Genomic DNA, 56078 nt, shown 5'->3' with positions numbered 1-56078 from the left:
AGCATCAGCTCATCGACGCCCTGCTGCTTGGCCCACTGCTCGGCGCGTTGCAGTGCCTGCTCCAGCGACGCGAACACTTCGGCACCTTCAAGCTGCAACCCCGGCTGACGGCTGACGACGATGTTCAGCCGCCCTGGCAGCGGCCGGCCGAGCGAATCCCAGGTCTTGCGACCCATGATGATCGGCTTGCCCAAGGTGGTGGCCTTAAAGTACTTGAAATCCCCCGGCAGGTGCCAGGGCATGGAATTGTCGATGCCAATCACGCGGTTCTCGGCGCACGCCGCGATCAGGCTGAGGGGGAGTGATGTATTCATGTCGGCGAGGATAGCAAACCAAGCCTGGGTTAAGCTTGTGCCCTGACCTGTGCAATGGAAGACCTTGTGACTGCACCGACTCCACTCGACAAGCGCTGGCTCACCGAAGCGGTGCGCCTGCGCGAGGAACACGCCGGCCCCCTGGAAGACCAGGAAGCCAACCGCCGTGCCCGCCAGCTTGGCGGCGACCTGGCGGCACGCATCGAGACCCGCGCCCTGTGGCTGGCCGAGCGCGATGGCATGGCCGAGGCCCTGCGCCACTGGAAACAGGGCGCGCGCCTGGCCTTGCTGGCGCTGCTGCTGTTTGCCCTGTTCAGCGGCGCAGGCCTTGGCCTGGCGGCTTTGGGCGATGGCCAACGACCGGTGAATGTGTTCTGGGCGCTGGGCAGCCTGCTTGGGCTAAACCTGCTGATGCTGATCGGCTGGGCCGTCAGTTTCCTCACCGCAGGTGAACAAGGCGCCGTGCTGGGCCGCCTGTGGCTATGGCTCAGCGAGCGCTTTGCCCGCGATGCCAAAGCCGCACAACTGGCGCCGGCGTTACTGATTCTGCTGCAGCGCCAGCGCCTCAACCGCTGGCTACTGGGCGCGCTGGTCCATGGCTTGTGGCTGTTGGCGATGATCGCCGCATTGCTGATGCTATTGGCGTTGCTGGCGACTCGGCGCTATGGCTTCGTCTGGGAAACCACCCTGCTCGCCGCCGAGCCCTTCATCAGCCTCACGCATGCCCTCGGCGCCCTGCCCTCGTTGCTGGGCTTTGCCGTGCCCGATGAAGCCATGATCCGCGCCAGCGGCGATACGCTGCCGGCCCTCGACCTGGCGCGTCAGGCCTGGGCCAGTTGGCTGCTCGGGGTAGTGCTGGTGTACGGCCTGCTGCCGCGCTTGCTACTGGCGCTGCTGTGCCTGTGGCGCTGGCGCCAAGGGCGCCAACGCCTGGCGCTGGACTTGAGCCTGCCCGGCTATGCCCAACTGCGCGATGCATTGATGCCGCGCAGCGAACGCCTTGGCGTACAAGATGCGGCGCCAGATGCCCTGCCGCATTTCCAGCCCGGACAACTGGAATCAGGTGCCAGCGGCGCGTTGCTGGTAGGGCTCGAACTGGACGACCAGCGCCCGTGGCCGCCCAAGCTTGCCCCAGGCGTAACCGACGCTGGCATCCTCGACAGCCGTGAGTCACGCAACAAGCTGCTTGAGCAACTGAGTCGCTTTCCACCGGCGCGCCTGGCCATCGCCTGCGACCCACGCCGCTCGCCGGACCGCGGCAGCCTGGCGTTGCTCGCCGAGCTTGCCCGCAATGCCGGCGCCACGCGTGTCTGGCTGCTCCAGGCGCTTCCCGGCCAAGCACTGGATGCGGCGCGCCTGGGTGACTGGCACGAAGCCCTCGACCGCCTCGGCCTGCCTCACGCTGATACCTCGCCCCTGACCTGGTTGGAGCATGGCCATGACTGAGCCACTGAAACTGGCCGTGGTCGGCCACACCAACGTCGGTAAGACCTCGCTGCTGCGCACCCTGACCCGTGACGTCGGTTTCGGCGAGGTGTCGCACCGCCCCAGCACCACCCGCCATGTCGAAGGCGCACGACTGTCGGTCGACGGCGAGCCGCTGCTGGAGTTGTACGATACGCCAGGGCTGGAAGACGCCATCGCCCTGCTCGATTACCTGGAACGGCTGGAACGCCCTGGTGAGCGGTTGGACGGGCCGGCGCGCCTACAGCGCTTCCTCCAGGGCAGTGAGGCGCGCCAGCGCTTCGAGCAGGAAGCCAAGGTGCTGCGCCAGCTGCTGGCGAGCAATGCCGGGCTGTATGTGATCGATGCCCGTGAACCGGTGCTGGCCAAGTACCGTGATGAGCTGGAAGTGCTGGCCAGCTGCGGCAAACCGCTGCTGCCGGTGCTCAACTTCGTCGCCAGCAGCCAACACCGCGAGCCCGAATGGCGCGAAGCCCTCGCTCGCCTTGGCCTGCACGCGTTAGTGCGATTCGACAGCGTTGCCCCTCCTGAAGACGGTGAGCGGCGGCTGTATGAAAGCCTGGCCCTGCTGCTGGAGGACGCGCGCCCCTCGCTCCAGCGCCTGATCGACGATCAGCAGGCTCAGCGCCTGGCCCGCCAGCATAGCGGCAAACGCCTGATCGCCGAATTGTTGCTCGACTGCGCCGCCTGCCGACGCAGTGTCGAGGCCGAGCCTGCGGCTGAAGCCAAGGCCATCGAAGCGCTGCGCCAGGATGTGCGTCAACGTGAGCAGCGCTGTGTCGAAGCATTGCTCAAGCTGTATGCGTTCCGCCGCGAAGACGCCAATGCCGGCGACCTGCCGCTGCTGGACGGGCGCTGGGGAGATGATCTGTTCAACCCGGAAACCCTCAAGCTGTTGGGCGTGCGCCTGGGCAGCGGAGTTGCCGCCGGTGCTGCGGCCGGCGCCGGTGTGGATCTATTGGTCGGCGGCCTGACCCTTGGCGCTGCCGCGCTGGCCGGGGCCATCGCTGGCGGCGCATTGCAGACCGCGCGCAATTACGGCTCAAGGTTGATGGGCAAGTTGAAGGGCCAGCGCGAGCTGACCGTGGATGACAGTGTCTTGCGCCTATTGGCGTTGCGCCAGCAGCAGTTGGTGCAGGCCTTGGAAAGCCGTGGGCATGCGGCGCAGGACAGCATTCGCCTGGGCGCTGCGGATGAAAAAGCCTGGCGCGAAGGCAAGTTGCCTGAGGCCCTGAACAAGGCCCGGGCGCATCCGCAGTGGTCGACGCTCAACCCTGGGGCGCGGGTCAACCAGGCGGAGCGCCAGGAGCAGTTGGAGGTGTTGGTTAGCCAGTTGTGATGGCGACTGCTCGGGCCTCTTCGCGGGCAAGCCCGCTCCCACAGGTGCCGCGCTGAGTTCGGAGTCACCGGGGTACCTGTGGGAGCGGGCTTGCCCGCGAAGAGGCCAGCAGCAGCACCCACCCTTTAACAGCGACGCCAACGCCTTGCCCTTCAACACCTGCAAATCGATCACCGGCACGCCCACCTCCTTGGCCTGCTCATCCCACAGCACGGCGCCGACAACTACATCGGCGAGGCCATCACTCAGCTCGAACATCTTCCTGGGCAATTGGTTATTGGGGCCGCTTTGCGGCCCCAGGCACCTTTACTGCTGGGCCACTTTCTCCGACTTGCCGTCATAGCGCTTGCGCCATTCAGCCAGGATCTGGTCGCGGTTCTTCGAAGCCCAGGCAAAGTCATTCTTGATCAAGCGCTGCTCGTAGTCCGCTGGCAGCTCGGTCTGTGGCTTGGCGATTCCTGGCGCAGCCAGCACTGCGAAGTTTTCTTTGTACAGCTCCATTGCCGCAGGGCTTGCGGAGAAGTCAGCCAGACGCTTGGCCGCCTCTGCCTTCGGCGTGCCCTTGATCACTGCAGTCGCTTCGATTTCCCAGCCTAGACCTTCTTTGGGCAGGATGATGTCCAGCGGTGCCCCTTGGCGCTTGAGCTGCACCGCCGGGTACTCGAAGGAAATACCAATCGGGAATTCACCCGAGGCTGCCAGCTTGCAGGGCTTGGAGCCGGAATGCACATACTGGCCGATGTTCTGGTGCAGCCCATCCATGTAGGCCCAGCCCTGCGGCTCGCCAAAGGTTTGCAGCCAGGCGCTGACGTCCAGGAAGCCGGTGCCGGAGGAGGCCGGGTTGGGCATGACGATCTTGCCTTTGTACTCAGGCTTGGTCAGGTCCTGCCAGCTGACGGGCTTGCTCAGGCCCTGCTTTTCGGCCTCGACGGTGTTGAAGCAGATAGTCGCGGCCCACACGTCCATGCCCACCCAGGCTGGCGGGTTGGCGGCGTCGCGGTAGTTTTTGGAGATCTTCTCCAGGTCTTTTGGCGCATAGGCGTCAAGCATCTGGTGCTGGTCGAGAATGGCCAGGCTGGAGGCCGCCAGCCCCCACACGGCGTCGGCCTGCGGGCGGTCTTTTTCCGCCAGCAGCTTGGCGGTGATGATGCCGGTGGAATCGCGCACCCACTTGATCTCGATGTCCGGGTTGGCCTTTTCGAAGGCTTGCTTGTAGCTCTTGAGCTGCTCGGCCTCCAGGGCGGTGTAGACCGTCAGCTGGGTTCCGGCGGCCGTAGCCTGCAGGCTGAATACAGCGGATACGGCAGCGGCAAGTGCAAAGGGCTTGAACATGTTGCGGTTCCTTTCAGGGTTGGCAGTCGGTCAATGGCCGGGCGCGCGTTGGCGCCAGGCCTGGGAGCGGCGCAGCAGGCCGCGGGAAGCTGCGGCTAGCAGCAATGAGGCGGTCGCACTGGTTAGCAGGATCAGGGTCGACATGGCAGCAGCGCCGCCGACGTTGCCGGCGTCGTCCATGTTCAGCACGGCGACGGCCGCGAGGATGGTGTCGGGGCTGTAGAGGAAGATCGCCGCCGACACCGTGGTCATCGCGGAGACGAACAGGTAGCGGATGATGTCCAGCAGCGCTGGCAGGCAGATCGGCACGGTCACCCGCAAGAAATGCCGATACAGCGGCGCCTTGAGCGACAGCGCTGCCGCCTCGAACTCGCCGTCGAGCTGGCGTAGGGCGGTGGTCGCGGTCATCTGCGCGGTAGTCAGGTAGTGGGCGATGGTGCACACCACCAGCAGCGCCATGCTGCCGTAGAACACATGCAGCGGGTTGCCGTTGAGATTGAAGAAGAACACGTAGCCCAGGCCCAGGACCAAGCCCGGCACCGCCATCGGAATGAAGCTCAGCAGCCGCAGCGATTGGTTGAGCAGGCGCTGGCCTTGGGTCTTCTCCATCAAGTAGGCACCAGCGAAGATCACCACGCTGCCGATCAACGCCGTGCACAAGGCCATGGTCACGCTGTTGCGGTAGGCCAGCCAACCGCCGCCAGCGGTGTCCTCGAACCTGTAGTGCTTGAGCGACAGCGACAGGTTGTACGGCCAGAATTTGACCAGCGACGAGTACACCGCCATGCCGACGACCGCCAGCAGCACCACACAGATCAGCAGCACGATAGCCAGGAACACGCCGTCACGCAGCCGCGATGGCTTGGGCTCGAACACCTGCGCACGGCCACTCAGCGCCTCGCCCTGACGCCGGCGCAGCCAGGCATCGACAGTAAAGCTCAGCAGCGCTGGCACCAGCAGGACCATGCCAATCAACGCGCCACGGCCGAACTGTTGCTGGCCGACCACCGCCTTGTAGGCCTCCAGCGCCAGCACCTGATAATCGCCGCCAACGACGACTGGCACGCCAAAGTCGGTGATGGTCAGGGTGAACACCAGGCAGAACGCGGCGAACACCGCCTGACGCGTGGCCGGCCAGGTGATGCTGAAAAACGCCCGCACCGGGCCTGCGCCCATGCTCGATGCTGCATCGAACAAACGCGCATCAGCCAGTGACAGCGCCGACAGCAGAATCATCAGGGCATGCGGAAAGGTGTAGATGGCCTCACCCAGGACGATGCCCCAGAAGCCATAGATATTGTCGCTAAGCAGCCCGCGCAGCAGGCCTTGGTTACCGAACAGATAGACCAGGGCGATGGCCGGCAGCATCGACGGCGCCAGCAGCGGCAGCAGGGAAACCCCTCGCCACAGGCCTTTGCCGGGGATCAGCGTGCGCTGCAAGGCGTAGGCGAACAGATAGGCCAGCGGGATGACGATGACCGCCACCGTGCATGCCACCGACAAACTGTTGCCGAGCAGCCAGTGGAAGTTGTCGCTGGCAAACAGCTCGCGCGCCGCCAGCAGGCCGCCTCCTTGGCCTGCGTCAGCGCTCAAACCTCGCCAGAAGATCGCCAGCAGCGGCATCAGTACCGCCAGTACGAGCAGAACCAGCAGCAGGCTCTTGCCGCCGACCACGAACAACCGGTCACCCAAGGCGACGCCCTTGCCCGGCGCCGCCTTGGCTTGCTTGAGCGGCAAGGAGATTGGCGCGGCCATCTCAGGCAAACACCTGCAGGCTCTGTGGTGGCAGGGCCACCCAGATGTCTTGCGAACCCAGGCGCGGCATGGCTTCTGGGGCAATTTCCGCGAGCAGGGTATGCCCTGGCAGGGTTTTCAGCTCGAAGCTCATTCGGCAGCGGTTGCCGAGGAAGGTGATCTCCTGGACCTTGGCCGCGAACAGGTTTTCCTCATGCACCAGCGGGTTGACCGTGATCGCCTCCGGGCGGCAGAACAGCCGACCGCTGCTGGCGCGGGCCGCGTTTGGCCCCAGGCGCATGCTCATCCCGCCAACCTGGGCATGGCTGTCGCCGCTGCGCTGGAACGGCAGCCAGTTGCCCTGACCGACGAACTCTGCGACGAACGGCGTCGCGGGTTTGTCGTAGATTTCTTGCGGTGTGGCGTACTGCTCGACCTGGCCGTTGTTCATCACGGCGATGCGGTCGGCCATCAGCATGGCCTCGTCCTGGTTGTGGGTAACCATCAAGGTGGTAATGCCGAGCTGGCGCTGCAATTGGCGTAGCTCAGTGCACAGATGCTCGCGAACGCGCGCATCCAGCGCCGACATTGGCTCGTCGAGCAGCAGCAACGAAGGTGCCGGAGCCAGGGCGCGGGCCAGGGCCACGCGCTGCTGTTGGCCACCGGAAAGCTGCCCGGGGTATTTCTTCTCGCTGCCCAGCAGGCCAACCAGTTCGAGCATCTCGGCCACGCGCTGGCGGGCCTGCTCGCGGCCGGAGCCGGTCAGGCCGTAGGCAATGTTGGCTTCGACCGTGAGGTTGGGGAACAACGCGTAGGACTGGAACAGGATGCCGTAGTCACGCGCCTGCGGTGGCAGCTCGGAGATGTCCCGAGCACCGATGTACAGCGCCCCACGGTCCTGCCGTTCGAGCCCGGCGATGCAGCGCAGCAGGGTGGTCTTGCCGCAGCCCGACGGGCCGAGCAGGCAGACCAGCTCGCCAGCGGCGATATCGAGGGAGACATCGTTGAGCGCGGTAAACGCGCCGAAGCGCTTGTGGATACCGCGCACTTTCATCTGTGCGCCTGGGGTGGCGATGGCGTGGGTCATGACAGGGCCTCGTCGAAGAGATGCAGGCCATGCTAGGAACCCAATGCGAAGGTTATGTGGCTTTAGGGCAAAAGCGGGTGATAGTGGTATTGGTGGATTTTGTAGTGGCCACGTTCAGTGTCGACCGCCGGCGCGATTGCGTGGGAGCGGGCTTGCCCCGCGATGGCGATGGTGAGCACAAGGACGTCATCGCGGGGCAAGCCCGCTCCCACGAGGCCCGTGTAGCTCGCAGACGCCCCGTTGGCGCGGCATCGCCTACAGCCCCGCCACCTCTTGCGCCACCCCGAGGAACGCCGCCGGCAACCTGGCCTGGCGCCGCTCCTTCAGGCAGTACAGGTACTCATGCATCACCGGCGCATTCTCCAGCATCAGCACCCGCAGTTCAGGGTTATGCGGCACCTCATGGCGGGCAATGATGCTGATGCCAATGTTGCGCAACACCGCCTCGCGAATCGACTCGCGGCTGCCAATTTCCAGCAACGCACCGATCTTGACCCCAGCATCGGCGAGCATCTGCTCGGTCAGCTTGCGAGTGGTCGAGCCCTGCTCGCGCATCAGCAGGCAATGCCCGGCCAAGGCGTCGATGGCCACCACCTGGCGGTTAGCCAACGAATGATTGCGGTGCACCGCCACCACCAGCGGATCAGTGCCAAGCACGCGGCGAATCAGGCGCGCATCTTCGAGCAGCTGCGATGACGCAGCAATGTCCACCCGATAGTCTTCGAGCATCTCCAGCACCTGCTGGGAGTTGCCGATCTCCACCGCCACGTCCACTTGCGGCAGGCGCTCGCGGAAGATCTTCACCAGATCGAGGATGTAGTACGGCGCCGTCGCGGCAATGCGCAAACTGCCCTGGGCCTGGCCACTGTTGCGCAGCTCGAATTCGATGTCGGCTTCCTGCTGCAGCAAGGCCTTGACCATCGGCAACAGCCGCGCGCCCTCCTCGCTCAACACCAGGCGCCGACCGCCGCGGTAGAACAGCTCCACCGCATACTGGCTTTCCAGGTTGCGAATCTGCGTGGTCACCGTCGGCTGGCTGAGCCCGAGCTTCTTCGCCGCCAAGGTAATGCTGCCCAGGCGGGCCACCATGTAGAAGGCTTTGAGCTCGGCACTCAGCATGCAGGTTCCTTATTTGCGCAAAAGGCGCAGGCCGTTGAACACCACCAACAGGCTGACGCCCATGTCGGCGAACACCGCCATCCACATAGTGGCCATGCCGGCAAAGGTGATCGCCAGGAAAATCGCTTTGATCCCCAACGCCAACACGATGTTCTGGGTGAGGATCGCCGCACTTTGCCGCGACAGCCTGACGAAGGCCGGGATTTTGCGCAAGTCATCGTCCATCAGCGCCACATCGGCGGTCTCGATCGCAGTGTCGGTGCCCGCTGCGGCCATGGCAAAGCCAATTTCGGCCCGCGCCAGGGCCGGCGCATCGTTGATCCCGTCGCCGACCATGCCGACCCGGTGTCCTTCGGCGTACAGCGACTCGATGGTGTTGAGCTTGTCGCTGGGCAGCAAATTGCCTTCAGCTCGGTCGATACCGACCTGGGCAGCAATCGCCTGGGCGGTGTGCGGATTGTCGCCGGTGAGCATGACCGTCTTGATGCCCAGCTCATGCAACTCGGCGATGGCCTGACGGCTGCTGTCCTTGACCGTGTCGGCGACGGCGAACAACGCCAACGGGCCGCTGCGGTCAAGCAGCAGCACCACGGTTTTCCCCTGGCGCTCCAATGCATCGAGCTCGGCTTCCAGTTCAGGCGAGCACAACCCCAGCTCCTCGACCAGGCGATGGTTGCCCAGGTGATACAGCTCCCCGTCGATCTCGCCACGCACGCCACGCCCAGCCAATGCGGCGAACGCGCTGACCTCGCTCAGCGCCGTACCCTGTTCCTTGCCGAACCGGGCAATGGCACGCGAAACCGGGTGATCTGAACGTTCGCCCAGGGTTGCCGCCAACGCTTGCGCACGCCCTTCGAACAGCGGCTCAAGCAGCTTGAAGTCGGTCTGCACCGGCTTGCCATGGGTGATCGTGCCGGTCTTGTCCAGGGCAAGGAAGTCCAGCTTGCGCCCCCCTTCGAGGTAGACGCCGCCCTTGATCAGAATGCCCTTGCGCGCAGCAGCGGCCAGGCCACTGACGATGGTCACCGGCGTGGAGATCACCAATGCACAGGGGCAGGCCACCACCAGCAGCACCAGGGCGCGGTAGATCCAGTCGAACCAGGCACCCGCCATGAACAGTGGCGGGATAATCGCCACAGCCAGCGCAACGGCGAACACCACCGGGGTGTAGATGCGCGAGAAGCGATCGACGAAGCGCTGGGTCGGAGCGCGCGCGCCCTGGGCCTCTTCCACGGCCTTGATGATGCGCGCCAGGGTCGACTGCCCGGCTGCAGCGCTCACCTGATACTCCAGCGCCCCCTCCTGGTTGATGGTGCCAGCGAACAACTTATCGCCTTTGTTTTTCTCCACAGGCAGGCTTTCGCCGGTGATCGGCGCCTGATCGACGCTAGATTGGCCATTGACCACCTCGCCATCCAGACCGATCCGCTCGCCGGGACGTACCCGCACCAACGCACCGAGGGTCACCTCACGGACATCGACCTCACGCCACTGGCCGTCCGCCTGCTGCACGGTGGCCATGTCCGGGCTGAGCTGCATCAGGCCACTGATCGCGTTGCGGGCGCGGTCGAGCGAGCGCGCTTCGATCAGCTCGGCAACGGTGAACAGCACCATGACCATGGCCGCTTCCGGCCATTGGCCGATCAGCACGGCGCCGGTCACGGCGATGCTCATCAGCGCATTGATGTTGAGATTGCGATTTTTCAGGGCGATCCAGCCCTTTTTGTAAGTGCCCAGGCCACAGCCAAGGATCGCCGCCAGCGCCAGCACAGCGACCAGCCAACCAGGCGCAAGCGCAGTGAAATGCACCACCTCGGCAGCGATCGCCGCCACCCCGGACAGCGCCAGCGGCCACCAACGGGTCTTGGCTGCGGGGGCCGGGGCGCCTTCGTCGGCATCGGTCAGCGGTTCGGCCTGCATACCAAGGCTAGCGATGGCGTGCTCGATTGCGGTGGTGCCGCTCAAGGTGTGACGCACACCGAGCACCCGGTTGATCAGGTTGAACTCCAGCTGCTCGACGCCGGCCATCTTGCCCAGCTTGTCCTGGATCAGGGTCTGCTCGGTAGGGCAGTCCATGGCCTGGATGCGGAAGCGGCTGAGCTGCGCATAGCTGCTAGCCTTCTCGGTCAGTTGCACCAAGGCTGGCGCAGCAGCAGAGCCACAGCAGCTGTGCGCGTGGGTGTCGTGGCAAGAAGCTTTGCCGCCATGCTCATGGTCGTGGGCATGGGCATGGTCGTGCGAGTGATCGGGGCTGACAGGCTGGTTCATGGATTCGTCCTTAAAGGGAGCCTGTTGCCAAGTGAACACCCTGTAGCCACTATAGGGTCAAGCCATCTGTGGGAGATTCGTCATGAAGATCGGAGAACTGGCCAACGCCACCGATTGCGCCGTTGAGACCATTCGCTACTACGAACGCGAGCAACTGCTGCCAGAGCCCGCCCGTAGCGAGGGCAACTACCGGCTGTATACCCAGGCGCATGTCGAGCGGCTGACCTTCATCCGCAATTGCCGAACACTGGACATGACCCTCGATGAGATCCGCAGCCTGCTGCGCCTGCGCGATAGTCCGCAAGGCCAATGCGGCAACGTCAATGCCTTGATCGATGAACATATCGAGCACGTGCAGGCGCGCATCGACGGCTTGATGGCATTGCAGGCGCAGTTGGTGGAGTTGCGCCAACGCTGCACGGCACCAGGGGCTGAGTGCGCGATCTTGCAGCAGTTGGAAGTGAATGGGGCGGTATCGGTGCCGGAAACCGAGCATTCACATGTGGGGCGCAGCCACGGGCATTAGCTTCGGGGTCGCCTGCGATGGGCCGCAAAGCGGCCCAAAAATTGTTGGATCAGACCGCCATCGGCGCAGTCATCGGCGCATGGTGCTCATACCCTTCCAGGCTGAAATCACTCGGCTCGATCTTCTCCAACCACTCAGGCTCATACTTGCCGGTCTTGGCAAACTCCGGCACGCGATCACTGATCACCAGCTTCGGCGCCGCCAGCGGCTCGCGCTTGAGCTGCTCGTTGAGCATGTCCAGGTGGTTCTCGTACACATGGGCATCGCCGATGAAGTAGGTGAACCAGCGCGGGGTGTAGCCGGTCAGGCGACCGAACAGCGACAGCAACGCGGCGCCTTCGGTGAGGTTGAACGGCGTGCCCAGGCCCAGGTCGTTGGAGCGGATGTAGAGGGTCAGGGAGATTTCCTTGGTCTCGACATTGGGGTGGAACTGGTACAGCAGATGGCACGGCGGCAGGGCCATTTCATCGAGCTGGGCGCAGTTCCAGCCGTGGAACAGGATGCGCCGGCTGCCTGGATCGTTGGCGATGGTGTCCAGGCACTGGCGCACCTGGTCGATGGCCTTGTAGAGGATGACGAACGCCTGGCCGTCTTCCTCGTCCTGGGCAATCTTGCGAAAGCCCTGCTGCTCAGCCATCTCGATGGCGGCCGGGTTGCTCAGCGGCACGCGCTTGTAACCTGGCCACTGGCGCCACTGCACACCGTAGATCTCGCCGAGGTCGTCATGCCCCTGGCGGAACGGGTTGGCCAGCCACTGGGCGTTCTCGTTGGCGTTCTGGTCCCAGACCTTGCAGCCCAGTTCGCGGAACTCACCGGCGTTCTTCACCCCACGCAGGAAGCCGACCATCTCGCCAATCGCCGACTTGAACGCCAGCTTGCGGGTGGTGATGGCCGGGAAGCCCTTCTGCAGGTCGAAGCGCAGCATGGCGCCGGGCAGGCTGATGGTGCGGATGCCGGTACGGTTACCCTGCAGGGTACCGTTTTCGATAACGTCGCGGACCAGATCTAGATACTGTTTCATGGCTTACCTGTAACAAGAACGGCAGGGGGATCGCCCCTGCCGTGAAAATCAGACGGTGGCCTTGGCCGTTGGTTTACGGTTGTAGGCCCACCAGATCAAGAAGATGCCCGCAGCGATCATCGGCACGCAGAGCAACTGACCCATGGTCAACCAGCCGAAGGCAATGTAGCCAAGCTGGGCATCGGGTACCCGCACGAATTCGACGATGAAGCGGAAGATGCCGTAGAACAGCGCGAACATGCCGGAAACGGCCATGGTCGGGCGCGGCTTGCGCGAGTACAGCCAAAGGATGACGAATAATGCCACACCTTCCAGGGCGAACTGGTACAGCTGCGACGGGTGACGCGGCAACTGCGCCGGGTCGCTGAACGGCGGGAAGACCATCGCCCAAGGCACGTCGGTGGCCTTGCCCCACAGCTCGGCATTGATGAAGTTGCCAATGCGCCCGGCCCCCAGACCAATCGGCACCAACGGGGCGACGAAGTCCATCAGCTCGAAGAACGACTTGTTGTTGCGCTTGCCGAACCACAGCGCCGCCAGCATCACGCCGATGAAGCCGCCGTGGAACGACATGCCGCCTTTCCACACCTCGAAGATCAGCGTCGGGTTGGCCAGGTAGGCCTGCAGGTCATAGAACAGCACGTAGCCCAGGCGTCCACCGACGATCACCCCCATCGACAACCAGAACACCAGGTCGGAGAGTTTCTCCCGGCTCCAGGTGGCATCGAAGCGGTTCAGCCGGCGCGAGGCCAACAGCCAGGCGCCACCGATGCCGATCAGGTACATCAGGCCGTACCAGTGAATTTTCAGCGGCCCGAGCGCTACGGCGACGGGGTCGATCTGCGGGTAAGGCAGCATTGCGGTTCCTCTCGATCAAATCAGGAAGCTAAGCCCGACGCAAAACAGCAGCGCGGCGAACAGACGTTTAAGCAGGCGCGGCGACAGCTTGTGTGCCAACCGCGCGCCGTAGCGGGCGAAGAACATGCTGGTCACGGCGATGCCGAGCAGCGCCGGCAGGTACACATAGCCCAGGCTGTGCGCCGGCAGGTGGCTTTCGTGCCAGCCCAGTAGCATGAAGCTCAAGGCGCTGGCCAGGGCGATCGGCAGGCCACAGGCCGAGGACGTTGCCACCGCCTGCTGCATGGGCAGGCTGCGCCAGGTCAGGAACGGCACGGTCAGCGAGCCACCACCGATACCGAAGATCGCCGAGGCCCAGCCGATCACCACCCCGGCGCCGGTCAACCCAGGTTTGCCAGGGATGCCGCGACTGGCTTTGGGCTTTAGGTCCAGGGCCATCTGCACGGCGATCACCAGGGCGAACACACCGATGATCTTCTGCAGCATCGGCCCCTGGATCAGCGAGGCGGTCTTGGCACCGATGCCGGCACCGATGAGGATGCCCAGGGTCATCCAGGCGAAGATCGGCCAGCGCACCGCGCCCTTGCGCTGATGCTCACGCACGGCATTGATCGAGGTGAAGACGATGGTCGCCAGTGAGGTGCCCACGGCCAGGTGGGTCAGCACCGAGGGATCGAAGCCTTGCAAGGTGAAACTGAACACCAGCACCGGCACGATGATGATCCCGCCGCCCACGCCGAACAGCCCGGCCAGGACGCCGGCGCAAGCGCCCAGCAGCAGATAGAGTACGAACTCCATTCGTCGACCCCTTGAAATTCAATCCGGCATGGTAACGGAAGCCGGGGTCTGGGCTCTAGTGAACTCTATGACAGACACTGGTGAACACTGTGACAGGATGGATCAACCGCCCCCCAGTGGGTAGAGTGAGGCAAAACACAGAGGCCAACCTATGTGCCTGATCGTATTTGCCTGGCGGCCGGGGCATGCCCTGCCGCTGATCGTCGCGGCTAACCGCGATGAGTTCCACGCCCGCCCGACACAAGCGCTGGCGGCCTGGGAAGATGCGCCAGGCGTCTATGCCGGGCGCGACCTGGAAGCGGGCGGGACTTGGCTGGGTGTCGGGCCGGGCGGGCGCTTTGCGGCTTTGACCAATATCCGCGACCCACGCCAGCCGCTTGGCCCGCGCTCGCGTGGCGAACTGGTGGCGGCGTACTTGCGAGGGGACCTGGCGGTCGAGGCTTACCTGGATCAGGTGGCCAGCCGCAGCGCCCAGTATTCAGGGTTCAATCTGTTGGTGGGCGATGCTGAGCGGCTGGGCTACTTGCACGCACATGAGCCCGCGCCGCGCCTGCTGGAGCCTGGGGTGTACGGGCTGTCCAACGCAGGGCTGGATACGCCATGGCCGAAGCTGGTGAAAACCCGTGAGGGGCTGGCGCGGTTACTGGATGATCCTGACCCAAGGCGGCTGCTGGGCTTGCTTGCCGATGGCGAACCTGCGGCGGATGCCGAGCTGCCGGACACCGGGGTTGGCTTGGCGACCGAGCGGCTGCTGTCCAGTGCGTTTATCGCCAGCCAGAACTACGGGACACGGGCGAGTACGGTGCTGATTGTCGATAAGCAGGGCCGGCGGCGGATGGTCGAGCGCAGCTTTGGGCCGTTTGGCGGGCATCTGGGGGAAGTCGAGCTGACAATCTGAGACCCCAGCGAGGTATGTGCTGGTTGGGAGCGGGCTGCGTAGGAGCGGGCTTGCCCCGCGATAGCGTCGTTGAACCCACTTGAAGCTATCGCGGGGCAAGCCCGCTCCCACGAGTCGATCACGAGTCGATCACGAGTCGATGTCTTTCCAGGCTGATTCAGAGGGTCTTGTTCGCCCCAGGCCCGATCATTCGCGCCAGCCCCAGGTTCTTCAGCGCCAGCTGCAGTGAGCTGTGGATAACTTGCGGGTTGTCATGGCTCATGGCATCGGCGAGCAATTCCTTGGCCTTGCTCATATTGACCTGGCGCAGCATCCACTTCACCTTCGGCAGGTTGGTGGCGTTCATCGACAGGCTGTCGAAGCCCATCGCCATCAGCAGGATGGCCGCCGCCGGATCACCGGCCATCTCGCCGCAGATACTCACCGGCTTGCCCTCGGCATGGGCATCACGGACCACGGTCTGCACCGCCTGCAACACCGCGGGGTGCAGGTAGTCATACAAATCGGCAACCCGCGGGTTGTTGCGGTCGACCGCCAGCAGGTACTGGGTCAGGTCGTTGGAACCGACGGAAAGGAAGTCCACCTGCCGCGCCAGCTCCTTGGTCTGGTAAACCGCAGCCGGAATCTCGACCATCACCCCAACCGGTGGCATCGGCACGTCGGTGCCCTCGTCGCGCACCTCGCCCCAGGCCCGGTGGATCAGGTGCAGTGCCTCTTCCAGCTCATGAATGCCGGAAATCATCGGCAGCAGGATGCGCAGGTTGTTCAGGCCTTCGCTGGCCTTGAGCATTGCGCGGGTCTGCACCAGGAAGATTTCCGGGTGGTCCAGCGTCACGCGGATACCGCGCCAGCCGAGGAAGGGGTTTTCTTCCTTGATCGGGAAGTACGACAGCGATTTGTCACCGCCGATATCCAGGGTACGCATGGTCACCGGCAGCGGATGGAACGCCGCCAGTTGTTCGCGGTAGATCGCAAGCTGTTCTTTTTCGCTGGGGAAGCGCTGGTTGATCATGAACGGCACTTCGGTGCGGTACAGGCCAACGCCTTCGGCGCCGCGCTGCTGGGCGCGGGCGACATCGGCGAGCAAGCCAGTGTTGACCCACAGCGGCATGCGGTGGCCGTCCGGGGTCACGCAAGGCAGCTCGCGCAGCGCGTCCAGGCCCTGGGCCAGCTGGCGCTCCTCCTCGACGACGTCGCTGTACTGCTTGCGTAGCACGTCGCTGGGGTTGGTGAACACCTCGCCCTTGTAGCCGTCGACGATCATCTCGATGCCGTCGACCTTCGAATACGGCAGGTCGACCAGGCCCATGACCGTCGGTATACCCATCGCCCGGGCCAGAATCGCCACGTGCGAGTTACCCGAGCCGAGTACCGAAACCAGGCCCGCCAGCTTGCCTTCCGGCACTTCGCCGAGCATCGCCGGGGTCAGCTCTTCGCTGACCAGGATGGTGTTTTCGGCGTACACCAGCGACTGCGAGCGGGCCTCTTGCAGGTAGGCCAGCAGGCGCCGGCCGAGGTCTTTGACGTCCGAGGCGCGCTCTCGCAGGTAGTCGTCGTCCATCAGTTCGAAGCGATTGACGTGCTCGCCCACCACTTGGCGCAGCGCGCCCTGGGCCCATTGGCCGGTCTTGATGACTTCGACCACTTCGCCACCCAGGGCGGCGTCTTCGAGCATCATCAGGTACACGTCGAACAACGCCCGCTCTTCCGGGCGCAGCTGGGTGGCGAGCTTGGCCGACAGCTTGCGCATGTCGGCGCGCACGCCTTCCAGGGCGTTGTTGAACAGTTTCAATTCGGCGTCGATGTCATCGACGGCTTTATCAGGCACCACTTCCAGGTCGGCCGGCGGCAACATGACCACGGCGCGGCCGACCGCAGCGCCGGGCGAACCCGGCACGCCGACGAAGCGCGCCTCCTGGATGCCCTTGCCCTGGCGGCCCAGGCCGCGAATCGAGCCGGTCGCCTCGGCATGGGCGATGACCCCGGCGAGCTGAGCGCTCATGGTGACTAGAAACGCTTCTTCACCTTCATCGAACTGGCGGCGCTCCTTCTGCTGGATGACCAATACCCCGACCACTCGCCGGTGGTGGATAATCGGTGCGCCGAGGAAGGAGGCGAAGCGCTCTTCGCCGGTTTCGGCAAAGTACCGGTAACGCGGGTGATCGGCGGCATTTTCCAGGTTCAGCGGCTCTTCGCGGGTGCCGACCAGGCCGACCAGGCCCTCGTTGGGCGCCATGCTGACCTTGCCGATCGAGCGCTTGTTCAGACCCTCGGTGGCCATCAGCACGAAGCGGTTGGTTTCCGGGTCGAGCAGGTAGACCGAGCAGACCTGGCTGCCCATGGCTTCCTTGACGCGCAAGACAATGATCCCCAACGCCGTCTTGAGATCTTTGGCGGAGTTCACTTCCTGGACGATCTTGCGCAGCGTATTGAGCATGGCTCGGGGTCGAACTCCGTCGTCAGTCGCGCGTCAGCAGGCGCGGTGCTAGCTCTTTCAGGGCGCGACGGTAGACCTCGCGCTTGAATGTCACCACCTGGCCCAGCGGATACCAATAGCTGACCCAGCGCCAGCCGTCGAACTCCGGTTTACCGGTCAGGTCCATCCGTACCCGCTGCTCGTTGGTGACCAGGCGCAGCAGGAACCATTTCTGTTTCTGGCCGATGCACAGCGGCTGGCTGTGGGTCCGCACCAGACGCTGGGGTAAACGATAACGCAACCAGCCACGGGTGCAGGCAAGAATTTCCACATCGTCGCGCTCAAGGCCGACTTCTTCATTCAGCTCGCGGTACAGGGCGTCTTCTGGCGTTTCGTCGGGGTTGATGCCCCCCTGGGGAAACTGCCAGGCATCCTGGTTGATCCGCCGAGCCCATAGCACCTGCCCGGCATCATTGGTCAGAATGATGCCGACATTAGGGCGAAAACCATCCGGGTCGATCACGGCAGCAACCTCGCAAACGCATGTCACCGCATTGTTCCACAAAGCTCACAAGCGCAGCAACGCGCCCGCCAAGCTTATGTGCAGCGAGGTGAAAACTCCGTATTCTGCGGGGCCACCCTGTGCCTTAAGCGAGTGACCGTGATGCGCCTGGCTTTATTCGACCTGGACAATACCCTCCTCGGCGGCGACAGCGATCACGCCTGGGGTGACTACCTGTGCGAACGGGGCATTCTTGACCCTGTCACCTATAAGCAGCGCAACGATGCGTTCTACCAGGATTACCTCAACGGCACCCTGGACCTACAGGCCTACCTGGCCTTCTCGATGGAAATCTTCGCCGCCACCGAACCGGCCCAGCTCGATCAATGGCACCGCGAATTCATGCGCGACTGCATCGAGCCGATCATCCTGCCCAAGGCCCTGGCCCTGCTGCGCCAGCACCGCGAGGCGGGCGACAAACTGGTCATCATCACCGCGACCAACCGTTTCGTGACCGCCCCCATTGCCCGGCGCCTGGGTGTGCGCACCTTGCTGGCCACCGAGTGCGAACGCGAGGGCGAGCGCTACACCGGGCGTAGTACCGATATACCGTGCTTTCGTGAAGGCAAAGTGACGCGGCTCAAGCGCTGGATGCTGGAGAATGGCTATGACCTGGAGGACAGCTACTTCTATAGCGACTCGATGAACGATGTGCCGCTACTGGAGCAGGTGACGCATGCAGTGGCGGTAGACCCAGACCCAAAGCTGCGCGCCCATGCCCAGCAGCGTGGCTGGCAGGTTATTTCCCTGCGCGATTGATCACAGCTATCGCGGGGCAAGCCCACTGCCACGCTGGTTACGAAGCTTGCGTGGGAGCGGGCTTGCCCCGCGATCGGCTACAACCTCAGACTGGCTTGGCGCCCATCAGCCCGGCGATGGACAAAAAACACACACCACTGAACACCGCCAACGCCAGGGTAAAGCGCAGCCCAGTAGGCTCAGCCCGACGCAGCCGGTTCAGCCGCACCAGCAACCACCAGGCACTGAACGCGCCAAAGGTATAGATGACGCTGGAGGCCAACACCCAGGTCTGCCCCAGCGGCCAACCGATCAGGTGCACCAGCCACCAGCCGGTGAACGGCATGCTCAGCAGGCACACGCCCATCAACAGCCAGACGAACAGCAGCGGGCGGCGCAGCAGTTGGCCGTAGACCGTGGCGTCACCGCGCCGACGTGCACGCCAGGTCCAGATCGCCAGGCCCAGGGCGCTGGCGAGCAGCAGCACGGTGGCGATGATGTGGGCAGCCTTGAGGGTAGTCAGGTATTCCATTCTTGAGTCCTTGGTTGGGCTTGCGGGCCTCATCGCGGGGCAAGCCCGCTCCCATGATAGCGCTCCCACGTTACACAGGCTTGGCGTGGGAGCAGGCTTGCCTTGCGATGAGGCCTTTGAAGCCTAGCTTAGCCCCTCAGCCCAAAAACAGCCGGTAAGCCGGGTTCTCGGTCTCGTCCCAATACGGATAGCCGATCTTGGCCAATGCCGCTGGCACCAGGTGACGCTCGTCTTCCGGCACTTGCAGCCCTGCCACTACCCGCCCATCGGCAGCACCATGGTTGCGGTAATGGAACATCGAGATATTCCAGCGCCCACCGAGCTTGTTGAGGAAGTTGAACAACGCCCCCGGCCGCTCGGGGAATTCGAAGCGCAGCACGATCTCATCACTGGCGCCCGCCGAATGCCCACCGACCATGTGGCGAATGTGCAATTTGGCCAGTTCGTTGTCAGTCAGGTCGGTAACCGGGAAGCCTTGCTCGATCAACTGCTGAACCAACATAGCCCGCGGGTCATTCTCCGGATGGGTCTGCACGCCGACGAAGATGTGCGCCTCGTCCGAAGTGTGCTTGCGGTAGTTGAACTCAGTGATCTGGCGTTTGCCGATGGCTTCGCAGAAGGCCTTGAAGCTGCCCGGACGCTCCGGAATGGTCACGGCAATGATCGCCTCGCGCTTTTCGCCCAACTCGGCGCGCTCTGCAACGTGACGCAGGCGGTCGAAGTTGACGTTGGCGCCCGAGTCGATAGCCACCAGGGTATGCCCGTTCACGCCGGTCATCTCGACGTACTTCTTGATCCCAGCAACGCCCAAAGCGCCAGCAGGTTCGGTGATCGAGCGGGTATCGTCGTAGATATCCTTGATTGCCGCACAGATCTCGTCAGTACTAACGGTAACCACTTGATCGACATGGAGCTTGCAGATATCAAACGTGTGCTGGCCGATCTGCGCCACCGCCACGCCATCGGCGAACAGCCCGACTTGCGGCAGCACCACCCGCTCACCAGCGGCCATAGCCGCTTGCAGGCAATTGGAGTCGTCTGGCTCGACGCCGATTACCTTGATTTCCGGGCGCAGATATTTGACGTAGGCAGCGATACCGGCGATCAGCCCACCGCCGCCGACCGGGACGAAGATCGCGTCCAGCCGGCCTGGGTGCTGCCGCAGGATTTCCATGGCCACGGTGCCCTGCCCGGCGATGGTGTGCGGGTCATCGTAGGGGTGGATGTAGACGAAGCCTTTTTCCTCGACCAGCTTCAACGAATAGGCCAGTGCCTCGGGGAACGAGTCGCCATGCAGCACGACCTTGCCGCCGCGCGAGCGCACCCCTTCGATCTTGATCTCGGGGGTGGTCTTGGGCATCACGATGGTGGCCTTGATGCCCAGCTCGCGCGCCGCCAGGGCCACGCCCTGGGCATGGTTGCCGGCCGAAGCAGTGACCACGCCACGGGCCAGTTCCTCCGGGCTCAGCTGGGCCAGCTTGTTGTACGCCCCGCGGATCTTGAACGAGAACACCGGCTGCAGGTCTTCGCGCTTGAGCAGGACCTGGTTGCCAAGGCGTTTGCTCAGCTGGCCGGCGCTGTGCAGCGGGGTTTCGACGGCGACGTCGTAGACGCGCGAGGTGAGGATCTTCTTGACGTACTGTTCGAGCATCGGGAAAGCATCACTGGGCCGCGGGACAAGGCCTGCGAGTCTACCCCAGCGCTACGTCGGCGGACCACAGCAAAGCCGAGGTTTTGCCGGCGCTTGCCGCTATACTATGCGCCTCTCGAAACTCCCCAGCCCCACTCGGAGCCCGCATGACCCAGGACCAACTCAAACAGGCCGTCGCCCAGGCCGCTGTCGATTTCATTCTGCCCAAGCTGGATGATAAAAGCGTTGTCGGCGTCGGCACCGGCTCGACCGCCAACTTCTTCATCGACGCCCTGGCTCAGCACAAGACGGCGTTTGACGGCGCGGTCGCCAGCTCCGAAGCCACTGCCCAGCGCCTGAAGGGCCATGGCATTCCGGTGTACGAGTTGAACACGGTCAGCGAACTGGAGTTCTACGTCGATGGCGCCGACGAGAGCGACGCGCACCTGAACTTGATCAAGGGCGGTGGCGCGGCCCTGACCCGCGAGAAGATCGTTGCGGCCGTGGCCAAGACCTTCATCTGCATCGCTGACGGCAGCAAGCTGGTGCCGGTACTCGGCGCTTTCCCGCTGCCAGTCGAGGTGATCCCAATGGCGCGCAGCCATGTCGCCCGTCAGTTGGTCAAACTCGGTGGGGATCCGGTGTACCGCGAGGGTGTGGTGACCGACAACGGTAACGTGATCCTGGATGTGTATAACCTGCAGATCACCAACCCGGTGGAGCTGGAAAGCCAGATCAATGCGATCGTGGGTGTGGTGACCAATGGCCTGTTCGCGGCGCGTCCGGCGGATTTGCTGTTGCTGGGCACTGCTGAAGGCGTGAAGAGCCTCAAGGCCGAGTAATGTCTGCGAGGGCTTCGCCCTCGTTCGCGGGCAAGCCCGCTCCCACAGGGTTAGCAGTGTTCTCTGTGGGAGCGGGTTTGCCCCGCGATAGAGCCCTCAAGGGCAATCACTCAGCCGGCTGTTTGAACACATAGAACAGGTTCGGCTCGCTCACCAGGTAGATCGTCCCCGCATCATCCATGGCAATCCCTTCTGCCTGCGGCACAGTTTTCTTCAAGCCTTGATAACCCTTGCTCAACGACAAGGTGCTCAATGGCTTGCCCTTCACATCCAACTCGACCACCAAGCGCGACTCATCGGACAGCGCCAGCAAGTGCCCGCTACGCTCATCGAACTGCAAACTCGACAGATCACGCACGAACAAGCGTGAATCGCGCTTGCGATCCTGCACCACGTGCACCGCATATGGCTGCTCTGGGTTTTCATGGGGAAAGCCGTGAACCTCGTAGATCACCATTGGATCACGTTCTTTGGCGACAAACAGGCGCTTGCCCGCCGAGTCGTAGGCCAGCCCCTCGAAACCCTTGTTGCCATTGAGGCCGATGCCTAAGGTCAGCTGCTCGGCATCGTTGGCGTCGAGAAACAACGTGTCGTCATCCAGGCGAACCCGGATCAGCCGCTGCTGACGCTCGTCGGTAATCACGAAACTGTTCGAGCCGACATACTCCACCGCCTCCGGATCACCGAAGCCGGTCAGGGGCACGCGGCGCAGAATGCGCCCATCCAACGACAGCTCGATCAGCTCGGAACGCTTGTTGGTAACGCTGAACAGGGTCTTGCGCTCAGGATCGTAGGTGAGCGCCGAGATGTCATCGTCCAAGCCCTCAATCGGTTGGGCCTCAAGGACGACCTGGTAACGGCCAAGTCCAATGCCTTGCTCGGCAGGCTGCCACCAAGTCTTGAGATTGAACCAGCCGCGCTCGAACAGGCGAAACTCATGCGCCGCCAGGCCCATCACCAGCAGCGAGGACAAGCCCAGAAACAGCAGTAGCAACGGCAAGCGAAAGTAACGGCGCATGAAGGCAGACTCGGCGAAAGGGAGGCGAATCTAACCACGATCAGCTGAAGTAAAGCTTAATGCCATCACCGTCGCCTGAAGCAGACGGCCGTCAGTGCCTCTTGAATCGATAGAACAGGTCGGGCTCGCTGACGATATACAGGGTGCCCTGGTCATCCATGGCCACACCCTCGGCACGCGGCACGCGATTGTTGAAGCCATTGAAACCGCCAAGCAGGGTCATGAAGCTGACTTGCTCGCCGTTCTCGTCCAGCTCCAGCAACATGTTCGAATCCGCCGACAAGGCCAGCAGGTGGCCGGTGCGCGGATCAACGCCCAGTGCCGACAGGTTGCGCAAATCAAGCTGATCGTTGGCCAGCGGCTGCTTGTCGCCGGTCAGCGGGCTGCGGCCATCGGTGTTCCAGGTGAACAGCTTCGGTGGGCGCTCCTCGCCGATCACCAGGCGCTGGCGTACGGGGTCCCAAGCGATCGCCTCGAAACCTTTGTTGGCGTCGGCGGACTTACCCAAGTCATAGCGCTTGAAATCGTCGCGATTGAGCGAGGTGGTACTAGCGTCGACCTTGACCAGGGTGAGGTCATGGCTGCGCTCATCGACGATTGCGATCTGGCCATCTTCCAGCACCGCCACGCCTTCGGGGTTGTCCCAGCCCCGTAGCGGGATCTTGCGCAAGACGTCGCCATCCAGGCTCAATTCGACCAGGAACGGGTTATTGCCCATGACGGTGAAGAGGGTGCGGGTATGCGGGTTGAACGCCAGGTCCGAAGCTTCATCGTCGGCCATGCCAGGTAACACCTTGGCATCGATATCGGCAATGTAATCGGGCAGCCAGACACTTTCACTGCGCTCGGCAGTGCTTTCGAAGCGCTCTTTGATCCACAGCTGGCCGCGATCGTCCCAGTGCATGGCAACGGATAGGCCATAGCCGATGACCGCCACCACGCCCAGCACGAAAGGCCAACGCATGAACAGGCGACGCTTGCGCGGTGGAGGAAGTGAAGCGCTGGAGGGCGTTGCCATAGAGGTAGTGATCCTGGGGATGCGGCGTTTTTCCTAACGCCGGCGAATGGACGAAATTGCGTGCATTATCCGGATAGTTTGTGAAAAAAACGCTAATTGCTGCCAGGACAGGTGGCTCAGTCATGGCCTCTTCGCGGGCAAGCCCGCTCCCACAGGTTTTTGCAGCGCTGCAAGGTGCTGTGAGGCGATTTTACCCGCGAAGAAGGTGCGGCGGTATCAGATCAGAGCACCCGGCTCTCGAAGCGGACCACACCCGGCAGTTCCAGCACCAGCTCATCACCGACATTGAACGGCCCCACACCCGCCGGAGTACCGGTCAGAATCACATCGCCAGGCTGCAGCGAGAAATGCGAGGCAATGTGCTGGATGATCGGCACGATCGGATTGAGCATCAGCGCGCTGTTGCCATCCTGGCGCACTTCGCCGTTGATGGTCAGGCGCACCGGGATGTCCTTGAGGTCTTCGAAAGTGCCGGCAGAAACGAACGGCGGCAGCACGCAGGCGCCGTCGAAGCTCTTGGCCAGTTCCCACGGCAGGCCCTTCTCCTTGAGCTTGGCCTGCAGATCACGCAGGGTCAGGTCCAGCGCCGGGGCGAAACCGGAGATGGCATCGAGCACCTCTTCTGCCGAAGGATGGGCTGACAGCGGCTTGCCCAGCAGCACGGCGATTTCAGCTTCATAGTGCACCGAGCCACGCTCAGTCGGGATCTTGAAGCCACCTTCCAGCGGTACCACGCAACTGCCCGGCTTGATGAACAGCAGCGGCTCGGTCGGAATGGGGTTGTCCAGTTCCTTGGCATGTTCGGCGTAGTTGCGCCCGATGCACACCACTTTGCCCAGCGGGAAGTGAATGCGCGTGCCGTCTACGTACTGGTGCTGGTAACTCATGGCCGACTCCTTCTGCTTACTGCTTTTATTCAGGAGCGAAGATCTTACCCGGATTCATGATGCCGTTAGGGTCGAAAACGGCCTTTATAGCTTTCATGCAGGCGATTTCATGCGCGGAGCGGCTATAGCCCAGATAGTCGCGCTTGGTCATGCCCACGCCATGCTCGGCGGAAATCGAGCCGTTGTAGCGCTCGACGATCTCGAATACCCACTTGTTGACCTTGGCGCAGGAGGCAAAGAAGTCGTCCTTGCTCATGTCGTCGGGCTTGAGAATGTTCAGGTGCAGGTTGCCATCGCCGATATGGCCGTACCAGACCACTTCATAATCGGGGTAGTGCTGGCCGACAATCGCGTCGATATCGCGCAGGAACGCCGGCACCTTTGAGACGGTGACGGAGATGTCGTTCTTGTACGGGGTCCAGTGGGAGATGGTCTCAGAAATGTACTCGCGCAGCTTCCACAGGTTTTTCAGCTGGGTTTCGCTTTGGCTCATCACCCCGTCCAGCACCCAACCTTGCTCGACGCAATGCTCGAAGGTGGCCAAGGCATCGTTGGCTACATCTTCATTGAGGGCCTCGAATTCCAGCAGGGCATAGAACGGGCAATCGGTGTCGAACGGCGGCGGTACATCGCCACGGCCCATGACTTTGGCCAAGGCCTTGTCGGAGAAGAATTCGAATGCGGTCAGGTCAAGGCGACCCTGGAAGGCATGCAGCACCGGCATGATCGAGTCGAAGTCCGGCGTGCCCAGCACCATCGCGGTGAGGTTGCGCGGCGCGCGGTCCAGGCGCATGGTCGCTTCGACCACAAAGCCCAATGTGCCCTCGGCACCAATGAACAGCTGACGCAGGTCGTAGCCCGTGGCGTTCTTGATCAGGTCTTTGTTCAGCTCCAGCAACTCACCTTTGCCGGTAACCACTTTCAGCCCAGCGACCCAGTTGCGGGTCATGCCATAACGAATCACCTTGATTCCGCCGGCATTGGTGCCGATATTGCCGCCAATCTGGCTGGATCCTGACGAGGCGAAATCTACCGGGTAATAAAGGCCGTTATCTTCGGCAAACTGTTGCAGCTGACGGGTCACCACACCGGGCTGGCAAACCACCGTGCGGTCGAATTCATTGAAAGCCAGGATCTGGTTCATGTAATCGAACGCAACGACCACTTCACCATTGGCCGCCACCGCACCTGCCGAGAGCCCCGTTCGTCCGCCAGAGGGCACCAGTGCTACCTTGTGCTTATTAGCCCAGGCGACGATAGCCTGCACCTGTTCGGTGGTCTTGGGCAGCACAATGGCGCTGGGCGCGGGAGGGTAATGCTTGGTCCAGTCCTTGCCGTAAGCCTCGAGCGAAGCGGGATCGGTAAGGACCTTGCCAGGGTCGACCAGGGTCATCAGCTCATCAATTACCGCAGGGTGGGTCATCGCTGGAACTCTCGACTTATTCATAGTCACCCTGAGCACTCTTCACCTGTCGGTATGGGCTCAGATTGTGTCGCGTATGCTAGCATAGCCCTCCCGCTGTTCGTGCTAAGGCCGACGCCGCGCCGCTTTACCCCCTCGCCATTTTTTCTCCGGGATACAGGTTTACGCAGATGAGCAAGACTTCTCTCGACAAGAGCAAGATCCGGTTCCTTCTTCTTGAAGGTGTGCACCAGAACGCGGTCGATACCCTCAAGGCTGCCGGCTACACCAACATCGAGTACCTCACGGGTTCCTTGCCAGAAGCAGAGCTCAAGGAAAAGATCGCCGACGCCCACTTCATCGGCATCCGCTCGCGCACCCAGCTGACTGACGAGATCTTCGACTGCGCGAAGAAACTGGTCGCGGTCGGCTGCTTCTGCATCGGCACCAACCAGGTCGACCTGGAAGCGGCCCGCGAGCGCGGCATTGCCGTGTTCAACGCCCCTTACTCGAATACCCGCTCGGTGGCCGAACTGGTGCTGGCCGAGGCCATCCTGCTGCTGCGCGGCATCCCTGAGAAGAATGCCTCGTGCCACCGTGGCGGTTGGATCAAGAGCGCGGCCAACTCGTTCGAAATCCGTGGCAAGAAGCTGGGCATCGTCGGCTACGGCTCGATCGGCACGCAACTGTCGGTCCTGGCCGAGAGCCTGGGCATGCAGGTGTACTTCTTCGACCCACTGACCAAGCTGCCACTGGGTAACGCCACTCAGGTTGCCAGCCTGAACGAGCTGCTGGGCCTGGCCGACATCGTCTCGCTGCACGTGCCTGAGCTGCCATCCACCCAGTGGATGATCGGCGAGAAGGAAATCCGCGCGATGAAGAAGGGCGCGATCCTGATCAACGCCGCCCGTGGCACCGTGGTCGAGCTGGACCACCTGGCCGCCGCGATCAAGGACAAGCACCTGATCGGCGCTGCCATCGACGTATTCCCGGTCGAGCCGCGCTCCAACGACGAAGAGTTCGAAAGCCCGCTGCGCGGCCTGGACAACGTGATCCTGACCCCGCACATCGGTGGCTCCACCGCCGAAGCACAGGCCAACATTGGCCTGGAAGTGGCCGAGAAGCTGGTCAAGTACAGCGACAACGGTACTTCCGTGTCGTCGGTCAACTTCCCGGAAGTGGCCCTGCCGGCTCACCCAGGCAAACACCGCCTGCTGCACATCCACCAAAACATCCCGGGTGTGCTCAGCGAGATCAACAAAGTGTTCGCCGAGAACGGTATCAACATCTCCGGTCAGTTCCTGCAGACCAACGAGAAAGTGGGTTACGTGGTCATCGACGTAGATGCCGAATACTCGGACCTGGCCCAAGAGAAACTGCAGCACGTCAAGGGCACTATTCGCTCGCGCGTATTGTTCTAAGTTCTCTGGCTGGATGAAAAAGGGAGGCCCTGGTGGCCTCCCTTTTTTCGTTGGGTCAGTTGCGGCGCATGGACTGGCGTGGGAGCGGGCTTGCCCGGCGATGAGGCAATAACCGCCCCAGCCAATCCTGTTAGATGCGCATTACTTGACCGTAACAGTGATCTTCTGCGACTCAACGCCCGGTTTGAACGGCACGTGATACTGGTCACCCAGCACCAGCTGCAGGGTGTGCTTGCCCGGCGTCAGGGTGATGGTGGCTTCTGTCTGCGCCTTGCCGAAGTGCAGCACCTGCGGCCCAGCCGGCAGCGGCGCGTTGTTCTCTGGCATCAGGCTAGTCGGCAGCGGCATGTCCTTGACCGGTTCTTTGTCGACATCCACCAGCAAGTGGTGATGGCCGCTGTGCGGGGTCTGGTCGCCCGCAGGTTTAAGCTCCATGCCCTCGATACCGAATTTCACGGTGAAGGTCTTCTCGACCGTAGCGCCATCGGCGGGGGAAACGATGAAGACCTTGGCGCCCGTCGGCGGCTCCTGGCTCTTGAGGGCATCCGCGGCACTGGCAAACAGCGACGCCCCCATCAGCAGACCGGCAACCGCAGCACGCGAAAATAGGCTGTTCATTCACTTCTCCTGTGATTCACTTCAATAACCGCTACCGATAAACGAAAGGCAGCGGAAGTTCAACATAGACCAATTGTGGCCAAAGGTGTCTAAAACCCGCGTTATAAAAAAATCAGGGCAGACTAAAACATTAATCGGGACACACGGTCATAGCCTGCGTTCGACCGAGGCAAGACAGAAAGCCGCGGCGAATGAAATTCACCTGCCGAACAAGAAGGGGCTCTCATGCGTTTGACCATTGGCGTACTGCTGGCAGTACTGATCACTCCGTTGGCTCAGGCCGAGCTGATAGACGAAATCAACGACCGGGGCGAACTGCGCATTGCCGTACAAGCCGACACACCGCCCTATGCGTTCAAGGACGCAGAGCACCTGACCGGGTTCGATATCGAATTGGGCCAGGCCCTGGCCAAGGAGCTGGACCTGCGCGCCGAGTTCATCGAGGCGCCGGCCGAAGAGGTGTTGCCGGGTGTGGAAAGCGGCAAGTTCGACATTGCCCTGAACCAAATGAGTGTCGAGCAGAAGGTCGAAGGGGCCTTGGATGTCAGCCAATCGTTTGGCAAAGCCAAGCTGGTTATTCCCTTCCAGAAAGACAACCCGGCGTTCGAGAGCTCAGTGAACAACGCATTGCAGCGGATCAAGGATGACGGACGCTTGGCGGCGCTGGAGAAAAAATGGCTTGAGGGCGGCGAGCAGGCTACGGCAGGTCAGTGACGCCCTCATCGCGGGGCAAGCCCGCTCCCACGCTGTCAGCAGTGGGCCCTCACTCGTGGGAGCGGGCTTGCCCCGCGATGAGGCCGGCAACTTCAGCGCGCTAATGTCTGAACAGCCTGCTCTGCCTGATCCAGTTCCATCTCATTGAACACCAACACTCCCTCGCGCCGCAGCAGCGCGGTGGTCACCCCTTCGCCCGGCACCTTCACCCCCCTGAAGCTGCCATCGTAGGTCAATCGGTTACCGCACGAAGGGCTGCCAGACTTGAGCACCGCCACCCGGATGCCATGCCGTCGAACCAACGCCAGGGCCAGCTGAGCACCCGCCAGAAACGCCTCGCTGACATCCTCACCCGACACCGCGATCACTCGCGCCCGACCGGCAAGTACCTGCGCGCCCTGCCCGCCCGGAATCTCCGCCGGCGGACGCGGGGTCGGCAAACCACCGGCCACCTCTGGACACAACGGCACTACCCGGCCCTCGGCCTGCCAGCGTTGCAGCAAATCCGGATGGCCGCTGGCGCGCCCGTCATAGCGAACCGGCTGGCCGAGCAGGCAAGCGCTGACCAGCACCTTGGCGCACTCAGAACGGCTCATTGCCACGTCGCCGGAACCAGCCGGTTAAGGACAGTCGATCTCGCCTGGCTGCCAATACTTCGTGGGGGATATCCCCGGAAAGGAACACCACCAGGGTGCCCGCCGTAGGCTGCACATCGCGCACGACCTCATCGGCAAGGAACATGCGCAGCTCGCCACCATCGCCGGGCTGCCAGTTTTCATTGAGGTAAAACACCGCCGAGACCGCCCGTCGATCGTCATCACGGAAGCGATCCAGGTGCCGGCGGTAGAAGGCCCCTGGTGGATACAGGGCGAAGTGGCACTCATAGTCCTCAAGACCGATGAACAACCCCTGGTTGATCGCCAGGCGCAGCTCATCCATGGCATCGAGATACTGATCGCAGACGTCAGACTCGCCCGGGTCGAGCCATAAGATGTGATCGCCACGGATCGCCTCGCGAACCTCTTGGGCAGCGCCGCGCCCAACCCCGGCGGGGTTGAGTTCGCCTTCGGCAGCGCGGCGTCGGCATTCGGTCGCCAGTGCGCGAACCAGGTCGGCAGGCAGGAAGTTGGCCTGCTCAGACCAGCCACGGGTGGCCAGGTCATCGACAACAGCCGACAGCATGGGAGATTCGAGAGTATTGTGCATGGCGCATCATATCCATTCGCCCTGCCCCCCTCCAGCGCCACTTGGCTGACGTTCGTCATTGCGTCTCGACAAACTCACGCCACGCCACGGACAATAGCGCACTGCCGACAGGAGTCCTGAATGCGCCGTTTGTTTTCCCTGCTCTTGCTGATGATCTGCACCATGCCTGTCTGGGCAGACACCCTCGATCAGCTGTACAAGGCCGCCGGCTGGCCCGACCAGCGCGCCCATTTCACCGATGCCGTGAGCGCCGCCCAACAGCGCTACCGCAATAGCCTGCCGCCTGCGGTTTACCAGGCGTTGGTGAGCAACAGCAACCAACGCTTCCAGGCCCAGGCCATGGACCAACGGGCCCAGGCCCAGCTGCGCAGCAACCTGAGCAATCCGGCGCCCGCCCTGGCCTTCTTCCAGTCGCCGCTGGGGCGCAAGGTGGTGGCCGCTGAGCTGCTGGCCACACGCAAGGACCAGTTGGCGAAAAACGCCAAGGGCCTGCCGAAGATCCAGGCCAGTGACACTCGTCAGTTGATCATCGGCCACCTGGCCCAGGCCCTGCCGGCCCGCGAAGCCGGCGCTGAAGTCAGCCTGGCGATTGCCGGGGTCGCCGCCGACAGCCTGAGCTCGATGATTCCCGGCCTATTTGGCGCAGGGCAAGCCCAGGGCCTGCTCGACGGCCAGCGCCAGCGGCTGATGAACCAGATCGGCGAAGACCTCAACAACACCCTGCTGTACGTTTACCGCGACCTGAGCGATGCCGAGCTGGAACAGTTCTCGACCTTCGCCGAATCGGCAGAGGGCCAGGCCTACTACAAGGCCGCGCTGGCCGCAGTACGCGCTGGCCTGGCGGTCGGCCAGAGCGCCAACGACCTCAAGTGATCAGCCAAGGCGCTGATCGATGAAGTCGAAGTAGCGCTGACGAATGGCCGGCAGCTCGTTGGCCAGATGATGCCGCGCCTCAGGCAGCATCAGGATTTGCGGCTCAGCGAACTTGGCCTTGAGCACCTTGAGGTTGTAGGGCCAGTCGACCGTACCATCGGCCTCCCCTTGCACGATCAACGGCCGCCGCGCACTGCGCGGCGCGGCCTCGATGCGTTTGACCCAAGCCATCAGCGCCCCGACCCAGGCCGTGGGCAGACGGCGAGGCTGCAGCGGGTCGGCTTGCAGAAATGGCAGGAACGCCGGGTCGTTGCTGTTCTCGCTGAAACGCCGCTCGATGCCGTTGACGAAGTGACGCAGCACCCGATAACTGAGCTTCGACCAGCGCCAGGACTGTGGCCGTACCAGCGGCGCCAGCAGGATGACCTGGCCATCCACCGGGCTGCGCTCGCCGCTGTAGAGCAAATGATCGACCGCAATCGCGCCGCCGGTACTCTGCCCGCACAAGTGCCAAGGCCGCGGCAGATCAAGGCCCCGCGCTTGCTCGAACAAGGCGTCCAAGGTCTGCTGGTAGAGGGCAAAATCAGTGATGCTGGCCCGCTCGCCGCTCGATAGCCCGTGCCCTGGCAGGTCGCAACTGATCACCGCGTAGCCCTGGCCCAGTGCCCATTCGATCACGTGGCGATACAGCCCCATATGGTCGTAGTAGCCGTGCAGCAGCAACAGCGTCGCCACCGGTTGCAGCGGCAGCCAGACCTGCCCGACCAGTTCGAAGCCTCCGGCATTGAAGCCCCCCAACCAGCTCTGCACCGGCAGGTCCAGGCCATAGAAGCGCTGATACTCCAAGGCCTGCGTCGATAACGGATGGCGCTCGGTCAAGGGGGCCAGACTGGCACGCAGCAGGTCGGGATGCAGTGAAGCGGGCATGGGGTAAATCCACAGCGATATTGACCTGTGATATTCAGCTTATGCTCGCGACATGGCAAGCTGAGCGCCCCTTAACAGATACCACCGCTCCTACAGGGTTCTGCGGCGGCCACTGGTCTACGGACAACCCATGCCGACACGATCCATCAAGATGCTGCTGGGCACGCTCACGGCACTACTCTGCGCCGCCGTTGTGTGGTGGGCCTACGACAGCTTCCAATCCCGCTACCTGCGCCCCTTCGACAATCAAACCACCCTGTTCGACGGCAGCCCGCTACGCCTGCCCGCCGAACTCGCCGGACCTGGACCGATTCGCGTGGTGCACTTCTGGGATCCGGCCTGCCCGTGCAACGTCGGCAACCAGCAGCACCTGAGCGAACTGATCGAGCATTTCACACCGCTGGGGGTCAACTTTCATCTCGTGCAAAGGCCGGGCAGCCAGGGTCAGCTGCCCGCCGACCTTGCTCGTCTGCAGTTGATTGCCAACCTCCCAGGCAACGAGCAACTACCCGCCAGCCCCGCCGTGGCCATCTGGGACCGTCAAGGGCGGCTGGCCTATTTCGGCCCTTACAGCGAAGGGGCGGTGTGCAATTCCAGTAACAGTTTCATCGAGCCGATCCTCAAGGCGCTGCTGGAAGGCCGCCAAGTACAGGCCTCCAACACCTTGGCCATAGGGTGTTATTGCCCCTGGCAAATAGCGCCGACGCAATAAATATGTACCGCATTAGCGGCTCAAGGCAGACCTAGCTTAGGAATCTCCAAAACGAGGAGAACTGTATGGCTAGCCAACGCTTCAGCAACCTGTCCCCCGCCAGTGCAAACCAGGATCGCTCTCGGGCAAATCAAAACGAAAGACAGCAGTCTCGAATCAACCGGCAATTTGAGCAGAGCAACCAAAAGCTCCAGCAACTGGTTGCCACTCAGAAGCAATACATAGACGCCCGTTCAATGTTGGCGAACCTGCTCAGATCCCTCGACGACCCCGCTCACTTCGCTGGCGAGCCCGAGCGGCAAATCTCCGACCTGATCAAGGCCCGCACCAGCCTGCGTGAACTAGCGTTCCAAACTGCGTTGCGCGCGCAACTATTGCAGAGTGAACCCGCCAGCATCGATTTAGCCTTGCGTCTGCAACGGCGTCCGTTGCCGAACGATCGCAGGCAGGAGCTCACGGAGCTCAGAGCCCGAATCACCAACGTCCTCGACAATCATCTGAGCACATGGCCAAACGAGAGCGAAATGGCGGACGCGCTGCAAACCATGGCTGCACGGGCTATCAATAGTGCATTCGACCAGCAGGCCTCACTCGCCACGCTAAGCAGCTCCGTCACCTTCAATGCCTGGACTGCCAGCACCTCTCATGCATTGGTGCTGGCAACCTCGCGTGGCGGCATCGCCCACTTCGAATCGGTTTGGGGGCGCCTCGCTGAGTCGCTGCAAAGCCTTGCCCCGCGCCTTCGAGAGCAAGCGCTAGATACCAATGACAGGCAGGCAACCTTGATGCGCTACTCGGCGCGACTGGGCGATGGTGGGCGCATGGGCATCAGCGTACCGCTGTCATACATGACCCCAGGCACAAACCTTGCCCAACAAGCTAACCAGCTGATCGACCAAACCCTGGCTCTGCAGTTGCACATGCAGGTTGCAGCAGTTGCCGAACAGACTGAGGTGGCACTGGTAGCTACCGGCAACACGCGCGATGTGCGTGTACGCCAGGCCCTGTGGGATGCTGACCTGGGCGCCTATCGCTTCAACAGCGAAGGCCCAGGCTTGGCTAGCGTTCGGTGGCACCCGACCACACCGCCGTCCAGCCTGCCGACCATCGATCCCGAGACCGGCAACGCCATCGCACCGCCGCCAATCGACGAGGAGGTGCAAACCCACTTCCCAGGTAGCATCAGCGTGCCTCGCGAGCCGGAGATTCGCAGGGTGCTGCCAACGAGCGAAGCGCAGATCGATGACTACGTCATCACCTTCCCTGCCGACTCGGGGCTGGCGCCGATCTATCTGATCCTGCGCAATCAGCTGTAGCCCCTCGCAGCCCTGCGGCCGACACCGCAGGGCTCTTAGCTTCAGCCGCGCACCCGCGCCGGATTGCCTACGACCGTCGCCCCCGCCGGTACATCACGGGTCACCACGCTGCCAGCTCCGACCACGGCATTGTCGCCAATGGTCACGCCCGGCAGGATGATCGCCCCGCCGCCAATCCAGACATTATTGCCAATGGTCACCGGCCGTCCGCTTTCCAGCCCGGTGCGGCGCACTTCAGGGTCCATAGGGTGATCGGCAGTGTAGATCTGCACACTGGGGGCGATCTGGCAGTCGTTGCCGATGCGCACCGGCAGGACGTCGAGGATCACGCAGTTGAAGTTCATGAAGGTGTTGGCACCCACGCTGATGTTGTAGCCGTAGTCGCAGAAGAACGGCGGGCGGATAACCACCCCTTCGCCAACACCGGCAAAGTGTTCGACCAGCAATGCATGCCTACCGTCGTTGAGCAGCTCGGCGCTGTTGTTGTAGCGCTGCATCCAGTGTTTGTTGGCGATCTGCTCCGCCTGTAGCTCGGGGCAGCTGGCGTGGTAGAGCTGACCGCTGAGCATTTTCTGTTTTTCGCTTAGGGACATGGAAACTCCTTTCGGGACTATTCTCTGATCGCGAATCCGTCGATGATCGGACCACAGTTTGCCCCCGAATGCACAAGGAGTCCTGATGAAACGCAGCCTGAGCGTGTTGGCCATCGTCATCGCCGTGGCCGCTGGCGCCGGTTACTGGTACGTACAGGGCAAGCAGCCGCAGCGCACCGGCGAAGTGGTGATCAGCGGCCTGCAAGCGCCGGTCAGCGTGCGCTATGACGCCCGCGGCGTACCGCACCTGCAAGCGCAGAACGAAACCGACCTGTACCGCGCACTGGGCTATGTGCATGCCCAGGACCGGCTGTTCCAGATGGAGATCATGCGCCGCCTGGCGCGGGGTGAACTGGCCGAAGTGCTCGGCAGTAAATTACTGCCCACCGACACCCTGTTTCGCAGCCTGCGTATTCGCGAGCAGGCTGAACGCATGGTCCAGCGCCAGGACCGTCAAGGCCCGGCCTGGAAGGGCCTGCAAGCCTATCTGGATGGGGTCAACCAATGGCAGGCCAGCCACCCCAAACCCATGGAGTTCGACATCCTAGGCATCCCTGCACGCCCCTTCACCGCCGAAGACACCCTGAGCATCGCCGGCTACCTGGCCTATAGCTTTGCCGCGGCGTTTCGCACCGAGCCTGCACTGACCTACATTCGCGACCAGCTCGGTCCTGAGTACCTGAAGATCTTCGACCTTGACTGGCAGCCCGACGGCGCCCTCGCAACGCCCCTGGCCAGTGCCGATTGGCGCAGCCTGGAGCAGTTGGCGCGGCTCAGTCACGACGCGCTGGGCGAGGTAGGCATCCCGCAGTTCGAGGGCAGTAATGCCTGGGCCATATCAGGCAGCCGCACGCGCAGCGGCAGGACGCTGTTAGCGGGCGACCCCCACATCGGTTTCGCCGTGCCAGCGGTGTGGTATGAAGCCGAGCTCTCTGCCCCAGGCTTCAACTTGTATGGCTATTTCCAGGCGCTAAACCCCTTCGCGCTGCTGGGCCACAATCGCGACTTTGGCTGGAGCCTGACCATGTTCCAGAACGACGACGTCGACCTGATCGCCGAGAAGGCCAATCCGGCCAATGCCGAACAAGTCATGATCGACGGCCAGTGGCAAACGCTGCAGCAGACCCAGCAGCAGATCGCGGTCAAAGGTGAGGCACCGGTGGATATCACCTTGCGTCGCTCGCCCCACGGCCCGATCGTCAATACCGTGCTGGGCGAAAACGCCGGACCTGCTCCAATCGCCATGTGGTGGGCCTTCCTGGAAACGGAAAACCCGGTGCTTGAAGGCTTCTACCAGCTCAACCGGGCCGATACCCTGGGCAAGATGCGTTTGGCGGCGGTGAAGATCCAGTCACCAGGGCTCAATCTGGTATGGGCCAACGCCCGCGGCGATATCGGTTGGTGGGCGGCAGCGCAACTGCCGATCCGTCCCGATGGGGTCAACCCGGCGTTCATTCTCGACGGCAGCAGCAGTCAGGCACAGAAGCTTGGTTTCTACCCCTTCAGCGTCAACCCGCAACAGGAAAACCCGGCGAGCGGCTACATCGTCTCGGCCAACTACCAGCCACCTGCCGCCGTGCCAGTGCCCGGCTACTACAACCTGGCCGACCGCGGCCGCCAACTCGACCGTCACCTGGCCAACCCTGAGGTGAAGTGGGACGTGGAGAATAGCCAGGCACTGCAACTGGACACCGCCAACGACTATGGCCCGCGCACTCTAGCGCCACTGCTGGCGACCCTGCGCAGCGTTGCCGAGGGCGATCAGGAGAAGGAGCTGGTTGAACAGCTGGCCGCTTGGCGCGGCGACTACCCGCTGGATTCGACCAGCGCCACGCTGTTCAACCAGTTCCTTTACGAACTCGCGTATGCAGCGTTGCATGATGAGCTGGGCGACAGCTGGTTCCCGGTGCTGATCAGCACCCGCGCCATCGACGCCGCCTTGCCGCGCCTGGCCGCCGATGCCGACTCGCCCTGGTGGAATCAGCGCGGCGCCAACCAGCGTACCGACCGCGTTGCCATCGTTCGTCAGGCCTGGGGCAAAAGCCTGGCGCACTTGCGTGAGACCTTCGGCAAGGACCCGGCAAACTGGCAGTGGGGCAAGGCCCACACCCTGACGCACGGCCATCCGCTGGGGGTGAAAAAACCGCTGAATCTGTTGTTCAACGTCGGGCCGTTTGCCGCACCGGGCACCCATGAGGTGCCGAACAATTTGTCGGCGAAGATTGGCCCGGCGCCTTGGCCGGTGACTTATGGACCGTCGACACGGCGGGTGGTGGATTTTGCCGATGCGGGGCAGGCAGTAAGTATCAACCCAGTGGGGCAAAGTGGAGTGCCGTTCGACAAGCATTATGCTGATCAGGCCGAGTCCTACATTGAGGGGAGATATTTCCGGGCAAAGATGGGAATTATCCCCGCACAGAGCACGCTTCGACTGGTGCCTACTAAGTGAGTAACGGGTATCGACTGCTCTAAACGCTAGCAAGCTAACTCACCTCCCAGCGAACAACGGAATAGTGCATGCACAAGCAATTCATTGAAATCGATGGCGCAAGGATGAGCTACATCGATCAGGGCCATGGCTTCCCAGTGCTACTTGGCCACAGTTATTTGTGGTCTGCAGACATGTGGCAGCCACAGATCGAAGCGCTTTCAAAGCATTTCCGGGTGCTGGTTCCTGAGCTCTGGGGGCACGGCGACTCCGACACACCACCATCAACTACCGTGGACATGAATGCACTGGTGCGCCAGCACTTGGCATTTCTCGACGCGCTGAAAATTTCCAAGTGCCATTTGGTCGGTTTGTCGGTGGGTGGGATGTGGGGTGCTCCATTGGCAATCGAGCACCCCGAACGGGTTGATCGTTTAGTGCTGATGGATACCTACCTGGGCGCCGAGCCTGAAACCACACGTCAGCAGTACTTTGCGCTGCTGGACGCGGCCAATGCGGCGGGAGAATTCAGCGATCAACTGCTGGACACGATTGTGCCGATCTTCTTTCATGCCGGTGGACAGACCGTGCCCTCAATTCGCGAGCGGTTTCGCGCCCAGCTCAAGGGGCGCAGCGCACAAGCGCTACACAGTAGCCTCGTTCCTATGGGCCGATTGATATTTGGTCGCCCCTCTTGGTTACCACGGTTGAGCGAACTGCCGGCAGAACGCACCATCATTCTGTGTGGCGATCAGGACACCCCGCGCCCCCCTACGGAGGCCAACGAAATGGCAAGATCGATCAATTGCCTGGCCGCGCTCATACCCCAGGCGGGGCATATCTCCAACCTGGAGAACCCTGAAGCCGTCAATGCGTTTCTCTTGAACTGGTTGCCCCGCAATAGCTTCTGATTCAGCGACCTGAAGGTTTTCTCGCAACGCTCGGTGTGTGTCGAAAACCGCGCCGACCTGCACTTTGAAAGTGGGCCGCGAAGCGGCCCGGTTTTCCGATCACCCCTGCCACTTGCCGCCTTCGACAATCACGCTCTCAGGCTTGGTGTCATCAGACAGCTCTTTACGCACATACTGGTCATACAGCTTGAGCAGGAATTTCTCCTCACCCAACTTGGCCAGCTCGGCATTGACCCAATCGCGCAGCTCGGTGTTGCCCTTCTTCACCGCCGGCGCAATCGGCGCTTCCTCACCCAGCAGCTCCGGCAACACGCGATAGCCCGGATTCTGCTTGGCCCAGCTGAACAGAATCAGGTTGTCCTGGGCGTAAGCATCGCCACGGCCGTTGGCCAGGGCTTGCAGCGATTCGCTGTTTTTCTCGAACTTGAGCAGTTTCCAGTCCGGATGGTTCTTGGTCAGCCAGATGTCAGCGGTAGTCCCAGTGGTGACGATGATGGTCTTGTCCGCCAGGTCATCGAGCTTCTTCACCGCGCTGCCGTCAGCCACGATGGCCTGCACCGCGACGCGCAGGTTGGGATTGGTGAAGTCCACCGCTTCCTTGCGCTCCGGGGTCACGGTCATGTTGGCCAGGATCAGGTCGACCTTGTCGCTCTGCAAAAACGGAATACGGCTGGCCGGCTCGACCGCGACGAATTCCACCTTGTTCTCGTCGCCCAGCAGATCAAGGGCCAGACGCCGGCCGATATCGGTATCGAAGCCCACATAACGGCCGCTTTCATCGACGAAACCGAACGGCGGTTTGTCGGTGAACACACCGACGATCAGCTTGTCGCGGGCCTTGATCACTTCCAGGTAGCTGGTGGCCGGCGCCGGGGTTGCCGCGCCGGGTTTGGCCGGCTCTTCAGCCTTGTTGCAGCCGGCCAGCAGGGCCAGGCCGAACAACGGCGCCAGCAGTTTGGTGAGGTTGGCAGTTTTCATGACAGTTCCTTTTCTAATGTCTTCGGCAGGCTTTCGACGAAGGAGAATTTCTCCAGGAACTGCTGCGCGCGTGCGGTTCGCGGTTGGGTGAAGAAGCTCTCGGGGTCGCTTTGTTCAAGGATCCTGCCGGCCTCCATGAACACGATGCGATCGGCCACCGCGCGGGCGAAGGCCATTTCATGGGTAACGATGAGCAGGGTCATGCCGTCGCGGGCCAACCCTTGGATAACTTGCAGCACTTCCTTGACCATTTCCGGATCGAGCGCGGCGGTGACTTCATCGAACAGCATCACCTGCGGATTCATGCACAACGAACGCACGATCGCGATGCGCTGCTGCTGACCGCCGGACAGCTGGCGCGGGAAGGCGTCGCGCTTGTCCAGCAAGCCAACCCGCGCCAGCAGTGCTTCAGCCTGGGCCTGGGCTTCACCGCGCTGGCGCTTCTGCACCTTCAGCGGGCCAAGCAGCAGGTTGTCGATCACGCTCATATGGCCGAACAGGTGATAGCTCTGGAACACCATGCCAACCCGTTGGCGCACCTGGCGCCAGTTGGTGCCCGGTGCAAGCAGTTCTTGGCCTTCCAGGCGCAAGTGGCCGCTGTGGGCCTGTTCCAGGCCATTGAGGCAACGCAGCAAGGTGCTCTTGCCGCAGCCGCTGGGGCCGAGGATTACCACCACTTCGCCGGCGTGAACCTGCAGGTCGACATCTTTGAGTACCTGCTGCTCGGCAAAGTATTTGTTGAAGCCTTGGAATTCGATCAGTGCGTTCATGCGTGGGCCCAGCGACGTTCCAGCGCGCGCGAGGCGGCGGACAGCGGATAGCAGACAAAGAAAAAGAACAGGAACAGCGCGCCATAGATCAGCACCGATTCATAGGTGCGTTCGATGATCTGCTGGCCAGCCTTGATCACCTCGACCACGCCGATCAGCACCGCCAGCGAACTGGTCTTGATGATCCGCGTGTAGATGTTGATGGTCGGCGGGGTCATGCGCTTGAGCGCCTGCGGCAGCAGCACGTAGCCATACAACTGCCAACTGGCCAGGCCAATCGACAGCCCCGCCTCACGCTGGCCACGCGGCAGCGACTGCAATGCACCGCGCACCACCTCCCCCACTTCGCTGGCGCCCCACAGGCCCAGCACCAGCACCGCACACCAGAAGCTGGGGATGCTGATGGAAAAGAAGATCGGCAGGCCGAAAAACACCAGGTACAACCAGACCAGCACCGGGATCGCCCGGAATAGTTCCAGGTACACCTGCAACAGCAGGTTCAGCAGCCGGTTGCCGACAGTGGCGAGCACGCCATAAAGCACCCCACCCAAGGTCGCGAAGACAATTCCCAGGGCCGAAATAGCCAAAGTTTGCGCTGCCCCAGCCGCCAGTTGCGGCAGCGAGATCAGCAGCAGCTCAGGAGCCGAACTGGCCATGTTGCAGCCTCCGTTCGACATAGCGCAGCAGCAGCGACAGCGGCAGGAACAGCAACACGCAGAGCAGGGTCAGCACGGCCAGCATTTCGTAAGTCTTGTAGTACAGGGCGATGTAGTTCTTGGTGGTGTAGAGAATCTCCGGCACCGCTACCGCCGAGACCACGGTGGTCTCCTTGAGCAGGAAGATGAAGTTGGCGAACAGCGCCGGCAAGCTGAGGATGCCAGCCTGGGGCAGGATCACATGGCGCAGCAGCTGGCCCTCGGACAAACCAATCGAGCGCCCCGACTCCAGCTGTGCGCGCGGCACCGCCTCGACACCCGCGCGCAGGACTTCGGTCAGGTAGGCACCGCCCATGAACGTCATGGTGATGATTGCCGCGGCAAAGCCGGACACCTTCACCCCAAGGGTGGGCAAGGCGAAGTAGATGAAGAACAGCTGGATCAACAGCGGCGTGTTGCGCGCCAGTTCCACGTAACCCTTCACCAGGCGCCACAGGTAGGGGGTGCGAAACACCAGGATGGTGGCGTTGATCACGGCCACCAGCAACGAGGTGGCGATGGCGATCAGGCCGACTTGCAAGGTCACGCCAACGGCTTGGAAAAACGCCGGCAAGGTGCTGAGCATGAACGCGGTGTCGAAGGTCATGGCTGGCGCCTCGACACGAGGTTGCAGGGGTACGGCATTGGAGTCATTCCCAGTCGGCGCGAGGGTCACTCGGCGTCGTTGTCGATCAAATCAAGGGGTGCGGGTAAGCACGCTGGGTAGACTCTAAAGGTATAAAAAACTTTCTCTAAATACCCTTATTGCATATTGATATCACTTGATGGGCTAACCAGAAATTTCCTACCTAAGCTTGGGATCTTTCATGGAAAAAGTACCTCAAACAGGTTTCAAACTGTGACCTGCACGGCCCATCACACCAACAAGGACGATAACGATGAACAGCCCCTGCACCCCGACTTCGAACGAACAACTCCAGTGGTTGCTGGCTTTGCGCAAGGCCCTTGCTGGACAGCGCTGATTCCTGTTTGTCAGGTAGGCCCTATCGCGGGGCAAGCCCGCTCCCACGCGCCGTTTTTAACGTTGGATAACTGCGTGGGAGCGGGCTTGCCCCGCGATAGGGCCGGCACTGACAACCCAGCACCCCCGGCACAAACAAAAACGCCGACGCAAATGCGTCGGCGTTTTTCATACGGGATGACCCCGGCGTATCAGAACGCCGGCAGCACCGCACCGCTGTACTTCTTGGCGATGAATTCCTTCACCTCTGGGCTGGTCAGGGCCTTGGCCAGCTTCTGGATGGCGTCGCTGTCCTTGTTGTCAGGACGCGCCACCAGGAAGTTCACGTAAGGCGAGTCGGCACCCTCGATCACCAGGGCGTCCTTGGCTGGGTTCAGGCCAGCTTCCAGGGCGTAGTTGGTGTTGATCATGTCCAGGTCGACCTGGTCCAGCACACGCGGCAGCATGGCCGATTCCAGCTCGCGGAACTTCAGCTTCTTCGGGTTCTCGGCGATGTCTTTCGGGGTCGCCAGGGCGTTCTTCGGATCTTTCAAGGTGATCAGGCCAGCCTTCTGCAGCAGCAGCAGGGCACGGCCGCTGTTGCTCCCTTCGTTAGGGATGGCAATGGTGGCGCCTTCCTTGAGCTCGCTCAGGCTCTTGACCTTCTTCGAGTAGCCACCGAAGGGTTCGACGTGCACGCCGATCACGGTTTCCAGGTGGGTGCCCTTGCCTTCGTTGAAGTTCTGCAGGTAAGGCAGGGTTTGGAAGTAGTTGGCGTCAAGACGCTTCTGGTCGACCTGCACGTTCGGCTGAACGTAGTCGGTGAAGACCTTGATCTGCAGGTCGACGCCTTCTTTGGCCAGGGTCGGCTTGATCAGCTCGAGGATCTCGGCGTGGGGTACCGGCGTTGCGGCAACTACCAGTTTTTCAGCCGCGTGGGCCAGGCCAGTCAGCGACAGGGCAGCAGCCAGGGCCGCAGTCAGCAGGGATTTCTTCATGGTGATCCTTAATCAAGCTGGGCCATCGGCGATGGCAATGTTGGGTGCCCAGCGCAGGCTGCGGTGGACGTGAGGCGGACGATACCGGGATTTTTTATTCCGGAACAATATCTTTTGCTTAGCTGCTTATTCCAAAAACAAACTGCCATTACCGCGTTTGCTTATGAGCGGCTACGCGCCGCTCTAGCGCGCAGGTTGCTCAAGGTTGGCCAGGGCGTTTTCCAGCAGCTGGCGCAGGGCGGCGGCGGTTTCTGGCTCGCGGCTACTGCTCAGTTGTGCCAGCTGGGCGGCGAGGCTGGCCAGCGGCGCGGTGTCGGGCAGGTCGAGATGCTCGGGGAGAATTTCCTCGCCGTCGCTGACCAGCAACGCGAAGTGAATGACGTTTTCCAGCTCACGGGTATTGCCCGGCCAGCTGTGAGCTTCCAGTGCCTGTTGCGCTTGCTCGCTGATCAGCGGCAGCGGCCGCTCCAGGCGCACGCTATAGATCCCGACGAAGTACTCGGCCAACGGCAGGATGTCGCCGACCCGCTCACGCAACGCCGGCAACTCCAGTTCGCCTTCATGGAGGTAATGATACAAGCGCTCATTGAAGCGCCCCGCCCGGACCGCCAGGCCAAGATCGATGCTGGAAGCGGCGACCAGGCGCACATCCACTGGCTGCGGATGCTGCGCACCGACGCGGGTGACTTCACGATTTTCCAGGGCGGCGAGCAACTTGCCCTGGATGGCCAGCGGCAGGTCGGCGATTTCATCCAGATACAGCGTGCCGCCATTGGCCGAGCCAAACCAACCCGCACGGCTGCTGGCGGTGCCGCCATGGGTGCCAGCGCTGTAGCCGAACAACTCGGCATCGGCGTAGGTGTGGCTGATGGCCGCGCAATTGACCGAAACGAACAGGCCGCCACGGTCGCTGGCCCGGTGGATCTGCCGCGCCAGCAGCTCTTTACCGGTACCGGTCTCGCCACGGATCAACACCGGCAACGGCTGTGGCGCCAGGCGCTCAAGGTCTTGGCGCAGCTGCTGCGAACGTGGGTCGACGAACACCAGCGCCTTGGCGCGGATGCTCAGCGGGCTTTTATCCAGTTCCGGGAAGGTCAGCAGGGGCTGGCCGAAAGGGCTGTGAAAAGTCATGACAAACTCCCGCCCGGGGCCGCTACCGGCCGGGCGTCTCAGGCATTGTGTGGATAACCGCCGGATCAGGCGCGGCGCAGTGCGCGTTGCTCGATTCGGCCCTGCAGGCGGTAGAGGTAAGCGAAACCCTGCTCCCAGCGCTCATGGCCGGACTTGACGTTGATATGCCCGGCATTGGCCAGCAGGCCAACCTCGGCACCCCACGACTGGGCCAGGTACAACGCTCGCGGCACGTTGACCGCCGGGTCGTTGTCGGAGCTGACCACTTGGCTAGGGAACGGCAGCGCCTGCATCGGGATCGGCGCAAAATTGCGCAGCGCCGGCGCGCACGTGGGCCGCTCGACATCAGCCGGGGCCACCAGCAAGGCACCGCGTACCTGGCGCAACAAGGCTGGGCTGGCCTGCGCCGCCCAATGGGCAACCGTGATGCAACCCAGGCTATGGGCGATGAGAATCACCGGCGAGCTGTCGGCGCCAATCGCCTGCTCGAGTGCCTGCACCCAATCGCTGCGCAGCGGCGTCAACCAATCGTGCTGCTCGACCCTGGCGCTGTTGGGCAGGCTGCGTTGCCAGTGACTCTGCCAATGATTGTCTGGCGATCCTTGCCAGCCCGGCACAATCAGGTACCGAATCGACTCATTGCGCATGGGGGACGCCTCCTGGAAGTTTGCGTGCTTGCAGACAAGTATAGGGAGGGAGTTATATTCGTAAAGGAATAAGAAGCTATTTATTTATAACTTATCTTCAGCTTTAAGCTAAAAAAGAAGGGCCATCCCCTGCCAAGAGATATGGCCCTGAAGCACTTGCCTGAAGAAGGTTTGCCGATCAGCGCGCGGTAATCACCGCCAGCTTGGTAATGCCAGCACGCTCGATGGCCGCCATGGCCCGCGCCACCTCGCCATAGTTGACGCCGTCGTCAGCCTGCAACTGCACGCGCAGCTCGGCATCCTTGGCCTTGGCATCCTTGAGGTTGGCTTCCAGCAGGTCGGGCTGGATTTCATCCTTGTTGATGAACAATTTGCCGCCGCCATCGATGCTCACCACCAGCGGATCCTTCTGCTCCACCGGGGCTACGGCCTCGGTCTTGGGCAGGTTGATCGGGATGGCGTTGGTCAGCAGTGGCGCGGTGACGATGAACACCACCAACAGCACCAGCATGACGTCGACCAGTGGCGTAACGTTGATTTCACTGAGGACTTCGTCGCTGTCCTGGGTCGAGAAGGCCATATCAGGACGCCTCCTTCACAGGCTGGGTAAAACCAGTCTGGGCCTTGTGCACAGCAGGGTGGACCAGCACGCGGAAGGCACTCTTCTGCGCCAGGCTGTAGAAGTCGTGGGCAAAATCATCGAGGTCGGCGGCGGTCAGCTTGAGCCGGCGCAGGAAGTAGTTGTAGACCAGCACCGCAGGCACGGCGACGGCGATACCGACACCCGTGGCGACCAACGCCGCACCGATCGGACCGGCCACGGTTTCCAGGCTGGCCGAGCCTGCCGCACTGATGCCTTTAAGCGCCTCCATGATCCCCCACACAGTGCCGAACAGGCCAATGAACGGTGAGGTGCTGCCGATACTGGCAACCACTGCCAAGCCGGTTTCCAGCGAGCGGCGCTCGCGCACGATCTGCTGACGCAGGGCACGTTCGAGGCGGTCCTGATGGTTGATCGACTGGCTCAGGTCGCTGGCATGGCCTGGCTCCCCCACCGCGATAGCCGCGTAGCCGGACTGAGCGACACGGGCAGCAGGGCCGGGCAGTTCATGGCTGATTTCTGCAGCTGAATCGAGGCTTGAGGCGGCCCAGAATTGCTGATGAAAGCGTTTGTCCTGGTTCTTCAAGCGCACGAACTGCACCACCTTGACCAAGGCCAGGCCCCAGGTGACGACAGAGAAGCCAACCAGCAGCCAGATGACTGCGCTTTCTACGGATTCGAGAGGGGATGCCAACAGGCTCATGATGAAGTCTTCCTATGTTCTGCCAATGTTCTGTTCAGGTGCGTATTAACGAAGCTTGAAATCGATCGGGACACTGACCCAGCCGGCCTGGGCCACATCACCCTGCTTGGCGGGGACGAAGCTCCAGCGCTTGACCGCAGCCAACGCGGCGGCGTCCAGCGCATCGCGGCCGCTGCTTTTCTGGATCTGGATCTGCCCCGGCTTGCCGCTGGCCAGTACCTCGACCCGTAGCAGCACGGTGCCTTCCCAGCCGCGGCGCTGGGCCATCTGCGGATACTCCGGCGCCGGGTTCTTCAGGTAGGCGGCGTTGGCCGATGGCGGCGTGACCGGCGCTGGAGCAGGCGGCGCCACTGGCGCGGGCGCGGCGACGGGGGGCGGCGGCGTTTCGACCGGCTTGGGCTCGGGCTTGGCCACAGGCTTAGGCGCGGGCTTGGGTTTAGGTTTTGGCACTGGCTTGGGTGCCGGCTTGGCTGCCAACTCGTCGACTACCGGCGGCGGTGGCGGCTCGACGATTGGCGGCGCAGGCGCAGGAGGCGGTGGCTCGACCACCGGTGGCGCCGGTGCGGCGAACTCGATGGTCATCGGTGGAATCTGCGGCGGCACCACTGGCAACGGTGGGGTTGGCGACTGGCTGACCCAGTAAGCGGCGGCGCCGTGCAGGGCCAAGACCAGCAAGGCCAGAGCCCATTTGTCGCGGCGCTTGAGGCCGCTGACCGGCGTGCGTTGCAGGCGCAGTTGGCCGAGCGGCAGGCGAAGCGTCCGTCCAAGCTCGACCAGGTCGCCCGGGGCCGGACGCCATGGCTGGTCGTAGGCCCTGACGGCCGACTGGACATTACCCATTTGATCAAACTCCTGGGGTGTTGATTCAGGTCTTCAGCCCTCCTTGGGTGGGCCTCGTGGCTGAATCATCGACGCCAGACGCTTATCTCTGAAAGTAATGTTTAAAATTAAAGCTAGATCGTTATCGAATAAATGATTTTACTAATTTAGGCAAAGCCGCGTCGTTGTTGGGCTGTGGCGAACCTGCGAAAATCCCATGCATTAGCGGCATGTGAAATATTCACCCAAGGCATCCCCGTCTTGCCTGAAACACGCTTCGTGGGAGCGGGCTTGCCCCGCGATAGCGATGGTGCAGCGGACTACGCTATCGCGGGGCAAGCCCGCTCCCACGAAGTAGTGGCCCAAAAAAAACCGGGCGTTCGCCCGGTTTTTCAACTCACTCAGATGCTCAAATATCCGCCACCTTCTGCCAAACCTTGGGCCGGAAGAACAACGTCTCCCCGCGCGCCAGCCCGGTCAGGCTGTCGTGATCCTTGACCACCTCGGCCTCGATCAGCTCGCTCTGCCCAGCCACTTTCAAGGTCACCCGAGTGGTCGCGCCCAACGGCCGAATATCACGCACCTCAGCCGCATGATGGCCCTCGGTCTCATGCCGCGACAGCGACACCTCGTGCGGGCGGAACAGCACGTGGTTACCCTCGCTCAGCGCCAGGCGGTTCGAATCACCGAGGAAGTGATAGACAAAATCGTTGGCCGGCTGCTCATACACCTCACCCGGCGAGCCAATCTGCTCGATCACACCCTTGTTCATCACCACGATGCGGTCGGCCACTTCCATCGCCTCTTCCTGGTCGTGGGTCACGAACACCGAGGTGAGGTTGATGTCCTCGTGCAGCCGCGCCAACCAGCGACGCAGCTCCTTACGCACCTTGGCATCCAGCGCGCCGAACGGCTCGTCGAGCAGCAGCACCTTGGGCTCGACCGCCAGGGCGCGAGCCAGGGCAATACGCTGGCGCTGGCCGCCGGACAGTTGCTCGGGGTAGCGGTCGGCCAACCAGTCGAGCTGGACCATGTTCAACAGCTCATGGACCTTCTCGGCGATCTTGCTCTCGCTCGGCCGCTCGCCCTTGGGCTTCATGCGCAGGCCGAAGGCGACGTTGTCGAACACGCTCATGTGGCGGAACAAGGCGTAGTGCTGGAACACGAAACCGACGTTGCGATCACGCACGTCATGCCCAGAAACGTCCTCGCCATGGAACACGATGCTGCCATCATCCGGCGTCTCCAGGCCGGCGATGATCCGCAGCAGGGTGGTCTTGCCGCAGCCGGAGGGGCCGAGCAACGCCACCAGCTCACCGCTGTGGATATCCAGGTTGATGTTGTCCAGGGCCTGGAAGCTGTTGAAGCGCTTGCTGACGTTACGAACTTCGATCGACATGAATTATTCCTCCGCTGCGCTTTGGCGCAGGCGGTTAATACGGTTCTCGCTCCACTGCTTGAGCAGCAGGATGAAGAGCGCCAGGATCAGCAGCAGGCTGGCCACGCTGAAAGCTGCGACGTGGTTGTATTCGTTGTAGAGGATCTCGACGTGCAGCGGCAAGGTGTTGGTCACCCCGCGAATGTGCCCGGAAACCACCGACACCGCACCGAACTCGCCCATCGCCCGCGCAGTACACAGCACCACGCCATAGATCAGGCCCCATTTGATGTTCGGCAAGGTCACGTGCCAGAACATCTGCCAGCCGTTGGCGCCGAGCAGGCGCGCGGCCTCCTCTTCCTGCGTGCCCTGCTCCTGCATCAGCGGGATCAGCTCACGGGCCACGAACGGCACGGTGACGAAGATGGTCGCCAGGACGATCCCCGGCAGGGCAAAGACGATCTGGATATCGTGATCCTGCAGCCAGGGCCCGAACAGGCCCTGGGCGCCGAACATCAGCACGTAGACCAGGCCGGCGATCACCGGCGAGACCGAGAACGGCAGGTCGATCAGCGTCACCAGGATGCTCTTGCCGCGGAAGTTGTACTTGCTCACGCACCACGCGGCGCTGACGCCGAATACCAGGTTCAGCGGCACCGAAATGACCACCGCCAACAAGGTGAGCTTGAGGGCCGACAAGGCATCGGGCTCGAAGATCGCTTCGAAGAACGTGCCAAAGCCATTCTTCAGTGCCTGCGACACGACGATGACCAGCGGCAACAGCAGGAACAACGCAAACACCAGCCAGCCAAGGCCGATCAGCACACGCCGCGAAGTGGCACTGCCACGGCGGGCGGCGTTGGCGGCGGCCGCCGCGCCAATAGTTGAACTAGACATGAGCCGGGCCTCCTTCAAGGGGTTTCGATGCGCCGCTGCAACAAGTTGATCAGCAGCAGCAGGATGAAGGAAACCACCAGCATCAACACGCCGATGGCAGTGGCGCCGGTGTAGTCGTATTGGTCGAGCTTGACCATGATCAGCAGCGGCAGGATCTCGGTCTTCATCGGCATGTTGCCGGCGATGAAGATCACCGAGCCATACTCACCCACACCGCGGGCGAAGGCCAGGGCGAAGCCGGTCAACCAGGCCGGCAGCAGTGCCGGCGCAAGGATGTAGCGGAACACCTGCAAGGGTTTCGCGCCCAGGCATGCAGCGGCTTCTTCGACCTCCCGCGGGATGTCCGCCAACACCGGCTGCACGGTCCGTACCACGAACGGCAGGGTGACGAAGGTCAGGGCCAGGGTGATGCCCAGCGGGGTATAGGCGATCTTGAAGCCCAGGTCGGTGGCGAACTGACCGACCCAGCCAGCCGGTGCGTACAGCGCGGTCAGCGCAATACCGGCCACGGCCGTGGGCAAGGCGAACGGCAAGTCGATCATCGCATCGATGATCTTGCGCCCAGGAAAGGTGTAGCGCACCAGCACCCAGGCCAGCAGGGTACCGATCACGCCATTGATGATGGCGGCGAACAGGGCGGTGCCGAAACTCAGCTTGAGCGCGGCGATGACCCGCGGCGCACTGATGATGTTCCAGAACTGCTCCCAGGTCAGCTGCGAGGCATGAATGAACATGGCCGCCAGCGGTATCAGCACGATCAGGCTGAGGTACACCAAGGTGTAGCCCAGCGTCAGCCCGAAGCCGGGTATGACGGGGGAAATACGACGTGACATAAAGGTCCCTGGTTGAACGCACGAAGCCCGGGACAAGTCCCGGGCCAGTACAGGCTACTGAAGGGTGTTGCTCCCGAGAGGCACTGTAAGGGTGACTTACTGCGCCTGATAGATCTGGTCGAACACGCCACCATCGTTGAAGAACTTAGGTTGTGCAGTCTTCCAGCCACCGAAGTCCTTGTCGATGGTTACCAGATCGAGTTTGGGGAATTGCTTGCCAAATTCGGCGGCGACTTTCTCGTCACGTGGACGGTAGAAGTTTTCTGCGGCGATCTTCTGCCCAGCTGGGCTGTACAGGTGCTTGAGGTATTCCTCGGCGATCTTCTCGTTACCCTTTTTCTGCGCGTTCTTGTCGACCACAGCCACTGGCGGCTCGGCGAGAATCGACAGCGAAGGCACGACGATTTCGAACTTGTCGCTGCCGCCATCTTCCTTGAGCGCCAGGAACGCTTCGTTTTCCCAAGCCAGCAGGACATCGCCCTGGCCGTTGTTGACGAAGGTGATGGTCGAGCCACGCGCGCCGGTATCGAGCACCGGAACATGCTTGAACAGCTCCTGCACGTAAGCCTTGGCTTTGTCTTCGCTACCACCGGTTTTCAGGCCGTAGGCCCAGGCGGCGAGGAAGTTCCAACGCGCACCGCCGGAGGTTTTCGGGTTCGGGGTGATCACCGAAACGTCTTTCTTGATCAGGTCGCCCCAATCCTTGATGCCTTTCGGGTTGCCCTTGCGCACCAGGAACACGATGGTCGAGGTGTAAGGGGTGCTGGCGTCTGACAGGCGGCTCTGCCAGTTCTCTGGCAGGGTCTTGCCGAGCTTGGCGATTTCGTCGATGTCGCCGGCCAGGGCCAGGGTCACGACGTCGGCGCGCAGGCCGTCGATCACTGCCCGGGCTTGTTTGCCCGAGCCACCGTGGGATTGCTGGATCTTCACCTTGTCGTCCGGGTGAGCCTGTTGCCAGTGCTTGATGAACTCGGCGTTGTATTGCTGGTACAGCTCACGGGTCGGGTCGTAGGACACGTTCAGCAGTTCGTAGTCCTTGGCGATTGCGGAACCGGCAAAAACGGCACTGGCCAGGGCGGCAAGCGCATAACGGCGGATGGACATGGTGAAGCTCCCGATTGGCATTTTTCTAATTAGTAAGTGAGGCGGTATCAGCCGGACTTGTTGCCGGGCTGCTGCAGGCGGAACTTCTCCTTGCGCTCGATCTGTACGACCTGAGCGTTATGCACGGTAATCTCCACCGCACCGAAACGCAGATCGCGCAAGGCGCTCTGAATCTCACGCAGAATGGTGGCTTCGTCCTGACCGTCGATGCTACGCAGAGATGCACTCATGCTCGTTCTCCTGTGAGTGAAGTGCCGGGCAGAGGTTTGAAGGGGATTTGCGCCTGGCTTGAGGCTCATAGTAGTGAGGCGCGGATATTCTTAAAAATACTGTTTAAGAATGTTTATATAACCATTTTTAACAAGCCTACAGCCTGGTCCTAGTACTGGGGCCGCTTTGCGGCCCTTCGCGGGCGCCCGCTCCCACAAGGATTGAGCAGATCTTGAGAGCAGCGCTGTACCTGTGGGAGCGGGCTTGCCCGCGAAGGGCTGCAAAGCGGCCCCAAAGCGCTCAGCAACTTCAAGGTTTCAGGTTGATTTGCCCTGCGGCTCACGGATCTTGTACCAGGCCACATACAGCGCGGGCAGGAACAACAGCGTCAGCAGCGTTGCACTGATGATGCCGCCGATCATGGCGTAGGCCATCGGCCCCCAGAACACTTCCCGGGCAATCGGGATCATGCCCAGGCTGGCCGCTGCCGCCGTGAGCAGAATCGGCCGCCGACGATGGTTGGTCGCCTCCATTACCGCATCCCATGGCGAATAACCTTGAGCCTCGAACTCATCGATCTGGGTCACCAGGATCACCGAGTTACGAATGATGATTCCGGCCAGCGCCAAGATCCCGAGAATCGCCACGAAGCCCATGGGCGTCCCTGTCGGCACCAGCGCCAGCACCACGCCGATCAAGCCCAGCGGCGCCACACTGACCACCAGGAACAACTTCTGCACGCTGTGCAGTTGGATCATCAGGAAAGTCGCCATCAAGAACAGCATCAACGGAATGACCTTGGCGATCGGCCCTTGCGCCTTGCCGCTCTCCTCCACCGTACCGCCGGTGGCCACCTCATAACCGGGCGGCAGCTGGCTGGCGAACTCGTCGATCTTCGGCTTGAGCTGGGCCACCAGGTCGGTGGGCTGGATCTCGCCGCTGACCGACGCCTTGATGGTGATGGTCGGCTTGCGATCACGCCGCCATACCAACGGCTGCTCCAGCTCATAGCGCACGGTGGCGAACGATAGCAGCGGGATGGAAGTGCCGTTGGGGGTGAGGATCTGCAGGTTCTGCAAGGTGTCGGGCGAGCCGCGCTCGCTGTCCTCGGCGCGGGCGATCACATCGACCAGGTAGATGTTGTCGTTGACCTGGGTGACCGGCACGCCGCTGACGATGCTGTTCATCACGTTGGCCACGTCCTCGGACGAGAGGCCCAATTGGCGCGCCTTGTCCTGGGCGATCTCGACCCGCAGCACCTTGCCCGGCTCATTCCAGTCGTAGATCATCTCGCCAATATGCGGGTTGGCATCGAGTAAGGTGGCCAGTTCGATCGCGTGCTTGCGCACCTGGTCGATGTCCTTGCCACTGACCCGATACTGGATCGGCCGCCCTACCGGCGGGCCCATTTCCAGCGACTGGACGTTGGTGCCGATCCCTACGAAGTCTTCACGCAGGATCTTCTGCAGACGCTCGATCAGGCCCTGGCGCTCTTCCAGGCCTTTGCTGACGATCACCAGCTGGGCGTAGTAGGGATTCTGCAGTTGCTGGTCGAGCGGCAGGTAGAAGCGGATCGCACCCTGGCCGATGTAGGTGCTCCAGCGCACCAGGTCCGGGTCGTCCTTGATCTTCGCTTCCAGGCGATCGACCACCTTGCGCGTCTCTTCGATCGAGGCGTTTTGCGGCAGGTTCAGGTCAACCAGAATTTCCGGTCGGTCCGATGCCGGGAAGAACTGGTTCTGCACGAAGCGCATGCTGAAGATCGCCAGGGCGAACAGCAGCACCGTGCCGATGATGGTCAGCCAACGGTGACGCATGCACCACAGCAACCCACCCTCGAATGCCCGCCCAACCCGGCCTGGCTCGGCGTCGTGCGCCTTGAGCTTGTCGCTCTTGAGAATATGCACGCCCAGCACTGGGGCGAAGAACACCGCCACCACCCAGGAGACGATCAGCGCCACCGCGATCACCGCGAACAGGGTGTAGGTGTACTCGCCCGCAGAGCTGGCGTTGAGGCCGATGGGCACGAAGCCCGCCACCGTCACCAGGGTGCCGGTGAGCATTGGGAAAGCCGTCGAGGTGTAGGCGAAGGTTGCCGCCTGCTCCTTGCTCTCACCCATCTCCAAGCGTGTGACCATCACCTCCACGGTGATCATTGCATCGTCCACCAGCAGGCCCAGGGCGATGATCAGCGCGCCCAACGAGATCCGCTGCATGGTAATGCCGCTGTACTCCATGAACACGAACACCATGGCCAGCACCAGCGGAATCGAGCAGGCCACCACCAGCCCGGCGCGCACGCCAAGGCTGACGAAACTGACTGCCAGGACGATCACTACCGCTTCGAACAGGGCGCTGGTGAAGCCACCGACCGCTTCCTCGACCACCACCGACTGGTCGGACACCGTGTGCACCCCGACACCTACCGGCAGCTCGGTGACGATGCTGTCCATCTTCTCCTTGAGCGCCTCGCCGAACACTTGGATGTTGCCGCCGGCCTTCATGCCAATGGCCAGGCCGATGGCGGTCTGGCCGTTGTAGCGGAACATCGGCGCAGGCGGATCGGTGTAGCCGCGCTCGATATTGGCGATATCCGCCAGGCGGAAGAAGCGATCGTTGATCCGCAGGTTGACGGTTTCCAGGTCTTTTTCCGAGGCGAACTGGCCAGTAGTGCGCACCGAAATACGCTCCGGGCCAGCCTCGATCACCCCGGCCGGGGTCACTGCGTTCTGCGATTGCAGGGCCTGCATGACCTGGCGTTGATCAATACCCAACGAGGCCAGCTTGCGGGTCGAGAAATTCAGGTAGAGCACTTCGTCCTGGGTGCCGACCAGTTCGATCTTGCCGATATTGGGCACTTCGCGGACTTCGGCGCGCGCCTGCTCGACATAGTCGCGTAGCTGTCGCAGGGTCAGGCCGTCGGCGGTAAAGGCGTAGATCGAACCGAACACATCGCCGAATTCATCGTTGAAACCCGGCCCCTGGATGCCTTGGGGAAACTGCCCGCGAATGTCATCGATCTTCTTGCGCACCTGGTACCAGATCTGCGGGATGTCCGCCGCTTTGGTGGTGTCGCGCAGGTAGACATAGACCGTCGACTCGCCTGGGCGGGTATAGCTTTTCACATAGTCGAGCGAATCGAGCTCCTCCAGCTTCTTCTCGATGCGATCGGTGACCTGGTAGAGCGTCTCGTCCTGGGTCGCGCCGGGCCAGCGGGTCTGAATCACCATGGTCTTGATGGTGAACGACGGGTCTTCCTCACGGCCGAGATTGAAGTAGGAAAAAACCCCCATCAGCAGGCCAACGAACATTAGGTACCAGACGAAGGATTGGTGCTTGAGCGCCCATTCCGAGAGGTTGAAGCTTCCTTTCATCGTTCTTCCTCATCGAAGGTGACCTGCTGGCCGGGCTTGAGGGTATTGACCCCGGCAGTGACCACGCGCTCCCCAGGCTGCACCCCGGAAGCGAGGATGATGCTGTTGGCTGTACGCGTGATCAGGGTGACGTCGCGGGTGCTGACGGTTTTTTGTTGTGGGTCGACCACCCAGACCTGGGTCTTGCCATCGCGCTCGAGCAGCGCGGTGCCCGGCAGCTCGGTACGCGGGGTCACTGCCGAAGTCAGGGTGACACTGATCGCCGTGCCCAGATGGAAGGCAGCGGGGGTGTCAGCCAGGGTCAGGCGGGCGCGGCGCGTGCGGGTGGTGGCGTCGGCCTGCGGCTCCAGCTCGCGCAGGGTGGCGGTGGTGTGGATGCTCGGATCGAGCTGCGAGGCAACGGTGAAGGTGAGGTCTTTGTTCAACTGCTCGGCGAGTTGGATGGGCAGGTCGATGACGGCCTCCTTGACGTCAGGCCGGGCCAGGGTGACCACTTCTTGACCGGCGCTGACGGTTTGCCCGGCCTCGGCTTTCCAGGCGGTGACCACGGCGGCATGGTCGCTGCGCAGCGTGCTGTAGTCGAGTTGATCGCGGGCTTGGCTTACCGCCGAGCGCGCTTGTTCCAACGACGCGCCGGTGGTTTTCAGGTCGGTCTGGGCAATGTCCAGCTGAGCCTGGGCGCCGACGCCGCGGTCGTACAACTGTTGCTGGCGGCGGGCGTTGGCCTGGGCATTGATCCACTGCGCCTCGACCCTGGCCAGATCGCCCTCGGCGGCGCGCAACTGGTTTTGCTGATCGGTCGGGTCGAGGGTCGCCAGGGTATCGCCAGGGTTGACCCGCGCGCCCACGTCCAGCCAGCGCCGGGCAATGCGCCCAGAAACACGAAAGCCCAGGGTGCTCTCGAAGCGCGCCTGGATGCTGCCAGCAAAGCGCCCCAGCAGCGATTGCACCTGCGGCTCTACCAGCATCGACAGCACTGGACGGATCGGCTCGGGTTTTTCTTCATCGCTGCCACAAGCGCTGAGCAACAGGCCGGCAGACAGTATCAGCAGTAAGCGCTTCATGGCGCGGCCCCTCCGTCCTTGGCGCTGACCTTCTCTACCTGCATGCCCGGGTGCAATAACTGGCCGCCACTGACGACCACGGTCTCACCGCCCTTGACCCCGTCGGCGACGACGATCTTGCCGGTCAGGTAACGGCCCACCTGGACTTTGCGCAGCTCGACCTTGTCGCCCTCGCCGACTACCCATACGGCGGGCTCCTTGAGCCCCTTGGTCAGTGCCGACCAGGGCAATTCGATACTTGGCCGGCCCTGGCTGCGCCCGGTGGCGGTCACGGGCGACCCCAATTGCATCCCCGCCGGCACATTGCGCAGGGCCACCTTGACCTGCACCGTGCCGCTCTCGGCAGACACCGTTGGCGTGATCTCACGCACCCGGCCCTCGGCCTGGATCTTGGGATCATCCAGCAGGCTGACGATCACCCCCTCATCGCTTGGTGGGGCAATCAACAGTGACTCATAGACGTTGAAGACCGCATCACGGTCGCCATCCACCGCCAGGCCGAAAATCGGCATGGTCGCCTGCACTACTTGGCCGACCTCGGCCTGCCGCGCCGTTATCACGCCATCGGCTTCGGAAACCAGCGCGGTGTAGCTCAGTTGTTCCTTGGCGTTGGCCAACTGCGCCTGGGCCGCCTTGAGCGCGCTCTGGCTGCTGCGCAGGGCGGCTTGGGCGGAGTCGTATTCACTCTGGCTGGTGTAGCCCTTGGGTAGCAGTTTCTGCTGGCGAACGAACGCCGCGCTGGTCTGGGTGACCCGCGCCTGCTCGGCGAATACCTCAGCCTTGGCCGATTCGACGTTGTTCTGCAGGTCTTTCGGATCGAGCCGGGCGAGCACCTGGTTGGCCTTGACGTGATCGCCCACATCGACGCTGCGCGAGATGATCTTGCCACCCACGCGGAACGACAGATCGGTCTGCACACGCGCTTGTACGTCACCGGTCAGGGTGACCTTGGCGGCGAAATCAGTGGGTTGGACTTGCAGTACACCTACCCTGGGCAGTTTCGGACTCGAGACTTCCTTCTCGCACCCCGACAGCAGGAACAGCAACCCCAGGCAAACGACCGACAGTAGACGCCTCAACGTCATTCAGGCTCCTTGCTTGCGCGCAAATGGTTCGAGGGATGCGACTGTTAGCGTAGATCAGGGTTCCGAAAAGGACACTGATGGGGGTCAGTTAAGGGAAATTGTCGTCTGTTCTGGCCTCTTCGCGGGCAAGCCCGCTCCCACAGGTATTGCGTTGGCCTCTGGAACAGTGGAGTGCCAATTTTTTTCAGAAACCATCAAGCCCAGCAGACATCCCGCTATCTCGAGAACCCCACAATACCTGTGGGAGCGGGCTTGCCCGCGAAGAGGCCAGCACAGCCACAGCCAACCCTTGCCACATCCAGAAACCA

General features: G+C 62.4%; 53 protein-coding genes (1 of these 53 running past the window's edge). 13 read left to right on the top strand and 40 right to left on the bottom strand.

Annotation, left to right across the window (positions count from 1 at the left end; translation table 11 throughout):
- Positions 1-314: the 5' portion of a dihydrofolate reductase gene (locus tag ACI2JX_RS17795; protein ID WP_404690644.1), read on the bottom strand. Its footprint begins 205 nt before the window's first position; only the first 314 of its 519 coding nucleotides appear in the window; it begins with the start codon at positions 312-314; its stop codon lies beyond the left edge, outside the window.
- 54 nt (positions 315-368) lie between these two features.
- On the opposite strand from ACI2JX_RS17795, the gene ACI2JX_RS17790 reads away from it, so the two are divergent.
- A complete protein-coding gene (locus ACI2JX_RS17790) occupies positions 369-1760 on the top strand; it encodes a DUF2868 domain-containing protein (RefSeq protein ID WP_264235715.1) in 1392 nt (463 codons plus the stop codon).
- A complete protein-coding gene (locus ACI2JX_RS17785) occupies positions 1753-3117 on the top strand; it encodes a GTPase/DUF3482 domain-containing protein (RefSeq protein ID WP_404690643.1) in 1365 nt (454 codons plus the stop codon). The genes ACI2JX_RS17790 and ACI2JX_RS17785 overlap by 8 nt, the downstream gene beginning before the upstream one ends.
- Before the next feature lie 306 nt (positions 3118-3423).
- Here ACI2JX_RS17785 and ACI2JX_RS17780 read toward each other — a convergent pair whose 3' ends face one another.
- The 5 genes from ACI2JX_RS17780 to ACI2JX_RS17760 all read right to left on the bottom strand — a co-directional run bounded on the left by ACI2JX_RS17780 (position 3424) and on the right by ACI2JX_RS17760 (position 10657).
- A complete protein-coding gene (locus ACI2JX_RS17780) occupies positions 3424-4449 on the bottom strand; it encodes a putative 2-aminoethylphosphonate ABC transporter substrate-binding protein (protein WP_264235718.1) in 1026 nt (341 codons plus the stop codon).
- Positions 4450-4479: 30 nt separating this feature from the next.
- Positions 4480-6204 carry a putative 2-aminoethylphosphonate ABC transporter permease subunit gene (locus tag ACI2JX_RS17775; RefSeq protein ID WP_404690642.1) on the bottom strand — a complete coding sequence of 575 codons (1725 nt, stop codon included), beginning with the start codon at positions 6202-6204 and terminating at the stop codon, positions 4480-4482.
- A 1-nt stretch (position 6205) separates the two neighbouring features.
- Positions 6206-7270, bottom strand: coding sequence for a putative 2-aminoethylphosphonate ABC transporter ATP-binding protein (locus ACI2JX_RS17770; protein WP_404690641.1), 1065 nt, complete (start codon positions 7268-7270; stop codon positions 6206-6208).
- 255 nt (positions 7271-7525) lie between these two features.
- Positions 7526-8389: a LysR family transcriptional regulator gene (locus ACI2JX_RS17765; RefSeq protein ID WP_368971706.1), complete on the bottom strand. Its 864-nt coding sequence runs from the start codon at positions 8387-8389 to the stop codon at positions 7526-7528.
- A 9-nt stretch (positions 8390-8398) separates the two neighbouring features.
- A complete protein-coding gene (locus ACI2JX_RS17760; protein ID WP_404690640.1) occupies positions 8399-10657 on the bottom strand; it encodes a heavy metal translocating P-type ATPase in 2259 nt (752 codons plus the stop codon).
- Between the two features lie 82 nt (positions 10658-10739).
- Here ACI2JX_RS17760 and cadR point away from each other — a divergent pair, with 82 nt between their 5' ends.
- The gene (cadR, locus tag ACI2JX_RS17755; RefSeq protein ID WP_404690639.1) at positions 10740-11183 is read left to right on the top strand and encodes a Cd(II)/Pb(II)-responsive transcriptional regulator; all 444 of its coding nucleotides are present in this window, start codon (positions 10740-10742) and stop codon (positions 11181-11183) included.
- Between the two features lie 49 nt (positions 11184-11232).
- Here cadR and ACI2JX_RS17750 read toward each other — a convergent pair whose 3' ends face one another.
- The 3 genes from ACI2JX_RS17750 to ACI2JX_RS17740 are packed head-to-tail and all read right to left on the bottom strand — an operon-like array spanning position 11233 to position 13860.
- Positions 11233-12204, bottom strand: a complete 972-nt coding sequence (locus ACI2JX_RS17750; RefSeq protein WP_404690638.1) for a thymidylate synthase — start codon at positions 12202-12204, stop codon at positions 11233-11235.
- 48 nt (positions 12205-12252) lie between these two features.
- On the bottom strand, positions 12253-13062 hold the full coding sequence (lgt, locus tag ACI2JX_RS17745) for a prolipoprotein diacylglyceryl transferase (RefSeq protein WP_186555905.1): 810 nt from the start codon (positions 13060-13062) through the stop codon (positions 12253-12255).
- Positions 13063-13077: 15 nt separating this feature from the next.
- A complete protein-coding gene (locus ACI2JX_RS17740) occupies positions 13078-13860 on the bottom strand; it encodes a sulfite exporter TauE/SafE family protein (protein WP_186555904.1) in 783 nt (260 codons plus the stop codon).
- A gap of 151 nt (positions 13861-14011) precedes the next feature.
- Between ACI2JX_RS17740 and ACI2JX_RS17735 the strand changes: the two genes are divergently transcribed.
- On the top strand, positions 14012-14758 hold the full coding sequence (locus tag ACI2JX_RS17735) for an NRDE family protein (protein ID WP_404690637.1): 747 nt from the start codon (positions 14012-14014) through the stop codon (positions 14756-14758).
- A gap of 157 nt (positions 14759-14915) precedes the next feature.
- Here ACI2JX_RS17735 and ptsP read toward each other — a convergent pair whose 3' ends face one another.
- Together ptsP and ACI2JX_RS17725 are read right to left on the bottom strand one after the other, a co-directional pair.
- On the bottom strand, positions 14916-17195 hold the full coding sequence (gene ptsP, locus ACI2JX_RS17730) for a phosphoenolpyruvate--protein phosphotransferase (protein WP_368971710.1): 2280 nt from the start codon (positions 17193-17195) through the stop codon (positions 14916-14918).
- A 22-nt stretch (positions 17196-17217) separates the two neighbouring features.
- Positions 17218-17697, bottom strand: coding sequence for an RNA pyrophosphohydrolase (locus ACI2JX_RS17725; RefSeq protein WP_186555901.1), 480 nt, complete (start codon positions 17695-17697; stop codon positions 17218-17220).
- Positions 17698-17838: 141 nt separating this feature from the next.
- On the opposite strand from ACI2JX_RS17725, the gene ACI2JX_RS17720 reads away from it, so the two are divergent.
- Positions 17839-18495 carry an HAD family hydrolase gene (locus ACI2JX_RS17720; protein ID WP_404690636.1) on the top strand — a complete coding sequence of 219 codons (657 nt, stop codon included), beginning with the start codon at positions 17839-17841 and terminating at the stop codon, positions 18493-18495.
- Positions 18496-18580: 85 nt separating this feature from the next.
- On the opposite strand, the gene ACI2JX_RS17715 is transcribed toward ACI2JX_RS17720, so the two are convergent.
- Positions 18581-19006 carry a DUF2269 domain-containing protein gene (locus tag ACI2JX_RS17715; RefSeq protein ID WP_264235729.1) on the bottom strand — a complete coding sequence of 142 codons (426 nt, stop codon included), beginning with the start codon at positions 19004-19006 and terminating at the stop codon, positions 18581-18583.
- Positions 19007-19142: 136 nt separating this feature from the next.
- Positions 19143-20657, bottom strand: a complete 1515-nt coding sequence (gene ilvA, locus ACI2JX_RS17710; RefSeq protein ID WP_404690635.1) for a threonine ammonia-lyase, biosynthetic — start codon at positions 20655-20657, stop codon at positions 19143-19145.
- A gap of 146 nt (positions 20658-20803) precedes the next feature.
- Between ilvA and rpiA the strand changes: the two genes are divergently transcribed.
- Complete coding sequence (gene rpiA, locus ACI2JX_RS17705; RefSeq protein WP_186555897.1) at positions 20804-21478, top strand: ribose-5-phosphate isomerase RpiA; 675 nt, start codon at positions 20804-20806, stop codon at positions 21476-21478.
- Positions 21479-21584: 106 nt separating this feature from the next.
- Here the strand turns inward: rpiA and ACI2JX_RS17700 are convergent, their stop codons facing one another.
- The 4 genes from ACI2JX_RS17700 to ACI2JX_RS17685 all read right to left on the bottom strand — a co-directional run bounded on the left by ACI2JX_RS17700 (position 21585) and on the right by ACI2JX_RS17685 (position 25824).
- Positions 21585-22496: an SdiA-regulated domain-containing protein gene (locus tag ACI2JX_RS17700; protein WP_264235731.1), complete on the bottom strand. Its 912-nt coding sequence runs from the start codon at positions 22494-22496 to the stop codon at positions 21585-21587.
- A 91-nt stretch (positions 22497-22587) separates the two neighbouring features.
- Positions 22588-23514 carry an SdiA-regulated domain-containing protein gene (locus ACI2JX_RS17695; RefSeq protein WP_404690634.1) on the bottom strand — a complete coding sequence of 309 codons (927 nt, stop codon included), beginning with the start codon at positions 23512-23514 and terminating at the stop codon, positions 22588-22590.
- Positions 23515-23735: 221 nt separating this feature from the next.
- On the bottom strand, positions 23736-24401 hold the full coding sequence (locus tag ACI2JX_RS17690) for a fumarylacetoacetate hydrolase family protein (protein ID WP_264235733.1): 666 nt from the start codon (positions 24399-24401) through the stop codon (positions 23736-23738).
- 25 nt (positions 24402-24426) lie between these two features.
- The gene (locus ACI2JX_RS17685; RefSeq protein ID WP_368971714.1) at positions 24427-25824 is read right to left on the bottom strand and encodes an FAD-binding oxidoreductase; all 1398 of its coding nucleotides are present in this window, start codon (positions 25822-25824) and stop codon (positions 24427-24429) included.
- 170 nt (positions 25825-25994) lie between these two features.
- On the opposite strand from ACI2JX_RS17685, the gene serA reads away from it, so the two are divergent.
- A complete protein-coding gene (gene serA, locus ACI2JX_RS17680) occupies positions 25995-27224 on the top strand; it encodes a phosphoglycerate dehydrogenase (RefSeq protein ID WP_264235734.1) in 1230 nt (409 codons plus the stop codon).
- A 141-nt stretch (positions 27225-27365) separates the two neighbouring features.
- Here the strand turns inward: serA and ACI2JX_RS17675 are convergent, their stop codons facing one another.
- Entirely contained in the window at positions 27366-27842 is a 477-nt protein-coding gene (locus tag ACI2JX_RS17675) for a DUF4399 domain-containing protein (protein WP_264235735.1), read from the bottom strand.
- A 225-nt stretch (positions 27843-28067) separates the two neighbouring features.
- Between ACI2JX_RS17675 and ACI2JX_RS17670 the strand changes: the two genes are divergently transcribed.
- On the top strand, positions 28068-28556 hold the full coding sequence (locus ACI2JX_RS17670; RefSeq protein WP_264235736.1) for a transporter substrate-binding domain-containing protein: 489 nt from the start codon (positions 28068-28070) through the stop codon (positions 28554-28556).
- Positions 28557-28648: 92 nt separating this feature from the next.
- Here ACI2JX_RS17670 and ACI2JX_RS17665 read toward each other — a convergent pair whose 3' ends face one another.
- Both ACI2JX_RS17665 and ACI2JX_RS17660 read right to left on the bottom strand, forming a co-directional pair.
- Positions 28649-29152 (bottom strand): DUF523 domain-containing protein, encoded by a 504-nt coding sequence (locus ACI2JX_RS17665; protein WP_404690633.1) that lies wholly within the window; start codon positions 29150-29152, stop codon positions 28649-28651.
- Positions 29139-29762, bottom strand: coding sequence for a 2OG-Fe(II) oxygenase (locus ACI2JX_RS17660; protein ID WP_264236787.1), 624 nt, complete (start codon positions 29760-29762; stop codon positions 29139-29141). The genes ACI2JX_RS17665 and ACI2JX_RS17660 overlap by 14 nt, the downstream gene beginning before the upstream one ends.
- A 120-nt stretch (positions 29763-29882) precedes the next feature.
- Here ACI2JX_RS17660 and ACI2JX_RS17655 point away from each other — a divergent pair, with 120 nt between their 5' ends.
- Complete coding sequence (locus ACI2JX_RS17655) at positions 29883-30635, top strand: DUF2059 domain-containing protein (RefSeq protein ID WP_186555887.1); 753 nt, start codon at positions 29883-29885, stop codon at positions 30633-30635.
- Here ACI2JX_RS17655 and ACI2JX_RS17650 read toward each other — a convergent pair whose 3' ends face one another.
- Entirely contained in the window at positions 30636-31562 is a 927-nt protein-coding gene (locus ACI2JX_RS17650) for an alpha/beta hydrolase (RefSeq protein ID WP_264236788.1), read from the bottom strand.
- Between the two features lie 130 nt (positions 31563-31692).
- On the opposite strand from ACI2JX_RS17650, the gene ACI2JX_RS17645 reads away from it, so the two are divergent.
- Both ACI2JX_RS17645 and ACI2JX_RS17640 read left to right on the top strand, forming a co-directional pair.
- Positions 31693-32274 (top strand): DUF6436 domain-containing protein, encoded by a 582-nt coding sequence (locus tag ACI2JX_RS17645; RefSeq protein WP_404690632.1) that lies wholly within the window; start codon positions 31693-31695, stop codon positions 32272-32274.
- A gap of 236 nt (positions 32275-32510) precedes the next feature.
- A complete protein-coding gene (locus ACI2JX_RS17640) occupies positions 32511-33590 on the top strand; it encodes an S-type pyocin domain-containing protein (RefSeq protein WP_404690631.1) in 1080 nt (359 codons plus the stop codon).
- Positions 33591-33631: 41 nt separating this feature from the next.
- Here the strand turns inward: ACI2JX_RS17640 and ACI2JX_RS17635 are convergent, their stop codons facing one another.
- A complete protein-coding gene (locus tag ACI2JX_RS17635; RefSeq protein WP_264236791.1) occupies positions 33632-34183 on the bottom strand; it encodes a sugar O-acetyltransferase in 552 nt (183 codons plus the stop codon).
- An 85-nt stretch (positions 34184-34268) separates the two neighbouring features.
- Between ACI2JX_RS17635 and ACI2JX_RS17630 the strand changes: the two genes are divergently transcribed.
- Both ACI2JX_RS17630 and ACI2JX_RS17625 read left to right on the top strand, forming a co-directional pair.
- Positions 34269-36632, top strand: coding sequence for a penicillin acylase family protein (locus ACI2JX_RS17630; RefSeq protein ID WP_404690630.1), 2364 nt, complete (start codon positions 34269-34271; stop codon positions 36630-36632).
- Between the two features lie 68 nt (positions 36633-36700).
- Positions 36701-37522 carry an alpha/beta fold hydrolase gene (locus tag ACI2JX_RS17625; protein WP_404690629.1) on the top strand — a complete coding sequence of 274 codons (822 nt, stop codon included), beginning with the start codon at positions 36701-36703 and terminating at the stop codon, positions 37520-37522.
- A 99-nt stretch (positions 37523-37621) separates the two neighbouring features.
- On the opposite strand, the gene ACI2JX_RS17620 is transcribed toward ACI2JX_RS17625, so the two are convergent.
- The 18 genes from ACI2JX_RS17620 to ACI2JX_RS17535 form a co-directional block, all read right to left on the bottom strand.
- The gene (locus tag ACI2JX_RS17620; protein WP_264236795.1) at positions 37622-38500 is read right to left on the bottom strand and encodes a transporter substrate-binding domain-containing protein; all 879 of its coding nucleotides are present in this window, start codon (positions 38498-38500) and stop codon (positions 37622-37624) included.
- Entirely contained in the window at positions 38497-39270 is a 774-nt protein-coding gene (locus ACI2JX_RS17615) for an amino acid ABC transporter ATP-binding protein (RefSeq protein WP_264236796.1), read from the bottom strand. The genes ACI2JX_RS17620 and ACI2JX_RS17615 overlap by 4 nt, the downstream gene beginning before the upstream one ends.
- A complete protein-coding gene (locus tag ACI2JX_RS17610) occupies positions 39267-39926 on the bottom strand; it encodes an amino acid ABC transporter permease (RefSeq protein ID WP_404690628.1) in 660 nt (219 codons plus the stop codon). Before ACI2JX_RS17610 ends, ACI2JX_RS17615 begins: the two co-directional genes overlap by 4 nt.
- A complete protein-coding gene (locus ACI2JX_RS17605; RefSeq protein WP_186555878.1) occupies positions 39907-40572 on the bottom strand; it encodes an amino acid ABC transporter permease in 666 nt (221 codons plus the stop codon). The genes ACI2JX_RS17610 and ACI2JX_RS17605 overlap by 20 nt, the downstream gene beginning before the upstream one ends.
- Before the next feature lie 566 nt (positions 40573-41138).
- A complete protein-coding gene (locus tag ACI2JX_RS17600; protein WP_404690627.1) occupies positions 41139-41924 on the bottom strand; it encodes a MetQ/NlpA family ABC transporter substrate-binding protein in 786 nt (261 codons plus the stop codon).
- Positions 41925-42107: 183 nt separating this feature from the next.
- Positions 42108-43055, bottom strand: a complete 948-nt coding sequence (locus tag ACI2JX_RS17595) for a sigma 54-interacting transcriptional regulator (protein ID WP_264236798.1) — start codon at positions 43053-43055, stop codon at positions 42108-42110.
- A gap of 65 nt (positions 43056-43120) precedes the next feature.
- A complete protein-coding gene (locus ACI2JX_RS17590) occupies positions 43121-43702 on the bottom strand; it encodes an alpha/beta hydrolase (RefSeq protein ID WP_368971722.1) in 582 nt (193 codons plus the stop codon).
- Between the two features lie 178 nt (positions 43703-43880).
- Entirely contained in the window at positions 43881-44282 is a 402-nt protein-coding gene (locus ACI2JX_RS17585; RefSeq protein WP_186555874.1) for a biopolymer transporter ExbD, read from the bottom strand.
- Between the two features lies 1 nt (position 44283).
- The gene (locus ACI2JX_RS17580; RefSeq protein ID WP_186555873.1) at positions 44284-45006 is read right to left on the bottom strand and encodes a MotA/TolQ/ExbB proton channel family protein; all 723 of its coding nucleotides are present in this window, start codon (positions 45004-45006) and stop codon (positions 44284-44286) included.
- A gap of 45 nt (positions 45007-45051) precedes the next feature.
- Positions 45052-45846 (bottom strand): energy transducer TonB, encoded by a 795-nt coding sequence (locus tag ACI2JX_RS17575; RefSeq protein ID WP_404690626.1) that lies wholly within the window; start codon positions 45844-45846, stop codon positions 45052-45054.
- A gap of 388 nt (positions 45847-46234) precedes the next feature.
- Positions 46235-47224, bottom strand: coding sequence for a sulfate/molybdate ABC transporter ATP-binding protein (locus ACI2JX_RS17570; RefSeq protein WP_186555871.1), 990 nt, complete (start codon positions 47222-47224; stop codon positions 46235-46237).
- Positions 47225-47227: 3 nt separating this feature from the next.
- Positions 47228-48100, bottom strand: a complete 873-nt coding sequence (gene cysW, locus ACI2JX_RS17565; protein ID WP_186555870.1) for a sulfate ABC transporter permease subunit CysW — start codon at positions 48098-48100, stop codon at positions 47228-47230.
- A 14-nt stretch (positions 48101-48114) separates the two neighbouring features.
- Positions 48115-48933, bottom strand: a complete 819-nt coding sequence (gene cysT / locus ACI2JX_RS17560) for a sulfate ABC transporter permease subunit CysT (RefSeq protein ID WP_186555869.1) — start codon at positions 48931-48933, stop codon at positions 48115-48117.
- Between the two features lie 96 nt (positions 48934-49029).
- On the bottom strand, positions 49030-50037 hold the full coding sequence (locus tag ACI2JX_RS17555; RefSeq protein WP_368971725.1) for a sulfate ABC transporter substrate-binding protein: 1008 nt from the start codon (positions 50035-50037) through the stop codon (positions 49030-49032).
- A 47-nt stretch (positions 50038-50084) separates the two neighbouring features.
- Positions 50085-50267, bottom strand: a complete 183-nt coding sequence (gene oscA / locus ACI2JX_RS17550) for a sulfur starvation response protein OscA (protein WP_016489716.1) — start codon at positions 50265-50267, stop codon at positions 50085-50087.
- Between the two features lie 297 nt (positions 50268-50564).
- Positions 50565-53621, bottom strand: coding sequence for an efflux RND transporter permease subunit (locus tag ACI2JX_RS17545; RefSeq protein WP_404690625.1), 3057 nt, complete (start codon positions 53619-53621; stop codon positions 50565-50567).
- Positions 53618-54685, bottom strand: a complete 1068-nt coding sequence (locus tag ACI2JX_RS17540) for an efflux RND transporter periplasmic adaptor subunit (protein ID WP_404690624.1) — start codon at positions 54683-54685, stop codon at positions 53618-53620. Before ACI2JX_RS17540 ends, ACI2JX_RS17545 begins: the two co-directional genes overlap by 4 nt.
- Positions 54682-55770 (bottom strand): efflux RND transporter periplasmic adaptor subunit, encoded by a 1089-nt coding sequence (locus ACI2JX_RS17535; protein ID WP_404690623.1) that lies wholly within the window; start codon positions 55768-55770, stop codon positions 54682-54684. The genes ACI2JX_RS17540 and ACI2JX_RS17535 overlap by 4 nt, the downstream gene beginning before the upstream one ends.
- Between the last annotated feature and the right edge of the window lie 308 nt (positions 55771-56078).

It is taken from the genome of Pseudomonas sp. NPDC088890, assembly GCF_044900155.1.
In the GTDB taxonomy this organism is placed as follows: Bacteria; Pseudomonadota; Gammaproteobacteria; order Pseudomonadales; family Pseudomonadaceae; genus Aquipseudomonas; species Aquipseudomonas urmiensis.
This window is presented reverse-complemented; position numbering and strand designations above follow the sequence as displayed.

Coding starts and splice junctions, on each gene's coding strand:
- cysT (WP_186555869.1), bottom strand. CDS start 48,933: ATGTCACGTCGTATTTCCCCCGTCATACCCGGCTTCGGGCTGACGCTG.
- ACI2JX_RS17615 (WP_264236796.1), bottom strand. CDS start 39,270: ATGAACGCACTGATCGAATTCCAAGGCTTCAACAAATACTTTGCCGAG.
- ACI2JX_RS17645 (WP_404690632.1), top strand. CDS start 31,693: ATGCCGACACGATCCATCAAGATGCTGCTGGGCACGCTCACGGCACTA.
- ACI2JX_RS17600 (WP_404690627.1), bottom strand. CDS start 41,924: ATGAAGAAATCCCTGCTGACTGCGGCCCTGGCTGCTGCCCTGTCGCTG.
- serA (WP_264235734.1), top strand. CDS start 25,995: ATGAGCAAGACTTCTCTCGACAAGAGCAAGATCCGGTTCCTTCTTCTT.
- ACI2JX_RS17590 (WP_368971722.1), bottom strand. CDS start 43,702: ATGCGCAATGAGTCGATTCGGTACCTGATTGTGCCGGGCTGGCAAGGA.
- ACI2JX_RS17665 (WP_404690633.1), bottom strand. CDS start 29,152: ATGAGCCGTTCTGAGTGCGCCAAGGTGCTGGTCAGCGCTTGCCTGCTC.
- ACI2JX_RS17625 (WP_404690629.1), top strand. CDS start 36,701: ATGCACAAGCAATTCATTGAAATCGATGGCGCAAGGATGAGCTACATC.
- ACI2JX_RS17765 (WP_368971706.1), bottom strand. CDS start 8,389: ATGCTGAGTGCCGAGCTCAAAGCCTTCTACATGGTGGCCCGCCTGGGC.
- ACI2JX_RS17780 (WP_264235718.1), bottom strand. CDS start 4,449: ATGTTCAAGCCCTTTGCACTTGCCGCTGCCGTATCCGCTGTATTCAGC.
- cysW (WP_186555870.1), bottom strand. CDS start 48,100: ATGTCTAGTTCAACTATTGGCGCGGCGGCCGCCGCCAACGCCGCCCGC.
- ACI2JX_RS17770 (WP_404690641.1), bottom strand. CDS start 7,270: ATGACCCACGCCATCGCCACCCCAGGCGCACAGATGAAAGTGCGCGGT.
- oscA (WP_016489716.1), bottom strand. CDS start 50,267: ATGAGTGCATCTCTGCGTAGCATCGACGGTCAGGACGAAGCCACCATT.
- lgt (WP_186555905.1), bottom strand. CDS start 13,062: ATGCTGCCTTACCCGCAGATCGACCCCGTCGCCGTAGCGCTCGGGCCG.
- ACI2JX_RS17650 (WP_264236788.1), bottom strand. CDS start 31,562: ATGCCCGCTTCACTGCATCCCGACCTGCTGCGTGCCAGTCTGGCCCCC.
- rpiA (WP_186555897.1), top strand. CDS start 20,804: ATGACCCAGGACCAACTCAAACAGGCCGTCGCCCAGGCCGCTGTCGAT.
- ACI2JX_RS17610 (WP_404690628.1), bottom strand. CDS start 39,926: ATGGCCAGTTCGGCTCCTGAGCTGCTGCTGATCTCGCTGCCGCAACTG.
- ACI2JX_RS17785 (WP_404690643.1), top strand. CDS start 1,753: ATGACTGAGCCACTGAAACTGGCCGTGGTCGGCCACACCAACGTCGGT.
- ACI2JX_RS17635 (WP_264236791.1), bottom strand. CDS start 34,183: ATGTCCCTAAGCGAAAAACAGAAAATGCTCAGCGGTCAGCTCTACCAC.
- ACI2JX_RS17580 (WP_186555873.1), bottom strand. CDS start 45,006: ATGAGCCTGTTGGCATCCCCTCTCGAATCCGTAGAAAGCGCAGTCATC.
- ACI2JX_RS17760 (WP_404690640.1), bottom strand. CDS start 10,657: ATGAACCAGCCTGTCAGCCCCGATCACTCGCACGACCATGCCCATGCC.
- ACI2JX_RS17660 (WP_264236787.1), bottom strand. CDS start 29,762: ATGCACAATACTCTCGAATCTCCCATGCTGTCGGCTGTTGTCGATGAC.
- ACI2JX_RS17735 (WP_404690637.1), top strand. CDS start 14,012: ATGTGCCTGATCGTATTTGCCTGGCGGCCGGGGCATGCCCTGCCGCTG.
- ACI2JX_RS17655 (WP_186555887.1), top strand. CDS start 29,883: ATGCGCCGTTTGTTTTCCCTGCTCTTGCTGATGATCTGCACCATGCCT.
- ACI2JX_RS17685 (WP_368971714.1), bottom strand. CDS start 25,824: ATGACCCACCCTGCGGTAATTGATGAGCTGATGACCCTGGTCGACCCT.
- ACI2JX_RS17750 (WP_404690638.1), bottom strand. CDS start 12,204: ATGAAACAGTATCTAGATCTGGTCCGCGACGTTATCGAAAACGGTACC.
- ACI2JX_RS17630 (WP_404690630.1), top strand. CDS start 34,269: ATGAAACGCAGCCTGAGCGTGTTGGCCATCGTCATCGCCGTGGCCGCT.
- ACI2JX_RS17670 (WP_264235736.1), top strand. CDS start 28,068: ATGCGTTTGACCATTGGCGTACTGCTGGCAGTACTGATCACTCCGTTG.
- ACI2JX_RS17675 (WP_264235735.1), bottom strand. CDS start 27,842: ATGAACAGCCTATTTTCGCGTGCTGCGGTTGCCGGTCTGCTGATGGGG.
- ACI2JX_RS17575 (WP_404690626.1), bottom strand. CDS start 45,846: ATGGGTAATGTCCAGTCGGCCGTCAGGGCCTACGACCAGCCATGGCGT.
- ACI2JX_RS17790 (WP_264235715.1), top strand. CDS start 369: ATGGAAGACCTTGTGACTGCACCGACTCCACTCGACAAGCGCTGGCTC.
- ACI2JX_RS17570 (WP_186555871.1), bottom strand. CDS start 47,224: ATGTCGATCGAAGTTCGTAACGTCAGCAAGCGCTTCAACAGCTTCCAG.
- ACI2JX_RS17720 (WP_404690636.1), top strand. CDS start 17,839: ATGCGCCTGGCTTTATTCGACCTGGACAATACCCTCCTCGGCGGCGAC.
- ACI2JX_RS17545 (WP_404690625.1), bottom strand. CDS start 53,621: ATGAAAGGAAGCTTCAACCTCTCGGAATGGGCGCTCAAGCACCAATCC.
- ACI2JX_RS17620 (WP_264236795.1), bottom strand. CDS start 38,500: ATGAAAACTGCCAACCTCACCAAACTGCTGGCGCCGTTGTTCGGCCTG.
- ACI2JX_RS17555 (WP_368971725.1), bottom strand. CDS start 50,037: ATGTCCATCCGCCGTTATGCGCTTGCCGCCCTGGCCAGTGCCGTTTTT.
- ptsP (WP_368971710.1), bottom strand. CDS start 17,195: ATGCTCAATACGCTGCGCAAGATCGTCCAGGAAGTGAACTCCGCCAAA.
- ACI2JX_RS17595 (WP_264236798.1), bottom strand. CDS start 43,055: ATGACTTTTCACAGCCCTTTCGGCCAGCCCCTGCTGACCTTCCCGGAA.
- cadR (WP_404690639.1), top strand. CDS start 10,740: ATGAAGATCGGAGAACTGGCCAACGCCACCGATTGCGCCGTTGAGACC.
- ACI2JX_RS17775 (WP_404690642.1), bottom strand. CDS start 6,204: ATGGCCGCGCCAATCTCCTTGCCGCTCAAGCAAGCCAAGGCGGCGCCG.
- ACI2JX_RS17540 (WP_404690624.1), bottom strand. CDS start 54,685: ATGAAGCGCTTACTGCTGATACTGTCTGCCGGCCTGTTGCTCAGCGCT.
- ilvA (WP_404690635.1), bottom strand. CDS start 20,657: ATGCTCGAACAGTACGTCAAGAAGATCCTCACCTCGCGCGTCTACGAC.
- ACI2JX_RS17605 (WP_186555878.1), bottom strand. CDS start 40,572: ATGACCTTCGACACCGCGTTCATGCTCAGCACCTTGCCGGCGTTTTTC.
- ACI2JX_RS17740 (WP_186555904.1), bottom strand. CDS start 13,860: ATGGAGTTCGTACTCTATCTGCTGCTGGGCGCTTGCGCCGGCGTCCTG.
- ACI2JX_RS17640 (WP_404690631.1), top strand. CDS start 32,511: ATGTTGGCGAACCTGCTCAGATCCCTCGACGACCCCGCTCACTTCGCT.
- ACI2JX_RS17535 (WP_404690623.1), bottom strand. CDS start 55,770: ATGACGTTGAGGCGTCTACTGTCGGTCGTTTGCCTGGGGTTGCTGTTC.
- ACI2JX_RS17715 (WP_264235729.1), bottom strand. CDS start 19,006: ATGGAATACCTGACTACCCTCAAGGCTGCCCACATCATCGCCACCGTG.
- ACI2JX_RS17700 (WP_264235731.1), bottom strand. CDS start 22,496: ATGCGCCGTTACTTTCGCTTGCCGTTGCTACTGCTGTTTCTGGGCTTG.
- ACI2JX_RS17585 (WP_186555874.1), bottom strand. CDS start 44,282: ATGGCCTTCTCGACCCAGGACAGCGACGAAGTCCTCAGTGAAATCAAC.
- ACI2JX_RS17695 (WP_404690634.1), bottom strand. CDS start 23,514: ATGGCAACGCCCTCCAGCGCTTCACTTCCTCCACCGCGCAAGCGTCGC.
- ACI2JX_RS17690 (WP_264235733.1), bottom strand. CDS start 24,401: ATGAGTTACCAGCACCAGTACGTAGACGGCACGCGCATTCACTTCCCG.